This is a genomic window from Burkholderia sp. AU44665 (assembly GCF_030504405.1).
Classification (GTDB): domain Bacteria; phylum Pseudomonadota; class Gammaproteobacteria; order Burkholderiales; family Burkholderiaceae; genus Burkholderia; species Burkholderia semiarida.
Genome location: NZ_JAUJRI010000036.1, coordinates 1 through 42,180, shown reverse-complemented (window position 1 = coordinate 42,180; position 42,180 = coordinate 1). Strand labels below are relative to the sequence as shown.

Here is a 42,180-nt window from a genome sequence, read left to right as displayed (position 1 = left end):
AATATGAATCACTTCATAAACCTGACTTACTTTAGTGTGAGACTCTTGATACTTTCGCTATCTGATCCGAGGATCAGCTCGCTTTCATCAAGCGCCCACACTTATCGGCTGTTAATTTTTAAAGAGCGTTTCTGCGAGGAATCTGAGACCCCTCGGCAGCGCTGCGTTTTCAGCAGCAGAGAAGTGAGATTATGAACCGTTTTTCGCAGCTCGTCAACAACTTTCTGAACGACTTCGTTGCGACTGCGGGGCTCACCTTCCTGCGCCGCCGCGGCTCGTTACCACCGAACCCCAACAGCACCGCTTCCCTTTCTCCCGCGCCGCGTTTCCGGTAGCGCGAAAGAGGCGTGATTCTAAGCACCCGCCCCCCATCCACGCAAGCTCTTTGTGAAGAAACTTTGAAAAGGCCTCCGTGCGCTGTCGCGCACGGAGGCCTTGGGCTCGACGGGCCGGAAAGGACAACGCGCCGCCCTCCAAAGATATGACGAACACCTCTCTTTCTTCCGTATATAGAAAGAGGCGGAACGGGCGAGGAACCTGGCGCGGTCGAGTATCATGCCGCGACCGAACCACGCACTCATATCGATGATGGACAGCACGACTCAACCCGGCGACACCGACCTTCGCGACGAATATGCAGCCCTGCGCGAGCGTGCGATCCAGCTGGAACAACAAGTCCCGCCGCTTCTGCAACGCATCTCGGACATGTTGCCGCGCATCAGCGGCGAATCCGAACTCGCGGACACGTATCGCGAGCAGCTCGTCGGCGCGCGCAATGCGGCGCTAGTCTCGATCGAAAACTATCAGCAGGCGATTCCATTCCTGCAAACGGCCGACTCGATCATCGAGCAGCTGGACAAGGCGCCCGAGCGCGACGAAGACATCGAGTGGCGGGAATCGCTGCTGCAACGGCTGGACGAACTGATCGACGTCGCGGTCGTGATGATCGACGATGCGGACAGCTACTTCGAGCACGCCCAAGCCTGCGACCTGTCCAGCGTGCCGAAATCCATCCTCGAGGATTAAGCAGGCTCAGCCGGAATCACGCGGTGCACGAGCTTCACGTCGTGCCCGCCGACAGCCGTTCTCATCCTCCCGCACGAAACGGCTTCCCCGCGATCGCCGCCTGGCCCGGAACCGCGCGTCGCCGCTACGGCGCATCCAGCACGATCGTCTGGCTCATCATCGGCACGCGGATATAACCGCCCGCCGCATCGCCATACGCATGCGCGTTGCCGTCGATCACGTATTGCGCCGTCAACGCACACAGGGCGGCGTCTCGCGCATCGACGGAACGCAGCGTCGACACATCGATCCCCAGCCGCTCCAGCAATTGCCGACGCTGGTTGCGCTTCTGCTTCGCCGACGCCACGGCCTTGCCCAGCATCGCGCAGGTGATCGCATACGGATAGGTTTCGAAACTCGCGCGCCCGCCCGCGTAGCGCGCGTCGGTCAGTAACGGATAGGCGTGCGCGAGTGCACGGTAGACGCGCTCGCCCATGAACATCCAGTCGAAGAAGCCCGACGTGCTCGCGATGGCCTGCTCGCGCGACGGCGTCGGAAAGCACGAGATCCGTTCGCGCGCGAGCGCCTGTTCGGCCGCGCGGCGGCCGCTCCCCGTCCACCACAGGCTCGGCGCGTCGACGCCGACGGCGATGACATCATGGGCGAGGCACAGTGAAGGCAGCGACTCGGGCGCGACCCGCGCTTCCTGGCAGACGATCGTCGAGCCACGCAGGATCACGAGATCGCACAGCTTCCTGTCGCCGCCGACGTCGACACCCGCCACCGCGGCCGGTTGCCGTGCGGCGGATCGGACCGATCGCATGCGCGCGCCTCAGTCCGCCGGCCGTGCGGCGTACGCGGCATCGAAGATCGCCTCGAGACCGGGATGAACGCCGCGCATCGGATCGACGACCGACTTCGCCCAGTCGAAGTACGCCTGCTTGCGTTCGAGCGGCCAGTCCGCGGGCGGATGCCGGGCGATGTCGCGCAGGTTGCAGATCTTGTCGGCCAGCTTCACGAGCTTCGCGCGCCGGCTGATGGTGGCGGCGTGCTCGACCTGCAGACGCTTGCGCTCGTCCTTCGGCAGCGACTTGTCGTCGGTGACTTCCATCACGATGTCCGCCACGTCCTTGCCGAACAGCCGCAGCAACTCCTGCTCGGTCGTCTCCGTATCCTCGACCGTGTCGTGCAACACGGCCGCGACGATCACACGCTCGTCCTCGATGCCGGCCTCGTTGGCCAGCACGTCGGCGAGCGCGATCGGATGATTGATGTACGGCGACGCCTCTTCATCCTTGCGTCGCTGATTGCGATGCTTGTCCGCCGCGAACGCAATCGCGGCTACCAGCTTCTTCATATTCTCACCCCTCGTGTGGCCAGACCCGCGACCGTTGAACCGGCCGCGTGCGTTTCGGAACCGCTCATACTACCTGTACGCACCGCCCGTTCCCGTGCGCGGGCATCCCGACGCGCCCCGCATCACGCGCCGGCCGGCGCGCGCTGCAACTCGACCACGTTGACGCGCGCGCCGAATACGTCCCTCACGAGCGGCAACAGGTGGTCGTGGTGCGTCAGAAACAGCACCTGGGTGCGCGTCGACAGATCGCGCAGCGCCTCGAGCCCCGCCTTCGCACGCGCATCGTCGAAATTGATGAACAGATCGTCGGCGACGAACGGCAGCGCCGTGCGGCTGCCGAGCTGCAACTCCAGCGCCGCGATCCGCAGCGCGAGGAACAGCTGATCGCGCGTCCCTTCGCTCAGCCCCGCGACCTCGACCGACGTTCCCCGCGTGCGCCGTGCATACAGCGCGGGCGGCGTCCGCTCGGTATCGACGGTCAGCTTCGCGAATTCACCCAGCGTGAGCCCGGCGAAAATCTCGCCCGCGCGCCGGAGCATCGGCCCCTGCTTCTGGTCGCGGTAGCGATCCGTCGCCCACTTCAGCAAGCGGCTCGCCGTGGCCGCCTCCAGATACTGTTCGGCCGCGTCGCCCATCGCCGCCAGCGCCTCCTGCCGTTTCGACTCGGCGACGGCCGCGCTCGCCTGGCCGTCGATCGCGCCGAACGCCTGGTCGGCCACGACCTGCTGCTGCGCCAACTCGTTCAGCCGCTTGCCGATATCGGCCAGCGACTGCTTCACCGCTTCGAGATGCGCCGGCACGTCGGCAATGTCCTGTTCCGCCACCTCGGCCTCGACGGCGGACCGGGAAAGCCCGTCGCCGTCGCGCACCAGCGCGTCGTGCGCGGCATCGACCGCCTGCCGAAGCTGGCGCTGGCGATCCGAGCGCTCGGCCAGCGGCAGCGCCGCGTCGATCGACGCGACGCCGGCCAGTTGCAGCAGCGGCTGGATGCGCGCGTCGGCGCCGGCCACCGCGGCAGCCGCGTCCGCGACCTTGCCGTCGGCCTGCCGCACGGCCTCGTCGGCACGATCGATCGCACGGGCGATTTCCCTGGCGGCCGCGAGGCGCATCGTCAGCCGGCGCGCCACGTCCAGCCAGTCGCCGCTCGCCAGCCATTCCGGCGCGAGCGCTTCGGCAAGCCGCCGTGCGCCGGCCTCGAGCGCGTTCAGCTCCGCGCGGATCGTGGCGATCCGGTTGCGCGGCGCATCTGCATCGGCCAGTTCGGCCGTCACCGTGTTCGCAAGCCCGAGTGCACCTTCCGCCGCGGCCAGCGTCGTCGCGCTCGCGGACAGTTTCGCGTCGGCCAGCGCGTCGCGCCATTGCGCTTGCCACGCGTCGTAAGCCGTTTGCGCGTGGTCGACCCGCGAACGCGCGGTCGCGCACCCGCGTTCGGCCTCCCGCGCACGATCGTCGAGGCTGTCCTTCTGCGCGGCCGCTTTCTCGGCCGACTGGACGAACGTCTCGGCGACGGCGACGAGCGCGACCAGCCCGTCCGACTCGCCGCCTCGCGATACCTTCGACAGCGCCGCACGCAGCGCGGCTTCCGCGCCGGCGCGGGCAGCGCACATCGTGTCGAATTCACGGCGCTGACGATCGAGATCGGCCTGCGCGGCGAACACCGTGTCGCGCTTCGCGAGCCAGTCGCCCATCGCCGCCAGCGGCATGCCGGGCACCGCGGCCGCCGTCGCGAGCGCGGCCCACGCGTCACGATGCGCGGCGAGCTCGCGCTCGCGTTCGTCCAGCGCGGCCTGCCTGCGTGCAACGCCGGCACGCGCCGATTCGACCTGCTGGCGCAGCGACTGCAGCGTCGCCGCGGCCTGGGTCGCGCCGAGTTGCGCATCGACGAGCTCGTCGGCCAAGCGCATCGCGTCGTCGAGCGCCGGTGCGCCCGCGGCGAGCTCGACGGCGCCGCTGCGAATCTCGCCCCACGCGCCGTCGCGACGCGCACGCGCCGCCAGCACGTCGGCGGTCGTGACGACCTTGTGGTTCTCCGCGAAATGCTTCTCCTGCAGTTCGAGCCGTTCGAGCTCTTCGAGCGCGCCATCCCGCGCGTCGCGCGCGGCAGCGGCCGCGCTGGCACGTTCGCTGTCTTCCTTGAGCAGCGCGCCGAGCCGCGCCGCCGACGGCACGTCGAGCGCACGCAGCGCATCGACCGGCATGCGCCACTGGCCGAGCGCGTCGAGCGCGCCGGCCAGCGTGCGTTCGGCGGCCGCGATTTCATGCGCCAGCGCCTGCTCGCGCGCGCCGCTGTTGCGAAAGCCCTGCGCATCGGCCAGCGCCGCGCGCAACGCTTCCGGCACGTCGACGGTCGACAGGCGCGCTTGTTGTTCCCGTACCTGCGCCAGCTCGCGTGTGCGTTCGTCGAGCGATTCGCGCGCGCCGGCGAGCGCCTGGTGCAGCGCGCCGTGTTCGCGCAGCAGGTTCGCGACGGTCTTCAGCGACAGCGCCGTCGGCAACGCGGCGCGCAGCGACGCTTCGTCCGCCGGCCAGCCGAGCTGCGCGGCCGCCGACAACGCGGCGGACAGGTGCCGCTCGACGTCCGCGCCGAGCAACAGCAGATCCTGCGCGTGATTCGTGCACGCGGCGCGCAGCCGATCGAGCGCCTCGATATCGGCTTCGAGCGCCAACGCGTCGACGTCCGCGGCGATCGCATCGCGCGCCTGCCGCTTCGCGAGCAGGTCGGCCCGCCGCTCCTCGAGCACCTTCTGCTCGGCCGCGAGATCGCCCTGCGCCTTCAGCAGATCCGCATACGCGGTCGGCGGCAACTCGATCACCGCGCCGAGTTCGGCCAGCGCCGCATCCTTGACCGTCAGCTCCTTCAGGTACGGCGCGAGCCGCCGCACGCGTTCGAGCTTCGAGCGCAGCCCTTCGAGCCGGCGCTGTTCCGCCCGCGCCTGCTCGATCTGCTGCTCGACCGCTTCGCGCGCTTCCTTGCGATCGACCCAGTCGCGCGTGCGCACCTGGACCGCCTTCAGTTCGGCCACGGCTTCGTTGAATGCGGTTTCGGCCAGCGCAAACGCGCTGCCGCTGCGACGCGGCGCCCACAATTCGAGCGCGCGCGCGTCGAGCTCCTCGCGCACCGGCCCGAGGCTGCCGACGCCGGCAGCCGATTCGAACAGGACCTGGCCGAGCTTGTCCGATGCGTCGAGAATGCTGCGCCCGCCATCGACCAGCCGCCCGTGATCGAGCCCGAACATCTGCTCGAAGAATTCGCGCGTCGCGCCATCGAGAATCGACGCCAGATAGTCGTCGGGCAGCTTGTCGTCGGCAGGCGTGCGCAACGGACTGCGCCCGCGCGCACGGTGGAACACGAATTCGCCCGCACCGCTCTCCAGCACGCCGCCGATCCGCAGTTCGGGCGTGCTGTGCAGGAAATCGAGCGGCGTCTGCAGCTTCATCCCGAACAGCAACTCGGACACGGCCGTGCGGATCGTCGACTTGCCGGCCTCGTTCGGCCCGACGATCGCATGAAAATCCTCGCCGGCCGACGGGAAACGCAGCGTCTCGTCGGTGAACTTGCCGTACTTGATCAGATCGAGCTGGCGGATGCGCATCGCTTACTCCCCCCTCGCCAGCCGCGCGAGCAACGCGGGCCCGACCTGCTCGACCAGCGCCGTCAGTTCGCCCGCGCGCGCCAGCGTCAGCAACGGCACGTCCTCCTTCACGTCGCTGCGGACCTTGCCGACGAACGGCTTCAGGTCGCGTTCGAGCAGCGCGAGGAAATCCGGATCGTGCGCGGCGTCGGCCAGTATCTGCTTCAGGTCCTCCAGCGCTTCGAGCGGCTCGCTTTCGCCCGGCTGCCGATCGGCGGCGGACGTCGCGAGCCGAACCTTCTCCAGCCACAGCCGCTCGTTGCCGATGATGCCGATCTGGTTCAGCACCTCCGCACGCAACTGCGGCGCGCGGCCGAAAAAGAGGCCGTGCGCGGGCGTGCGCCCGGTGACGGTGACGCGCACCGCGCGCGGCACGTGGCCGTCGACCGTCAACAGCGCCTCCAGCGACTGGCCGATCTTTCTCGACAGATCGGCCACCGACAGGCAATCGGACGCATCGACCGACACGGCTTCCCAGCGCAGCACGTCGAGATACAGACGCTCGACCTGCGTCCTGCCTGGCTCGACCGTCACGAGCACCGCGCCGCGCCGGCCCGTCTCGCGGATATGGCGCCCCTGCAGGTTGCCGGGAAACACGACGGTGGACGGGCCCGTCCATTGCTGGAATTCGTGCACGTGGCCGAGCGCCCAGTAGTCGTAACCCTTCGCGTGCAGTTCGGCCAGCGTGCAGGGCGCGTAGTTCGCATGCGCCGCATACCCTTCGAGCGCCGTGTGCAGCACGCCGATGTTGTAGTACCCGGGCACCGGGTCCGGATAGCCGATCGCGAGATTGTCGACGACGGCCTTGTCCTTGAAGCTCTGCCCGTGCAGCGCGACGTCGAATTCCGGCAGCGTGAAGGTCTCCGGCTTGCGGTGGCCGAATACGGTGACGTTGTCGGGCAGCGTCAGCTTCTTCGTCATCTCGCTTTCGGCATCGTGGTTGCCGCCGAGGACGAACGCGCGGATGCCGGCCCTGCGCAGGCGCCCCATCTGCTGGCCGAAGAAGATGCCCGTGTTGTGATCCTTCCAGTCGCCGTCGTACAAGTCGCCCGCGATCACGAGGAACGCGACTTCCTCTTCGATCGCACGATCCACGAGTTGCCGCAGCGCCTCGCGCGACGCGTTGCGCAACTGCGCGGCCGGCGCGTCGGGATACGCGCTCAGGCCGTGCAACGGGCTGTCAAGGTGAATGTCTGCCGCGTGGATGAACTTCACGAAGGTTCCTCTGTTTCATGGCGAAGGGGCGACGCCGCTCGCACGGGCTCGCCCCGTCCATCGTCGTCCCGCCGGCCGCGGGGCCCGCCGCAACACATGCGACACATGCGGCGCGGCGGCCGGACCGGATCATGCCGCCCGTTGCAAGCGGGTCGGGATGGTACCTGAAAGCGGGTCGCGATATGCCGTTCCGCGTCGGTCCGGATGGTGGGCAAGCACGCGATACCGGCACGAACCGACATTGTGCCGCAGCACGGGCGGGCGACGGCAAAACCGCGCGCCGTGGAACGGGCCGCTCACGAAACGGTGGCCGCGCAATCGTGCGGTAGGGGCGATTGCGCTTCGGATCGTGTTTCGAGCGAAGCGAAACGGTAACGGCACGGCATGGAACGGGCGGCAGGAAAACCCACGGAATCGCCCGCGGGCAGCGCGATGCCCCGCGGGCGCCCGGCTACATGCCGTTACTCGCCGCGCGGAACGGGCGGCGGCGCATAGCCGTTGTCGTTGCCGGGAAACGGATTCGCATTGCGGCGCAGTGCGTCCTCGTCGTTTTCCTTCTGCGCGAACAGCGCGACGCCGATCACGCCGACGTTCGCGACATCGCCGTACTTCGCGTTCGCGACATAGCTGTCGGGCACGGCCGCAAAGCGGAACGCGGCGACTTCGTCGCGGCTCTTGCGAAAGCCTTCGATCGTCAGCGTACGGCCCGGATACAGCACGTAGCCGCCGTTCGTATAGCTGCCCGGCCGCCCCGACCGTACATCGAGCCCGTCGACCGTCGACACGACTTCGAACGCGCGGCGCCCCTGGTTGCGCAACACGATCATGTAGCGCGAGCCCTCGACGCCCGCCATGTGCCAGCGGCCGTTGCTGCGCGCGAGACGCAGCGGCGCGCCCTTCTCGTCGGCAAACGACAGTGCGATGTCGCCGTTCGCGAGCGCGACACGGGTCGGCAGCCGGCGCACCTGCGACGCGGAAAGATGGCCGGGCAGCACGTCGTTGTAGTAGACCGACGCGAGATCCGTCGGATTCGCCGGATCCGCGCGTTCGAATTCGACCTGCCGGGTTTCGGATCGCACCGATTCGCCCCACGCGGTACCGAGCCCGCGGCGTTCGCCGGCGTCCGGTGCGGCGGCCGGCGCGGCGGCGCTGGAGGATGGCGCAGACGGCGGCGGGGCCGCGCAGGCGGCCAGCCAGAGCGCGCAGGCGAGCGCGAGCAGACGGAACAGGAGGGTCATGACGTGATGCCTCGGAATGTTATCGGACCGCGCCGGGCGGGCCGGAACGGCGTTTTCGTATCGTCTGTCGTCACGGTGTCGATCGGACATGCCGGCCCGTGCCGGCCGGCGCCGCCATCGCGGCGGCCGGCTGTCGGGGAGCCCTGCTATTTAAGCATGGCGCGCGGGCAATGGGCAGGGGGTGCCCCGATCCGGGGATGGATCGAATGCAATACTTCCCGGCACGCACCATTCGACGAGGATCGCTCGTCGCGGCCCGACGGCGCCGGCTTCAACTTATCGTCTTGCGCCCGGCCGCGCCGGCGAGCCGGCCGTCATGCGGTGACCAGCCTTTCATGCGGGCGCTCGAGAAAACCGTCTTCGTAAAAGTAGTCGAAGAACGTACGCAACCAGTCGTTTGCCGGACGCAGGCTCGATGCGAGCACGTCACCCGCGAGCCGCTTCAGTTGGGTGACGTCGATCGGAAGAATGCGCCCGACCGTCGGATCCGCAACGGGGTTCAGTTTTCTGAGGACCGGGATCAGCATCGAAAGCGGATGCGCCGGGTCCAGCCGGACATGTTCCGCCAGCGCCGCGAGCCACGCGTCGTAGCTCATGCGTTCGATCGCGAACCCTTCGTCCTCGATGAAATCGACCAGTGCGTCGAGCGAGTTCCAGCGCGGGTTGATCACATGCACGCCCTGCCCTGCGGCGGTCGGGTCGAGCGACGCGCGTACGATGATCCGGCTGACGACGTCGACCGGAAGGATGTTGTCGAATCCGACGTCGCGCGGCGCCTTTCCAAACACGATGATGCCCTTGATCAATCGGCAGAACAGGTCGTCCAGGTTCATCCGCCCGCTCACGGCGTGCCCGACGATCCGCGCCGGACGATATACCGTGACGGGAACGCCGCGCGCGTGCGCCTGCGCGAGCAATTGCTCGGCGACCCATTTGCTCTGTTCGTAGCCGCTCGTCAGGTGTTCGTGGAACGGCACGGCGAGCGTTTCCGGCAACGCGTCCGAATAACGGTCGAGCGTGCCGACGGTGGACACGTAGTGAATCGGCGCCACTCGATGCAGGCTCGCCAGCCTGACGATGTCCTGGGTCGCCAGCACGTTGACCTGCTTCAGCGTCGCGTACGGATAAACGAAGTTGACCAACGCCCCGTTGTGGTAGATCGCGTCGATTTCAGCGGCGAGCGCGTCGAATGCCGCCGCCGACAAACCGAGGTTCGGCTCGGCAAGGTCACCCGGCACGGCGACGATCCGATCGCGGTGCCGCGCTTCCCACAAGCCATGCGACTGCATCGCGGCCTCGATGCGCCGTACGCCCGCCGCTGGCTCGTCGGCGCGAACCAGGCACATCACGCGTGCGTCGGTCGTCGCGAGCAGCGTATGAAGCAGGTGCACGCCCAGGAATCCCGTCGCGCCGGTGAGCAGCACCGTGCGATAAGGGCGCCACGAATACGGCTGCCGTGTCTCGATTGCCGGGTCGAGCCGGGCTTCACCCGGCAAATCGACGATCGCCGTATCGCGACGCACATTGCCGTTCGCGATACTGGCAGCCAGACCGGCGATCGTCGGCGCGGCGAGGAGCGTTTCCATGTCGATCGCATGCTGAAGCCGCTCGCCGATCTGATACAGCATCACGGTTGCCTGCAGCGAATCCCCGCCGAGATCGAAGTAATTGTCGTGAATGCCGATGCGTTGCTGCTTGAGCAAGCCGCACCAGATTTCGTGAATCGCCGTTTCCACCATGTCGCGAGGCGCCGCATGGCGATCGTGCTTGCGCACCTCGACGTCGCCGGACAGGAGCCGGACGCGGTCGATCCTTCCTGTCGCGGAACGCGGCAAAGCGGCGAGCGCGACGATCGCGCCGGCCGACAGTGCCGGCACGCCGCGCTGTCCGGCCAGCCGGCGCGCGATGTCCGCGGCGTCGGCCGTCGCGTCCTGATGAAAAAGCGCATAGTCCCATTCTCCGCTTTCGGCGATCCGCTCCACGAGCGCGACCTCGTCGACACCCGCGCGCCGTGCAATGTCGGCTTCGACATCCAGCCAGTCCGCCGTCCATTCCTCGGAACATGCGCTCCGGTCGGGCAGCCGCGTATGACAGCCGCGCTCCGTCCGCCACGCGCCAAGCGTCGTGCGCAGCCACGTACCGTCGCGCGTGACGGTCAGGCTGCCACGGTCCGGCTTGCCGTTGCGCAACATCGAATCAGGTACCGAATGCCCCGACACGACGAGCGTACCGAGCGCGTCCGTACCGGCCCGGTTCAGATGGGTGTCGGCGACGAACACCGATTCATCCGCGGACACCACGCCCGATTCGAAGCGATCGAATTCGTCGGCCGATGAAACCGCATGCGGAAGCGACCACGCGGGCCAGCACAATTGCCGGAAGCGTTGCGCGCGCGGCGCGAGCTCGGCGAGTCGCGCGGCGTCCGCACGCGTCAGCGAGCGTGCGTCGGCCATGATCCAGTCGGTGCGAAGCGCGCCGGCCGACAGGGCGGAGGATGCGCGGACGATGTGACGCGTCGCCTCCGGACTCAGGACGATACCGTGCCAGTGCGCATCCGGAGACGCCGCTCGCGGCAGAAACGCGGGATCGCCGGCGCTTGCGAGCTGATGCACCGACAATCCGGCGCTCAGCGCGCCCAGTACCGCCCACAACGCCGTATGGGACAGCGGCCCCTCGCCCAACGCGACATCGCGCGACGTGCCGCCCGGTAACGTCCGTTCGAACGCGCGCGCGGCTTCGATCAGTTGTGCGTGCGTATAACGGATGACGCGCCAGTCGCCATCGACATCGCGCCGCAGCAACGAACAGGCGCCCTGCCCCGGATCCGAATGATCGTCGCGCGTACCGTCGATTTGCCCGTACATCGGGTCCTGCTCGTCGAAGACGTAACACATCACACCGGTCAACGGCGTATGCTGCGCGGTCGTCACGCAGCTTCGCAGCGGTTCCGGCGACCAACCGCCATCGACGACCGCATCGAACGCGGACGACGGCAGGTTCGGGTCGGTCATCACGCAATCGACGCCATACGTCAGCCCGGACAGCAGCAACACCAGCCCGGAGACGGGGTCGTCGCATGCGATCAGCACGCGCTCGCCCGGCCGATAGCCGAAACGCCGCCATTGGCGAACGGCGCGCTGCACGCGATCGGCGATCATTCCATAGGTGACGCCGTGCGCGCCGACCGGCGAATGGCGGGCGTCCAGCCGGGAAAAGGCGATTTGATCCGGCGCGCGAGCGGCATGCGCGGCAATCCGCGCCGACAACGTCGCGCCGCCGATCGACGCATGTTCGGATGCGTCGGACGCCCTGCCGGCCCCCGTCGACGATCCTGCATCGAGCACGAGATCGCCCACTTTTCGCGGGGTCGCGCCGACCAGCATTTGAAGTAGCCCGCGGTATTGCGCAGCCATGCGCTCAATGAACGCCGCATCGAATCGGGCCGTATCGTAGGTCAACTGGAACGTCAGCGTATCCGTCGGCAATACGACGAGCGCCAATGCGTAACTCGTTTCCTCGACGGCACGCGGGTCGTCGATCCGCCACCCGCAACTCGCGGCGAGCCGATCGAACGCATCGCGGCCCGGGTAATTTTCGAATACGTAGAGCGTGTCGAAGAGCGATTGCTGGCGCGGCACTTCGCTGCATTTCAATACGTCGGTGAGTGCGCTGTGCGCATGCTGTTCCAGCCGTTGCGTATCGGCCTGCAAGCGTCGCAACCAGTCGGCCATATCGAGCTCGCCGTCGAGCGTCGCGCGCCACGGAAGCGTGTTGATGAACAAGCCGGCCATGCGTTCGATGCCGTCCACCTCCGCGGCACGCCCCGATACGACGATGCCGCCGACGACGTCGTTGCAGCCGCCGTAGCGCGCGAGCAGCATCGCCCACGCCCCCTGGCACAGCGTATTGAGCGTCACGCGGGCGACGCGGCATGCCCGGCCGGCCGTCTCCATCCATTCGGCCGGCATCGTCTCGACCCGCGTCGAGCGCGTGCGGCGCGCCTCGGCGCCGGCTGCGGCATCGCTTGCCGGCGCCGGAAATACCGACGGCGCGAATCCCGCCGGCGTGCGATAGCCGCGCAACAGATCGCGCCAATAGTCGAGCGAACCGTCGCCATCCCGTGTGCGCAGCCACGCAACGTAGTCGCGATAGTCGCGCGCGATCGCTGGAAGCGGTGTGTCGGGGCGTGAATAACGCTGAAAGACCTCGCCGAGCAGCAAGGGCATCGACCAGCCGTCGAGGATCGCGTGGTGATAGGTCCAGAGGAATCGATGCCGTTCGTGACCGAGCTGGATCAGCGTGACGCGCATCAGCGGCGCGACGCTGAAATCGAAGCCGCGCGCACGATCGCTCGCCAGCAACTGTTCGAATCGGTCGGCTTGCTCGTCGGCCGCCCGATCGCGCCAGTCGATCACCTCGAACGGCAATCCGACCGTATGCCGGACGACCTGCAACGGTTGCTCTTCATGCAGGCGAATGAACAAGGTCTTGAGTGTGTCGTGGCGATGCACGACCGTCTCCCACGCGCCGCGGAATCGCTCGAGGTCCAGCGAGCCGTGCAGCACGCAGGAAAATTGCTCGACGTAGACGCCGGAGGCCGGATCGAGTCGCGAATGGTGGAGCATGCCTCGCTGAAGAGGCGTGAGTGGGTAAATCGTGTCGACGTTTCGGGTCATCCTGAGTTCCTGTTGCGGTCATGCTCGACGAACGCGCGGTATCGCGCGCCGCCTCGTTCAGCGCTCGAGTGCGTCGATTTCATTCAACAGCGCGTCAAGCGCATCCTGGTCGACATCGAGTTGAGGAACGTCGTCGGGTGTCAGGCCGCCCGCTCCGTCGGCGCTGCAATGACGAATCAGCGTCGTCAGCGCCTCCTCGACGCGGCACATGAGGCAGCCGATGCTTTCGTCGACGCCCGGCACCCCGAAGAAGCCGGCCTCCACGGTCAGCCTGCCGCGCGACACGTACGCGACGATGTCCAGCAGGTGCGTGCGCCGCTGGCGCGGGCTGCGGATGCCGGGCGCCGGTTCGGGCGGCCCGCCGTACAACGGCGACGACGGCCCCGACAATTGCTCCAGTTGACCGAGGTAGGTAAACAGGATCGGCGCCCGCGGAAACGACGTCAGTGCCTCGTCGCCAGCCTGCGGCTTCGTGTCGAGATAGCGGAGCACGCCATAGCTCGCGCCCTTGCGCGGCACCTCGCGCAGTCGTGCCTTGACCGACTTGATGAGCGTCGACGGATCCGCGACCGTAGCCGGCGTGTCGATCAGTACCGGATAGATCGACGTGAACCAGCCGATCGTGCGGCTCAGGTCGACCGCGTCGCCGAGTGCGTCCCGGCCGTGCCCCTCGACGTCCACCAGCAGCGCGTCGCAGCCGCTCCATGCATGAAAGCCCGCGTGCAGCGCGGCAATGAGCAGATCGTTGGCGTCGGTTCCATAGGCACGCGGCGCCGTGGTTCGAAACGCGTGCGTCAGATCGGCATCGAGCGTGATCGCGCAACTGAGCGACGATTCCTGATAAGCATGCTGAACGATCGAGGTCAGCCCGTGACGCATCAGCGCGACTCGTTTCGGCCCGGCCAGTACGTCGCGCACCCGTGCGTTCACGCTTCGCCAGTAGCGACGATCGTCGTCGAGCGCATCGCCCTGCGCCAGGGCAAGCCACTGGTCGACCCATGCCTTCACGGAGGTCGTCTTCGGCGGCAACGCCGCCGCCGTGCGGGCACGCAGCCGCAGATAGCAATCGGCCAGATCCTGCAGCAGGATGCTCCAGGACACGCCGTCGATCGCCATGTGATGGACGACGATCAGTAGCCGGCTGCTCGACACGCCGGTGCTTTCGAGCCACCTGACCGCCATGAGCCGGCCGCCCTCGAGGTCGAGGCCGCTCTGCGCCGCGTCGATCGCCGCGCGCCACGTGCGTTCGCAATGCCGGCCGGCCGAGTCGATACACGGAACGATCGCAAAATCGACGGTATCGGCGCCGCCGTCGCCGGCAAACGCGTGCCGCATCCCGTCGCCGTGCGCGACGAAATGCGAGCGCAGCACGTCGTGATGGCGCACGACGACGCGGAGCGCCTCGGCCATGATGTTCGCGTCGGGCGTCTCCCCGAGCGGAACGAGCAGTGCCTGGTTGAAGTGCGACCGATCGACGTCGACGCGCTCGACGAACCATTGCGCCGCCGGACCGAGCACCGTCTCGCCGTGCACGGGCCCCTGATCGACGTCGAGACCCGGCGTCTCGCGCACCACCGTCGCCAGACCCGCCACGGTCGTATGCAGGAAGATGTCCTGCGGCTTCAAGTACATGCCGTCGAGCGCGGCCCGCGATACGATGACCGCGGCGAGAATCGAATCGCCGCCCAATTCGAAGAAGTCCTGATCGACGCCGACCGAAGGCTGGCCGAGAACGTCGGCCCAGATCGCGGCGAGTTTGCGTTCGATGTCGGTCGACGCGCTACGGTCGCCCCGCTCGCGCGCGCGAGGCGGCGGAAGCACGCTTGCATCGAGTGCGCCGCCCGCGTCGAGCGGCAGCCGGTCGAGCACCATGATCGCGTCAGGGTGCATCGAATCCGGCAACGCATGCTTCAATGCCGAACGAACCGCGTTTTCGAGTGCATGCGCATCCGCGTGGCCATCATCCGCGACGAGATAGGCGACCAGCATTTCCTGTGTGTCCTGAACGACGCACGCGCATGCGACGGCGGCCACGCCGGGGACCGCGGAGATGGCCTGCTCGACCGTGCCGATCTCGATAGGCACGGGCCGGTGATGCGCCACCCGTAGCGAAGGATCCACGCACAGCAGGGCGTCGCCGCGGCGGACGACCGGCACGCCGGTGGGTATCAGCATCCGGTCCGGTGGCGCGGTTTCGATTGAAGCTCCCCCAACCGACGCACGGACGGACGCGCCGTCGAAGAAATGCAGTGTGCCGGCCTGACGATCGTCGGCGAACGTACCGGACGCGCCGAGCGCGAACGCAATGCGCCCCGGATACGACGGCGCCAGCAATTGCCAGCCTGCCGGCCCCGCCGCGAACGCGCACAGCGCCGAACCGGCGTCCGCGCACCGCACCGGGACGAAGTACGCCGCTGTGGGTGCCCGGCTGGTTGCGGCGAACGACGTCAACGGGTGCGGATGCTCGCCGTAAGCCACGAGCGCGCGTGCTCGCCCGATGCCGGCAACATCGGCACGCTGCAACAGAAGCGACGGCAGGATGAGCGACGGGCCGTCCGCGAGCAAGCGGTCGAGTTCGGCGTACGCGATCTTCGCGACCGCCGGATCGCCGGAAGCAAGCGCTTCGATCGACGCCCGCCCGGACAGTCGCGCCGCGCCGCCGACCACCACGGCCCGGGCCAGCGCCGCTGCCGACAGCCCGCCATGCGCGCCATGCGGAACGAGCACCGTTGCGTGGGCGTCGAGATGGAGCAGTTGACCGACATAGTCGAGCAGCGGCTCGACCGCCGACGCTTCGCCCGCGGCAACGCCGTCGCCACGCGCGGCGACATCGCGCGCATGCACCACGTCGATCGCATCGATCTCCCAGCCGGACCAGCCGTCGCCACGCCCGCGGCACACGGCGTCGGCCGTGTCGCCCGACACGGTATGGCACGCGCCGACGGCGCGGATGGCGAGCAACGCGACCGCGCGCTCGGCGACACTGCGCATCCGGAGTTCGACACGTTTGCCGACACCGATCCCGGCGGCATCCAGTTGCGCACGAACGGCGCGCACGGCATCGTGAATCTCACCGTGGCGGATCGCGCGATCGTCGAATTGCCAGACCACGCGCGATGCATCCTGCGTCATATCGGACTCGGCACAGCCGGCGCGGCCGACGAACGCATCGGCCGCGGCAATGCGGTTTCGCGCATCGTCGACAGGCTCGGCCGCGAGCGCGTACTGGCGCAAAGGACGGCTCGCATCGGCCACCACCTGTCCCACGAGGTGTGCATACTGGCTCGCGAATCGCTCGATCGTTCCGATGTCGAACAGATCCGTATTGAACGTCCAGGCGGTCAGATAGTCGTCGCCGAGATCCTGCACGTTGAGCGTCAGGTCGTGTGTCGCGCCACGCGTACCGGTGCTCGATGCGGCGAGGCGTTCGCGATAGAACGGCGCGCCGCTGCCGCCTTCGGCCGCGAAATCGCCGCGAGCCTGGTTCCAGTTGTACATCACCTGGTAGATCGGCGATCGGCTCGGATCGCGCGCCGGACGCAGTGCATCGACCAGCAGCGGAAACGGATAATCCTGGTGATCGAGCACGCGCAGCATCATGTCGCGCGTGCGTCGCAGCAGCGCGTCGAACGAATCGTCGGGCCGGACTTCACACGCGAGCACGACCGTGTTCACGAAATGACCGACCACGCTTTCGCTGCCCGGCGCATTGCGCCCGGAAGTCGGTGCGCCGATCATCAATCGCGCCTGCCCGGTATGAAGGTGAAGATGCAGTTGGTAGACCGCGAGCAGCAGCATGTACGGTGTCACCCGCAGCAGCCTGGCCGTGTCGCGCACCTGATGCGAAAGCGCCGCCCCGAGCGGCCGGTCGTAGATGCGGCCATGCTCGGTTTTGCGCGGCGGGCGCAACCGGTCGGTCGCCAGGCTCAACACCGGAAATCCGTGTGCCAGCTCACGCCGCCAGAACGCCGCGAGATGCTCGCCGTCCGCCCCGTCGAGCCGCGCGCGCTCGTGTTCGACACAATCCTTGTACTGCACCGGCAGAGGCGGCAACTTCAGCGGCTCCCCCGCGCAGGCGAGCCGGTAAAGCGCGCGCAGCTCGTTGAGCAGGATCTCGAGCGACCAGAAATCGGCGGCGATGTGGTGAACGTTCAACAGCAGCACCACGCGAATCGCGTCGGCACCGTCGTGTTCGTTCAGCAGCAGCTTGAGGCGGATCGGCGACTGCGTCAGGTCGAACGGGCGATTCGACTCTTCGTCGATCCACCGGCGGATCGCGGCTTCGTCGGCCACGAACACGCGATCGACCGAGAACTGGGCGCGCGCCTGCGACCCTACCTGCTGACGCGGCTCGCCGTCGATCACGCGGTACGCGGTGCGCAGGATCGGGTGGCGTGCGATCAGATAGTCGACGCAGCGGCGCAGCGTGGATATGTCGACGTCGTCGTCGAGGCGCGTCGCGTATGTCACGTTGTATGCCGCGCTGTCGGGATTGAGCTGATGCAGCGACCAGAGCGACTTCTGCGCAAACGAAAGCGGGTAGGTGCCCGCCGTTCCCGCAAACTGCTCGAGCAGCGCGATGAGCGTCGCCTTGTGGGTCTTCAGCTCGTCGACGAGCGAAGGTGTCACGGCGCCCTTCGGCGCCTTGTATTGCAGCTTGCCGTCCTGGGTCCACAGCTCGATTCCGCGCCCGGCCAGTTCGTTGATGAATTCGATCGAGCTCACAGCTCTCCTCCTTCCATTTCCACGCCGAACGTCGCTTCTGCGGACACCACGTCGATCCGGTCCACGGCGCGCGGCGGCGATGTGCCATCGAGCGCCCGCGGCTCGCCGCGATCGAGCGTCGCCACGATGGTGCGCACGACGTCGTCGATGGTCGCGCCTTCGAGCAATCGTCCGAACGGGACGTCGACGCCCAGCTCGCCGCGCAATGCATTGCGGAATTCCGCGGCCATCAGCGAATCGAGCCCGAGCTCGATCAGCGGGATATCCGGCGCGATCCGCTCGGTCGACGTATGCAGGGTCGCGGCGATCGCATCGGTCAGGTATCCGCGCAGCACCTGCATGCGCGCGTCGTCCGGCAACCCCGCCATGCGCTCGCGCAAGTCGGGGCCGGCACCGGCCGGGCGATTCGCCGGCGGCGCCGGCGGCACGAGCGCGGACAACAGCGTCCCCATCGCCCGGCTCGGGCTGCGCTTGATCAACGTATCGACGTCCACGCTCCAGATCTGCGTCTGCCCGTCGGGCTCGGCCACCAGCGTGTCGAACAGGCGCAAGGCGACGTCCGGCTCGATCGGCTCGAGGCCGAACGATGCGATGCGGCGCAGTTGCCGCGCGTCGAGCTGATCGACCATCCCGTTGCCGCCCCACAGGCCCCAGTTCATCGTGTGTCCGGGCAGGCCGTCCTGGTTGCGCAACGCCGTCAGCGCGTCCACGTAGGCGTTCGCGGCGGCGTACGCACATTGTCCCGGCGAGCCGATGCAGGCCACGATCGACGAAAACGATACGAAGTGCCGAAGCGGCAGATGCGCGGTCGCGCGATGCAGATTCAACGTTCCCGCGACTTTCGGCGCGAGCACCTTCAATACGTCGGTCATCGGCTGGGTGGCAAGCAGGCCGTCATCCAGCATGCCCGCCGCATGCAGGACGCCCACGAGCGGATGCGCGGAATCCGCCTCGAGCGCATGGACGAGCGCGTGCACGTCGGCGGCCGCGGCGACGTCGGCCGCCACGAATTCGACGATCGTGCCGTGCGCATCGGCGATCGAGGCCAGCCGTGCGCGTTCGCTGTCGGCGGGCAACTGACGGCTGGCCGACACGATCTTCGGCACGCCGTTGCGGATCAACTGCTCGATCACCCGCGTGCCGATCGCACCGCGCCCGCCCGTCACCAGATAGGCGCCGCGCGCGAGCGATTGCGCCGCGCCGGCGTCGCGTGCGACGAGCCGCGGGACGTATACGGCGTCGCCATGCGACACGAACTGCGTCTCGCCGCTCTGCGCGGCGCCCGCCAGCGCAGCCAGCGCGCTCGCGCACGACGTCGCATCCGGCGCCGGCAGATCGACCGCCAACACCGGCATGTCGCCGCTCTCGTGCATCAGGCTGCGGGCGATGCCCCAGGCGGCCGCCTGAAACGGCGACACGCGCGCGTCGATGCCCGGCACGCGCTGCGCCGCCTGGGTCACGATGCATACGGTCGGCGGGCCCTCCGGCCAGCGGGCCGACTGCACTTCGCGCCAGACGTTCGCGAAGCGCCGGTAAGCTGCGCCGACAGCGGCGAGCTCGTCTTCCGATGTCGCATCGTCGATTGACGGCCACGTGTAGAGCAGCACGGTGGGTCGCGCATCCAGGCCTGCGAGCGCCTCGTCGAGCGCAGCGCGAATGCGCCGGGCGCCGTCCTCGCCGTCGAACGGGTCGTTGGCCGGCAGCGCCGCGATCGCACATGCGTCGCCGGCGCCTTCACATGCATGCGGCAGCATCGCATCCAGCGCGGAACCGTTGCCGATCAGCACGACGTTCGCGCGTGCGCCGGCCGCTTCATGCGTGAGCGCAAGCGGGCGCCAGACGAGCGTGTTCAGCGCGACAGGCCGCGCGGCCGGTTGAAATCGGCGCGGGTCGACGGCCATCAGCCGCAGTCCGGAGACGACGGCGACGCAGCAGCCCGCGTCGTCGTATAACCAGAGATCCGCGGTGGCCAGGCTTCGCTTCACCCGGGCTCGCACCGCGCACCACGCCGCCCGCACGCCGGGCATCGGCAAGCAGGCGATCCGTTCGATGCCGATCGGCACGAAGGCGGTGTTCAGCTCCGCATCCCACAGCGCGCCCGCGACGGCCTGAAACGCATTGTCGAGCAGCGCCGGATGAACGATGCGGACGAGGTCGTCCGTGCCATCCGGCTCCATGTCGATTCGAACCAGCGCCGCATCGCCGCCTCGCGACAGCGCGCGAATCGAGCGAAACGCGCCGTCATACGCGAGGCCGGTCGCATGCAAGCGCGCGTAGAAGCCGTCGACGGGCAACGCGTCGCGGCATTGCGCGCGCCATGCGTCGAGCGCCGGCACGTCGGGGACGACGTGCGCCGTCCCGATCCGCGCGGCGCATTGCAGCGTCCATTCGGGCTCGGCGGCGGCCGTGTCGTGACACGCGTGAATGTCGATCCGCGCGCCTTCGTCGCCCGGCTGTTCGGCACCGGCCGCGTGCACGACGGTGCCGAACGTCACCGCCTTGCCCGGCTCCAGCGTGAGCGCGTGATCGAACGACACCGCTTGCGCGACGAGCCAGCGGCCGGCCGCGGATGCCGCGTCGGCGCCATCGCGTCGCGATGCGGCATCGAGCAGCGCCTCGACGAACCCTGCCGCCGGGAAAACGAGTTGCCCATGCACCCGGTGCCCGCCCAGAAACGGCAGATGCCGATCGGACACCTGACTCTCGTAGCGACGCGGGTCCGATCCCGGGATCGCGAGGCGCCGGCCCAGCACGCCGCGATCGGCGGCCCGACGCGGGTCGGCCGCGCGCGTCAGCACGTGCGCCCGCTGCGCCGGCTCCCGCGCATTCACCCAGTAACGGGATGCTTCGAGCGGGTACGGCGGCAGCACGCCGCGGCGCGCGGCCTGCCGCATCGGCACACCGGTGCGGGAGCGCTCGTACGCATGCCAGTCGACACGACGGCCGCACATGTAGACATGGCCCAATGCGCGCAACAACTGCTCGGTCTCGCGCCCGTCGCTGTTCATCGATGGCAGCGCGATCACGTTGTCACGGTCTGCCCGCTCCGCCATGCATGCGGTGACGAGGCTCGAAAGCGTCTTGCCGGGCCCGATCTCGACGAGCGTCGTCACCTTGTCGTCGAGGAGCGCGCCGACACCCGCGCGGAAGGCCACCGTGGCCCGGACGTGCTCGACCCAGTACGCGGGGTCGCACAGGCGCTCGGCCTCGAATCGCCCCGTCACGTTGGACACGATCGGAATCGCCGGCGCGCGATACCGCACGGTCGCGGCGACCGCGCCGAATTCGGCCAGCATCGGCTCCATCAGCGGCGAATGGAATGCGCGCGATGCCGCCAGCGCCTTCGTCGCGATGCCGCGCGACGCGAACAGCCGCGCGATCGATTCGATGGCGTCCGGATCGCCCGACACCAGCACGTTCTCCGGTGCGTTGTCCGCGGCGATCGCGACCCGTCCGGGGTAGTCGCGCACGGCATCGGCGACGTGACGCACGCTGGCGAACACCGCGAGCGCGCGGCCCGGCGCGGTGAGCGTATCCATCAAGCGCCCGCGCGCCGCCACGAGGCGGCAGCCGTCCTCGATCGAGAACACGCCGGCGATGCACGCAGCCGCGTACTCGCCGATACTGTGGCCCATCACGACGTCGGGCACGACGCCCCAGTGCATCCACAAGCGCGCGAGCGCGACTTCGAGCGCGAACATCGCAGGCTGCGTGTGACGCGTGTCGTCTATCCGGTCCTGATGGTCGCCCCACAGCACATCCGCGAGCGACAGTTCTCCTTGCGCCTCGATATGACCATCGCACGCGTCGAATACGTCGCGAAACGGCGCGAAATCCCGATAGAGCTGCCGAGCCATCCCGGCGCGCTGCGCGCCCTGGCCGGTAAACAGGAACGCAAGGCGGTCGCGAACGCCCCCGGGCTGCCCGCCCCGGACGGTCGTGGCCCGCGCCGCGTCCGACAGCGCATCGAGCAGCGCGTCGCGAGAATCCGCGACGATCGCCACGCGATGCCGATGACTGTCGCGCGCGACGCGCAGCGCGCTGGCGACCGCGTCGGGCGCCAACGATGCGTGTGCCCGCACGTGCGCCGCGCAGTCTTCGATCGTCTGCTTCAGCATCGGCGCCGTGTGTGCGGACAACGGCCAGATGTCGTGACGCGCGTGCCCGGCTGGCGCGACGTCCGCAGCGGGTCCCGCAGCGCGCGCCTCCTCCCACGCCTCGACGATCAGATGCGCGTTCGTGCCGCTCATGCCGAACGAGCTGATCGCCGCCACGCGCCGGCCCGGTCGCGACGACGGCCATGCCGCATGCTCGGTCGCGACGCGAATACGGTTGGCATGCCAGTCGACGTGCGCGGTCGGCGTATCGAAATGCAGGTGCCGCGGCAGTTCGCCCTTTTGCAGCGCGCAAACGACCTTCATCAGCCCGGCGACCGCGGCGGCCGACTCGAGGTGCCCGATATTCGTCTTGATGCTGCCGACGTACAGGTCGCCGGTGCGATTCGCATCTCGGCAGTACACGTCCTCGAGCGCACGCAGCTCGATCGGATCGCCGAGCGGCGTGCCGGTGCCGTGCGCCTCGACGTAATCGACGTCGGCCGGCGATACGCCGGCGTGCTCGAGCGCCTCGCGGATCACGTCGCGTTGCGCACGGCCGTTCGGTGCCGTCATCCCGTTGCTGCGCCCGTCGTGATTGACGGCGGAGCCGCGGATCACCGCCCGGATCGGCCTGCCCTGCGCGCGCGCATCGGACAGCCGCATCAGCGTGACGACGCCGCAGCCTTCGCCGCGCACGTAGCCGTCGGCGGCCGCGTCGAAGGTCCGGCAGCGACCGCTCGGCGACAGCGCCTGAAGCTCGCTCAGCGCGATCGTCATCTCCGGCGACAGCATCAGGTTGACGCCGCCCGCGAATGCGACATCGGACTCGCGGGTGCGCAGGCTGTGGCACGCCAGATGAACGGCGACGAGCGACGACGAGCACGCGGTGTCGAGATGCAGCGCCGGGCCATGAAATCCGAACAGATAGGAAATACGTCCGGCCGCGAAGGGCCGCGCGGTCCCGAGCGACGTCTGCGCATAGCTGAGCGCGTCGCCCGACACGCTCTCGCTGACACGCGCGTAGTCGTCGACCGACGAGCCGACGAACACGCCGGTTCGGTACGACGCGATCGTTTCTCGCGAAAAGCCGGCGTCCTCGAGTGCACGCCACGTGCATTCGAGCAGCAGCCGCTGCTGCGGATCGATGTGCGGGGCCTCGCGCTCCGACACGCCGAAGAATCCCGCATCGAAACGATCGACGTCGTCGATGAACCCGCCATGCCTGCTGTAGCTCGTGTCGCGACGGCCCGGCCGCGGATCGTAGACCGCATCGGTCCATCGGTCGGCCGGCACGGGGCCGACGGCGTCGGTGCCGGCCGCGAGCATCGACCAGAGCGCGTCGGCGGAATCCGCGCCGCCGGGCAGGCGGCAGCCCATGCCGACGATGGCGATCGGCTCGTTCATCGCGCTGCGCGTCTGCGCGAGTTCGCGTTGCAGCGCGTCTATCTTCAGCAGCGCCTGCTTCACGGGGGTAAGGGGCGCGGCAGGCGCCCGATTGGACTCGATCATGTGTACAACTCCAGACGTTCGCGGAACGGGACTGCCGGGGGATGCGCTCAGCGCTGCAGCGCTTTGAGCAGCAGCGCTTCGGCCTGCTCGTCGGAGAGCGCCGCAAGCTGCTCCGCGGTGTGCGGCGTCTCGGCGCCGCCGTCGACCGGCGCGGAACGCGCGTGCGGGGCGGCCGACGCGGGCGCGTCGCTCGATCGCAACGCATCCGCCGCGCCCTGCATCCGCGCCAGGTGCGCCGCAAGCTGCTCGACGTTCGAACAGTCCCACAGCACGGCCGCGTCGAACGTCAGCCCGATCGCGTGCTGCACCTTCAACGAAAACTGGAGCGCGCTCATCGAATCGAAACCCATCTCGACCCATGCGGCCGTGCGCGACACCTGCGTCTCGGCGATCCTGAGCCGCTCGGCGACGATCCGTACGATACGGTCCGCGATCTCGCGCTCGAGCAGCATCGGTCCGGAAAGGGTCGAGGCCGAGGAAACGGTCGGCGCCACCGCGCCGTCCCGCGAAGCGCCGGCATCCTTCGCATAGGCGCCGTCGGTCCAGCTGGCGACGGCGCGCAACTCGCCTTGCAGATACGCACGACGACACAGCGCGCGCGCGATCTTGCCGCTGGAGGTTTTTTCGATGGTCGCCGGTTCGACCAGCACGATCGCGTGCGGCGTGACGCCGAAGTCCTCGCCGATCGCGACCACCATCGCGCGCAGCGTTGCGTCGAGATCCATCGTCCGGCGCGCGGTGCGACCGACTTCCTGGATGATCACGAGCTTCTCTTCCCCGTCCGCCTGCACCGATACGGCGGCGCCACACCCGCGGCGCAACGCCGGCACGGCGTCCTGCACGCACGCCTCGATATCCTGCGGATACAGATTGCGCCCGCGAACGATCAACATGTCCTTCACGCGGCCGGTCACGTACAGGCGGCCGTCGACGATCGCGCCCAGGTCGCCCGTGCGCAGGAACGGACGTGCGTCGGGTTCGGCGCCGGGTTCGTCGTCGAAGTGCGCGCCGAACGTCGAGCGCGTCGCTTCAGGGTTGCCGTAGTAGCCGACGCCGATCGCGCCGCCGCGCACCCAGATCTCGCCGACACCGTTCGGGTCGGCCACCGGCCGGCCATCGCGGCCCGCGATCCGGATTTCGGTGCCGGGCGGCGTGCCGCCGCACGACACGAGACTCTTCGCGTTCGCGTCGCCGGGCCGAACCGGTTCGACGATGCCCGCGGCGAGCTTCACGTTATCGACGTCCAGATAGTAGGCGCCTTCGCCACACGGCACGCCCGACACGATCAGCGTCGCCTCGGCCATCCCGTAGCACGGATAGAACGACCCGGGCGCGAAGCCGTGCGGGCGTGCGGCGTCGATGAAATCGGTGACGGTCTGGCGATGAATCGGCTCCGCGCCGCAGAAGGCGACACGCCAGCTGGACAGATCGAGCCGCGCCCCGTCGTCGGTTCCGTTGAGCGCGGCGGCGGCCAGCGCATACGCGAAATTCGGCCCGCCGGACGTCGTCGCACGGTGCGCGGAAATCGCGCGCAACCATCGGCCCGGCTGCTGGACGAACGCCACGGGCGACATCAGCACGACGGACAGCCCGATCGACGCGAGCTGCAACGGCATGGACAGTCCCATGTCGTGATAGAGCGGCAGCCACGACAGCATGCGCGTGTCGCGATCATGCTGCATCAGCGTGGCGATCGACCGTTGATTGTCGATGATGTTGCCGTGCGTGATCATCACGCCCTTCGGCGTGCCCGTCGATCCGGACGTGTATTGGAGGAAAGCGATATCGTCCGACGCCGGCAGCCGCGGCAACGCCGACGTATCCCGCGCGCCCGCCTCGACGAGCGCCTCGTACGTGACGAGCTGGCAGCCGGTGAAAAGCTGCTGCGTCGCGCGCAGGGTCTCGAGCGTAGCGATCGACGTCGCCGGCGCGACGATCAGCGTCGCGCCGCAATTGTCGGCAATCGCGTGCAGCTTGGCCCATTGCGCGACCTTGCGTACCTGTTGCGGATGATAGGCGGGCACGGCGACGCGCCCCGATGCCAGACATCCATAGAAGGTGCAGACGAACTCGGCGCTCGTCGGCAACAGCAGCAGCACGCGCGCGCCCGGCTCGGTCAGTTGCGCGAGTCCGCGCGCAACCCGCATCATGCCGGCATGCAGATCGCCGAACGTGCTTTCGCTTTCGATCGCTTCGCCGTCGCGCAGGATGGTCAGCGCGACACGATCGGGGTCCCGCTCGGTGTGATGGGCGAGGGTCTCGATGATGGAGGTCGGTTCGACTTCCATCTGAAACACGTTCGGATTCGGATGCGTCGTCATGGTGTGTCCAGAATGAGGTCCGTACGAGCCGCCGCGCGACCGCGGCAGCCCGCGCACGGGTGTGATCTCACGCGTCTCGCAGGAATGCGTCCGCGATCGCGCGGCGATTGAGCTTGAGGTTGCGCGTGCGCAATCCGCTTTCGACGTCGAATGCGCGGTCGGTGAAAATCACCTTCACCAGTTGCCGTTGTGCCGGCAGCGTGCCGTTGACCGCGCGGACGAGCTCGCGCAGCGCGTCGGTGACTTCGGGATCGTCCGGCCGGCGCGTCGCGATGACGACACTGAGCCCCGCCTGCGGGCCCGCCATCACGACGGCTACGTCGACACGCGGATCGCGATACAGCAGCGCCTCGATCGGCTCGGGATGGAATTTCTCGCCGTTGCTCGTGATGATCGCGTCCTTCTTGCGGCCGACGACGCGCAAAAAACCGTCGCCGTCGAACTCGGCGATGTCGCCGGTCGCGACCGCATTCGGTGCGATAAAGGTCGCGCGACTATCCTCTTCCGGCGCATCGAAGTAGCCGAGCGACAGCAGGGCGTTTCGCGTGACGACGACTTCGCCGTCTTCCAGCAACGAGACGCTGCCGGGCTCGGCCGGCTGGCCGACCGTACCGACGCGCACGTGTCCGGGCTTGTTCCAAGCGACCATGCCGGCTTCGGTGATCCCGAATGCCTCGTACAGCTCGATCCCGCAATCCCAGAAGAAATCGAGCGCCGCGCGCTTGATCGGCGCCATCCCGGTGACCATGTAGCGGATGTTGCCGCCGGTCAGCGCGCTCAGCCGCTCGGCGAGCGTCGATGCGTCGCTGCCGGGCCCGGCAGCCGCACGCGCCAGCGTATGCAGCGTCTCGTACAGCACCGGCGGCGCGATCACGAACGTCGGCCGGTGCCGCTTGAGCCCCGGGAAGAGCCCGTGGAACGGCACCGACACGAGATCGATCCCGTGATACAGGCAGAAGTAGTACGTCATCCGTTGCTGATAGTTCGCGAACGGCAGGAACGTCAGGAATCGCTCGCCGGGCGCGACGCCGAATGCGTCGCCATACAGACCGAGCAGGTGCGCGGTGCCGCCGCGGCTCATCACGAGCCCCTTGGTCCGGCCCGTCGTGCCTGAACTGAACACGAGCGAATGGGTATCGGGCACATGCTCGACCCGCACCGGCTCGATACGCGTGTGCGAATCGCCCCGGCAGGCCGGATCGATGTCCACGATCCGCCCGCCGATCGTCTCGGCGGCATCGAGCCATCGTGCATCGACGGCCAGCGCGCTCAGCCGGTAGCGCTCGATCAATGCGCCGCACGTGTCGGGCAGGCCGTCGTTCGGGAAAGCGACCGACACGCAGCCGAGCTCGATGCACGCGAGATCCCACACCATCCACGGATAGCCGTTCGGCGCCGCGATGCCGACGCGCGCGCCCGGTACGAGGCCGATCGCCTTGCCACGCTCGACCGTGGCGAGCACGTCCTCGAACAAGTCGTGAAAGGTCCGGACGGTTTCGGCGCCCTTGTCGTCGACGAAGGTCAGGGTATGACTGCTGCCGCGCAAACGCGCGACGAGATCATCGAAGGTCATCATCGGCGTTTTCCCGTCAAGCGTGCGCGACGCCCTCCGCGGACGCGTAGTACTTTTGCGCGGCGCTCTCGTACATGTTCCAGAACAGCTTGCACGTGTGGCGCACCGCGAACAGCGCTTCCTGTTGCATCTGCGCGGTCGTGCACAGGTCGGTCACGAGCGAGATGCCCTCGGCGACGTGCGCGACGTCCTCTTTCTGGTGAACCGAGAAAAACCGCGTGTCCTCCTCGGTGAGCCCGTAGCACTTCGCCAGAATGGAGTGGCGCGCGTCGCCCGCGCGGGTTTCCAGGCTCTGCCCTTCGCTCGCGATCATCACCGCGGCGGCGCCGATATGGTAGGTGCCCTCGCCCTTGCAGTTCTCGAGGCGATAGTCGATCAGTTCACGCGTGGCCGCGGACGGCGTCCATGCATCGCGCTCCTCGTCGCTGATGTTTTGCGCGCGAATGAAGTCTTCCATGAGCTCGACATGGTTCTTCGTTTTCGAGAAGCGTCCGGTTTCCTCTTCGAACAGGTTGTACAGCAGCCGGCGCTTGTGGTCGGGAAACGGGCAGCGGAAGTACAGATTCTCGATGTACTCGAGAAAGTACCGGGTGATCTGGTATCCCTCGAGCGTGATGATCTTCAGCAACCGCCAGTTTTTCTGAGGCGTAAACAACTCCGCGAAGATCGGATGATCGAGCGTGAGCTGCTCGTCCAGCGTGTCGCGCAACGCGCGGGAAAACGTCGCTTTGTCCATCAGCACGGCTTCGTTAGTGAGGGTCATGATCGTTCCCTGTCGGTGAGGTAACCGGCAATGTAATGGCGGCTTTCAAGGCTGAAACCTGTCCGTTCGGGCGAGTGTCTCGCCTGTACGCCAACCCTGTACGTCAGTGCAGGTAGGCAGTGCGATGGCATGACGCTATAAAGCGGAACCCCTACGGCACTTGGAGAATCCGATGGACGATCACGCGACCGTGTTCGCTACGCTTACCGAACTGATTCCGCAGATTGCCGCGCTCGATATCGCGCCGGACATGCTGACGCGGGAAACGTCGCTCACATCGGATCTGATGCTCGATTCGATTTCGCTGCTGTCGCTGATGGCGCTGACCGAGGATCGGCTCGGCGTCAGCTTTGCATCGCACACGGAACAGGTCGCGAACCTCGAAACCATCGGCGACGCGGTCGATCTGGTGGAAATGCTGTTGTCCGTGAAAGCGTAACGAGATGACGATGAACGGTCATCCGCTCGATGCACGCATGATGCCGTCGGCCGGCGGCTACGGCCGCGTCTGCCTGCTGGATGCCGGCGACCTCGACGCGCTGCGTGCGGCGGCCGACGGCAATGCGACGACGGGCACGTACGCGCGCCTCGCGAAACTGGGCGAGGCATTGAACGCATCCGGTTCCGGGCGGCTCGCCATCGTGATCGACGATCCCGACCTTCGTCGCACACGCGAATTCGCGTCGTTGCCCCGAACCCTTTCGGCCGCGCTCGACGTCGCGGCGGCATCCGTCGCGAACGCATGCATCGTCGTGCTCGGCGATGCGCTCGCCGATGGCACGACGGCCTTCGGCGACGCGGGTGCGTCATCGCTATCGTCCGTCGACACGCTCGCCGACGCGGTTGCCGACACCGTGTTCGAGGTACGCCGCCGTATCGATACGTACTTCGAGCAAGCGCCGCTGGCGTTGCCTGCCGACGCTGCCGGCGCGGCTTGCCTGCTGACGGCTGAAGCCGTACTTGCGTGGCTTGCGACGGAAGCGTCGCCCGGCCTTCACGTCGTGCATGGCGAGCGGCGCATTGCGTGGCGCGAACTCGCCGAAACCGTCGCGCGACGGGTGCCGATTCCGACCCGAACCGATGCTGCCGAGGCCGAAGCGGACGCCGTTCTCGCGCTGCTCGAAACGAATCTGAAGCATGCCGAACGGTTGCTCGGGTACGCGGACGGCGCGCACGTGCCCCCGCCCGGCATCCCGTCTCACCGACTGCGCTGCGACGGCTTCGACTGGCAGGGCCGGATCGCCGCGCGCGTCGCCGCTCACGCCGCCCGGCACGAACGGCGCGACGCGCCCCGATTTGTCGACCTGCCGTCCGCGCGCCGGATCACGACCGGCAGCGGGCACGCGTACCTGAGTGCCGGGCGCGGCCCCCGCGCCATGTTGCTGATCAACGCATTCGGCATCCCGCACGACGTATGGCACGACTTCGCGGCCGGATTGGCGCCGGATTTCTCGCTCTATCTGGCGGACGACGCCGACGATGCACCGGCCGACGCAGGACTGACACGCGCGTACTATTCGGGCCCCGATGCGCCTGAGCGCTATGCGCGAAGCGTGACTGAACTGCTCGACGTGGAGGGAATCGACGCGATTCATGTCGCGAGCTGGTGCGGAGGCGCCCGATATGCGCTGGCGCTCGCCCGCGCCCTGCCCGGCCGCATCGCGTCGATGAGCCTGATCGCCCCGTCGTTTGCCGGCGCTCAGGACTACGACGGCGCGGACAGCGCCTACGAAAACAATCTCAACACGATGTGCTCGCTCGTCGCGCGCATGCCGAAGGCCGCGGACAGCATGGCCAGATCGATGACGGGGCTTCTGGACAAGCGGGCGCGAAACGACGCGCTCGAAGGCGGCCATGCGTCGATGTTCGCGCTACCCGACTCCGCGACCCGTCACTGGCTGCACGCGCCGTTCGTGTCGGCGGCGAACATGATCGAGTACAGCGGGCAATTGCTGAATTTCCGCGCGCACCGCATCGAGGCCGAACGCGACACGTCGATCGCCGGCATCCCCGCGCTGCTCGTGACCGGGGAATACGACGAAATGACGTGCGCGATCCGCGCGCGAGCCATTACGTCGGCACAGCTTCGTCCGATCCAGGTCGAGCTTCAAGGCGGCAGTCATCACATGGTTCATCAGAATGCGGCGCTCCTGGCAAAGCTCGTCGGCATTTTCGTCGACGCTCCGGCCGTGACATCCGACGCACTGCCGCATCCGAGACTGCGAATCGTCCCGGCGGCCGACCGTGTCGAAATGGAGATGGAAATGGAGTCGGGCGAACTGTGACGTACGAGCCTTCCGATGCCCGTTCGGACAGTTACAGGCCCGACGCATCGATCACTAAAGTCGCACTGTGGCAGCAAGCCGGATCCCACGCGGCCGATCGCGTCGTATCGCTCGCGAACGACGTGCAAGCCAATGCCAACCCGCTGGTCGGAGATTTCGAATGTACGCAAACAGCCTTGTCGAACTGATCGGCGATACGCCGCTGCTGTATCTGAAAAGCCTGTCGAACGAGCACAGGAAAATCCGCGTGTACGGAAAGCTCGAGTGCTACAACCCCGGCAACAGCGTCAAGGACCGGAGCGCGCTTCAGTTGCTGCGCCAGGCCGAGCGTGACCACGGCCTCAAGCCGGGCTGGTCGATCGTCGAATCGACGTCCGGCAACATGGGACACGCGCTGGCGATGCTGTGCGCCACGCGCGGCTATCGCTTCATTTGCGTGCTCGACCCGAAGACACCGAAGACGAATGCCAATCTCGTGCGGGCATTCGGCGGCGAGGTCGAGATGGTCGAACACCCCGACGAAACGGGCAGCTATCAGCGCAAGCGCATTGCGGTCGCGAAAGCGATCGCCGCGAGCGTGCCGAACTGCGTGAACCTCGATCAATACAACAATCCGGCCGCGATCGACGCCCACTATTACTCGACCGGGCCCGAAATCGTCTCGCAACTCGCCGACCGGCTCGACGCCGTGATCGTGTCCGCCAGCACCGGCAGCCATCTGAGCGGAATCGCCCGCTACGTGAAGGAGCGCGATCCCGCAACCCGCGTGATCGGCGTCGAGCCCGACGGCTCGGTCGTGTTCGGCGGCACGTACCGGCCGCATCTGCAGAACGGCGCGGGGCTCAGTTTTCAGCCCGGAAACATCCTGATCCACCTCGTCGACGACACGATGCGCATCGTCGATCGCGATGCGTTCATTGGCTGCCGCCGCCTCGCGCTCGACGAAGGCCTGCTGCTCGGCGGCTCGTCCGGCGCGATCGCGCAGGCCGCACGCCGCTACGTCGCCACCCTGCAAGGCCCGGCCAACATCGTGCTCGTGTTCCCCGACAGCGGTACCAAGTATCTCGACACGATCTACGACGATCAGTGGCTGATCGATCACGGCCTCCAGGCCGTGCTCGACGACCTGTGCACCTCCGCGACACCGCCACGCGCCGAAAGCGCAGTGGCCCTCGAAACCACGTGACCCAGGGACACCCATGAACGACTCCATCCGCACCTTGCTTGCCGACGGCGCACGGTATCCGATCGCGTTGCCGAAGGCCAACATCACACACGTCACGTATCGCTGGACCAACGGCGTCGACGATGCGCTCGGCGCGCAGATCGTCGAACTGATGCGGCGCACGAGCGAAAGCGCACCGATCATCGGCTTCGCCGAGACCATCACGGACGCGGAAGCGGACCGCTATCTCGACGAACTGCGCTCGAATCTCGCCGCGGAGAAGGTTCGCCTGCTGACGATCTTCGCGAACACCGGGCAACTGATCGGCCTGTGCACGCTGCGCCGCAACGTGAATCCCAACAACCGCCATATCACCGATCTCGCGAAAGGCATGATCCACGACGCCTGTCGCGGCGGTGGCGTGCTGCCTGCCGCGTTCGTCGAGATCGCGTTGCAATGCGATCGGGACAATGTCGAACTGGTGACGCTCGACGTGCGAGACGGCACGCCCGCTCATCGCGTATGGGAACACTACGGCTTTCAGACGTGGGGCACCTTGCCGGACTACGCCCGTGCGAACGGGAAGGTCCATGCCGGCCACTTCATGATGCAGCGCGTGGCGGACCTCAAGGAACGCGCGCTCGGCATGCTCATGGGCCGCGACGCCAACCGAACCGCCGCCAGCGCATCGGCATGAGCGACGCCCTCTACACCGGGCCGATCATCGACTCGCACTGCCACATCGCATCGACGCGCTTCATTCCCACGGCGTTCCTCGAGGGATTCTGCGCCAACATCCATGTGCGGCTCGTCGCCAACGGCATACGGAAATCGCGATCGGAACTGCTCGATACCTACCTCGCGCAAAGTCAGGACCACTTCGGCGATGCACTCGTGGCCGACATGACGTCGGCCGGCATCGGGCAGGCCGTGCTGTTGCTGCCCGACTTCACGTACGTGATGAAAAGCGATCTCACGATCGCCGAGATGTATGCCGAGCATCATGCGATCCTGCAGCGTCACGGCGAGCGCTTTCACGTGTTCGGCGGCATGGATCCGCGCTGGGGAGCGGACGGTGTCGCGTTGTTCGAGAAAGGCGTGACCGAGTACGGCTTCTCCGGATTGAAACTGTACCCGCCCTGCGGCTACAGCCCGAGCGACAAGCGCCTTTACCCGCTGTACGAAATCTGTCGCGCCCATCGCTTGCCGGTTCTTCTGCACGTGGGTCCGACCAGCCCGGCGCTCGAGTTCGCGTACTCGCACCCCGATCTGCTCGACCGCGCGGCGTTCGATTTCCCCGACGTGAACTTCATCCTGGCGCACGGCGCCGTTCATCACGTCGACGCCTGCGCGCGACAGTGCGCGTATCGGCCCAACGTGTATCTCGACGTCAGCGCGTTTCTCGGCTCCCAGCATCCGCAGGGGTGGTCGGTCGCGCTCGCCGAGCTGTTCCGCATGAACATCAATCACAAGATTCTGTTCGGCACCGACTGGCCGGTCTTTCGCAACTCGGGCGGCCATCGCAAGGTCATGGAGCAGTTCCTCGCGCCCGACGGCCCGCTCGCGGCAGTCGCGCCGGTACAACGCAAGTGGCTGATGTCGGGCAATGCGCGCGCACTGCTGCCGGCATCGCGCACGATCGATGCGATGGCGTGATTCCGGCCGTCGCGTGCGACGGCCGTCCCGCACGCACTACGGGCTCGCGGCTGCCTCGATGATCGGCGCCCTGCTCGTCTGGACCGCGTGGCCCGGGCATCGGGCCGACGCGATGGCGGAAACCGCCGACACGCTGGACCACTGGCGCGCCGACGAACGGGCGCAGCTCGAATCGATGCGCCTGCCCGCGAACGCCGGCGTCAAGGTTGACCCGTCGAATCGCGTGGCCACGTCCGCACAAGCAGCGCAGCTGGGCAAGCGTCTGTTCTCCGACCCCCGGTTCAGCCGAAACCGCGCGATCGCCTGCGCGAGCTGCCACGCCCCCGATCGCCAGTTCGAAGACGGGCGCCCGCTGGCGATCGGCGTGGGCGTCGGCGTGCGCCGCACGATGCCTGTCGTCGGCGCGACCGATGCGCCGTGGCTGTTCTGGGACGGCCGCAAGGACAGCCTGTGGTCGCAGGCGATCGGGCCGATCGAGGATCACAACGAGCACGGCGGCACCCGGCTGCGCGCCGCCCATGTGCTGGCCGAGCACTACCGCGACGCCTACGAGCCTCTGTTCGGACCGCTGCCCGACCTGAGCGCGCTGCCCCGTGACGGCGGCCCTCTCGGCACGGACGCGGAGAAAGCTGTCTGGCAGGAGCTCGACGAACGCACCCGCACCGACGTGTCGCGCGTGTTCGCGAATCTCGGCAAGGCGATCGCGGCGTACGAAGCGACGCTACAGTACGGGCCTTCACGCTTCGATACCTATGTCGACGGCGTCCGGACCGGCGATCCGGTCAAGCTGGCCGCGCTGACCCCGACCGAAAAGGCAGGCCTGCGCCTGTTCATGAACAAGGGCCAATGCATGACCTGCCACACCGGGCCCATGCTGAGCGACCGTCAGTTTCACAACATCGGCGTACCGCCGCGTAGCGGGACGGCTGCCGACACCGGTCGCGCGGCGGCGGTCGACAAGGTGCTGCACGACGAATTCAACTGCATGGGGCCGTTCAGCGACGCGAAGCCCGAGCAGTGCGAGGAGCTGCAATTCATCTCGACCGACGACCCGCAGATGCTCGGCGCGTTCAAGACGCCCAGCCTGCGCAACGTCGCACTGCGGCCGCCGTACATGCACGCGGGTCAATTCGCGTCGCTGGACGCCGTGATGCGCCACTACGCGGACGCACCCGCGGCCGCGATCGGGCATAGCGAACTGAAGCGGATCGCGTTGTCAGACGACGAGCAACGGCAGCTCGTCGCGCTGCTCGGTGCGTATTCCGGCCCTGTCGTCGAGCGCTGATCGTCCGCGCCGCAGCGCGTCAGCGTGACGCGTCGCGCACGGCGACGCCCATCACCTTGACCTGGCCGCCGAACGGCAACGCAGCCGCCTGATAGACGGTCCGCGCAGGCCGGCGATCCGCGGGAAACAGATCGGCATACACGCCATTCACTTCCGCGAGCGCGCCGATGTCGGAGAATGCGATGTCGACGAACACGAGATCGCGTGGGCTGAACCCCGCCGCTTCGAGCGCGCGGAACAGGTTCGCGAACGCGCGTCTCGCTTCTTCGGCCGGCGTACCGGGCACGTAGCGGCCGTCGGCGTCCAGCGAAAGCTGGCCGCTGAGATAGCAGGTGTCGTTGGCGACAACGGCATGGCTGATCGGCGACGGCCACTGCGGCAGATCGTTGCCCGACGTCACATAGCGTTTCATGCGCTTCCTCTCCTCGAATCGGGCGGTGCTGCCCGTCACGCGATACGTACGGGCATCCGTTCCCGCGTTACAAATAGTGCTTGACGAGCAACTGAAAGAGATTCGACTGCGGCAGCGCGCCGTATTCGGTCGACGACGCACCCGCATTGATCTGCCATTGCAGCGCGACATCGGTTCTGGCGAAGCGATAACGCGCCTCGAGCCAGGTGAGCCGGCTGCGATCGGCGAGGTTCAACCTGACGAAACCGGACAGATCCAGACGCTGGATCCAGGCATCCTGCCACCTGACCATCGCGAAGAGCCCGTCGCGCGTCGTGGGGTCCTGCTGGGCGGCCGCCAGCGTTCGATAGGCGGCGTAGCCGGCCGGCGGGCCATTGCGCAGCGCCTGCCAGCCCGCGCGATCGAGCGCGGCGCCGTCCCGGTCGTACTCCAGCGTGACGGAAAGATTGCGCGACGTCGTGCAGGTCGCGCCGGTCGCGAGCTTCCAGCGGAACGCGACGTCGCTGTACGGCTGCCCGAGCGCGCGTGCAAGCGTCGACGGCCCTCGCCCGCCCGACCACTCCACGTACCCGACGCACGCGTTGTTGACGAGATGGACCAGATTGACGCCGAACTGCGGCGAACTGCCGGGCTTCCCGTCGTCGTAGATCACGATCTGCGGCGACAGATCCGAGATGACGCGCTGGCTGAACTGGAGCATCCAGCGCGTGCGCTGATTCGTCGCGCCGAAGTCCGGCGAGAACGATGCGTCGGTTGCGCGATCCGCGATCCGCGGTGCGACGAGCGCGCTGACGGAACCGTCGGCCCACAATTGCTGGCCGCGCAGCATCACCGTACCGAGCCGGTTCTCGCGCAGGCTCGCGGGATCCACCGACGTCACCGAACGGACCGCGTTGTCGCGGAAAAAGTCGGTGGGGTTGTAGCCGGTGGCGACACCGAGCCGCACATTGACGCGGCCTGCCTGCAGCAGCGTGCTGCCGCCGCCCACGCGACCGTCCACATACAGTTCCTTCAGCGTATTGATCGCGCCCGAGTCGCCGTCGAAGCGCCACGGACCGTTCAGGTCGAGTCGATCGGCGAAACTGACGCCCCAGCCGTTCGAGAATGCATGGCGCGCACTCAGGTCGAGCGACAGGCGCGTGGCCGTGCGCGTGCCGCCCGGCCGCAGGGTGGCGAAACGCAAGCCGGGTTCGAGACTGAACTGGTACTTGCCGTCGTCGACCTTCTGCACCGGCGTCGCGTCGGCAAGCGCGAGTCCGGCCTCTTCCGCATCGTTTGCATGGCATACGCCCGCCATGCCGGCCAACGCGATACAGGCGATGCCGATTCGCGTCATCATTCCGGCTGGAAACGCGCCATGAAATCGGACTGGAACCAGGCATCCGGAATCTCCCGCGCCACGTAGTCCGCGTATCGCATCACGGTCACGAGATTCGGATTGAGCCCGTCGATGATCACGATCTCGGTCGGCCGCAACGCGCCGAGCTGCTGTTGAAAGCGTCGATAGAAGGCCGTCTTGAGGAGCTTGCCGCTTTCGCTGAAGAAACGTGCCTTCACGGGGCGCGAATCCGTCGTATCGATCCACATCTCGATCGAGTGATAGGTCATGTCGGATACGCTCTGGACGAGCTTCAACCGGTACGCACGGCGCGTCTGGCGCTCGCCGTCCTGCACATCCTCCTCCGCCTCCACCTGCGCACGATATCCCTGCGCGAAATTGACGGTGACCACGTCGCCGTTCGACGCCTGCCCGAGCAACCGTTGCTGCGGCGAAATGCGGATCGTCGCCTTGCTCGCGGGATCGAAAAACCACAGATCGTTGCCGCTCTTGAGCATCAGCTTGTTCGCATCGCGCGCCGGCGCGGCGAATCGAATCAGGCTGCGAAACTGGCCGCTCGCCGGGTTGATCCGCGAATAGGCGGTCAGTGCGTTCGAATCGGTTTGCTTGCCATCGGTGTATTGGGTCAGCGTGACATTCAGCGTGAACGGTTCGCTCGGGTTGCGAACGGCATCGCTCGCGGCGAGGATGCGCTGCGGATCGGGCGCGGCGTGTGCGGTACAGCAGGCGAGTGCGAGGATCGCGGCGGCGCCCAGGCGCGCCATCGAATGCGTCTGCATCGGAATCTCCGGGGCAAATACGGAATGACGGGGACGAGTGCGGCCCCCGCCCGGAACGGGCGGAGAACCGACTGGCTAGAGGACGTACGGGGACGCTGCGATGCGCAGCTCAGTAGCCCGGATACTGCATCTGTAGCGCGACCCACGCGGCCGTGCGCTTGCCGAATTCGGACGCGATCGCATTCAGCGATGCATCGAGCGCATGCAACGGATAGCGCGTGACCGGGGCGGACAGCATCCGCGTCGGCGCGTCGACGCCGGCCACACGATCGGGAACGATCGTCAGCCCGCGCCGGGTGCGCACGGGTTCGCGGCTCGCGGCCACCGTGTAGGCGGTCGAGCGGAACGTCGTCGAATAGGCGTCGGCCTCGAGCACGAGCGCAATTTCGTCGACGCCCGGCGCGATCGGGATACCGAAATCCTCGTGCGACCAGAACGACACATAGTTGGTTGCGATCGTCGCCATCGCCGGCAATCCGAGGCTGAAGCGGTCGGTCGAGATCTCGGACGACCATGCAGGGCGTCCGAGCCGCTCGGCGACCTGCAGCGCGCGTTCGTGCCCGGCGAGCGCCTCGACGAGCGCCAGCGATACCGGAATCGTCGCGGTGACGCCGGTCGTCGTGACGACCTTGCCGTCGGCAACGTAACGCTTGCCGTCGACCCAGCGCGTATCGGCGAACTTCTTGCGCAGATCGTTCATCGAGTACCAATGCCCCGTTGCGCGGCGGCCTTCCAGCAGCCCCGCGCGTGCAACGACCCAGACGCCGTCGCACACGCCGATGATCGTCGCGCCCTTCTTCGCCTGCCCGGCCACCCATGCAAGCAGCGCCGGATCGCTGTCGCGATGCACGGCCGGCACGATCACGTAGTCGGCCCCTTGCGGCACGCGCTCGTCGAACTGCGCGGTGGTTTCGTCCGGAATGACGTTCATCGGCGCCGGGAACATCCGGATCGGGCCCGGCTTCGTCGCGAGCGCGACGAGATCCGCCGCGCCCGATTCGGCCACGATGCCATAGGGAACGACGTAGTCGGTCAGCTCGGTATAGTAGTTTTCGCCGACGACGGCGACGATCGGGCGCGTGCGCCCGAAGCGCGGCTGATAGGCGGGCAGCCGGTCGGCGCGTGCCGCCGCGGGCGCGGCCGCTGCCGGCGCCGACGCTTCGCTCGCGGGCCCCGCATGGGCAACGTTCGCGATGCCCGATGCAAGCGGCGCGAGCAGCAACATCATCCAGTACAGCATGACTTTTCGCATTGAAGCCTCTCCGTGTATGGAACTCATCCAGTAATCAGGCATGGCGCCCGTGCCGGCCGTCATGACGCCGCCGCCGGCGGCAACACGACGTTGAACGTCACGTCGTCGTCGCGCTGCGCGTCCCGGACCTTCAGCGTGATCGTCCACCAGCCGGGCATGCTGAACTTCATCCCCTGCAGCCGATACGCACCGTTTCCGTCGATCTCGACCACGCGGGGGCGCGTCGGCAGACCGTGCCCGTGCTGCGGCATCCCGCCGCTCACGTCGATGCGCGCACCGCGCACGGACTCGCCCGACGCACGGCTCACGCTAACCGTCCAGACATGGATCCGGTTCAGCGGCGGCGGTGTCGTGGGCGGCTCGAGCGTCACGACGTACGCGCCCGACGCCGTCGTTCGCGTCAACGACAGATTCAGACCCGCGGGAACCGACTGCTCGGCCGGTGCGCCGCATGCGCCGAGCATGGCGGTGCAGCTCCCGGCGAAGGCTAACATGACGATCCGCCGACGAATCGATTTCATTGACATTTCAACGACGCCCGATGCGGCCGCTCGATCACGCGTAGCGGAGCGCATCGACGATCTCCATGCGCGACGCGCGGCGCGCGGGCAGCAACGCGGACAGCATCGACACCACCAGCAGGCCGATCGCGGTGCCGACGATCAGGTCGTTCTCGCCCCACACGCGAATGATCAGCGGCACCGGCGAGCGGCCCGGCGGCGTCCACGTCAGACCGCTGACGTTGATGACGCCGGCGAGCAGCGCCGCGCTGGCGACGCCGAGCACCGCGCCGATCACGCCGAGCAGCAGCCCCTCGCACAGGAACAGGCGCCGCACGCCGGCGCGGCGCAACCCCATCGCGCGCAGCGTTCCGATTTCGACCGTGCGCTCGAACACCGCCGTGCTCATCGTGTTGCCCACGGTAAACAGCACGATCGCGGCGATCAGCAGTGCGACAAAACCGAACAGCGTCGCGAACATCGCAAGCGCTTGACCATAGAACGGGTTCAGCACCGTGTAATCCACGACTTCCGTGTCCGTACCGGCGAATTTCGTTTTGAGCAGCGTCTCGAGCCGCGCCTTCGCGGCAGGCAAATCCGACGTGTGGCGCAACTGGACGACGATCGCCGTGGCCTTCGGCTGCTCGGTGCCGTACACGAGTCGTTGCGCTTGCGCGAGATGCAGGCCGACGTACATGTCGTCGTATTCCTTGATGCCCTGTCGTTCCGCTTTCACGACCTGCAGTTCCGCCACGTTCGGCGCACCGCGCGCGGTCGCCGCAAGCAGTTCGATCCGCCGGCCGCTCGTCCCGGCGGCCGGCGCCGCGCGCGTTCCCTCGGCAAGGGCCGCGATATCGCCCGGAAGCGGCGAGGCAGGCGTGGCGTCCGCGGACTTCCTGGGCGGTTTGCAGTCGGGCACCTTGAGCGGCCCGCACAGTTCGAGTACACGCGCGAGGCCCGTACCGATCACGGCTGCGTCGCCCGTCGTTCCGGTCAGCGCCATCGGCGGGATCGTCACGGGGAAGCGATAGTCGTTCCAGGCGCGCATCCGGTTCTGGTCGTCCACGCGCACGCCGAGCGCGAGCGCGGTACGCGACAACCCCGCGTCGAAGTTCCCCGCGATGCCCTGCAACTGCAGCGTGGGCGTCGCGACGAGCACCATCGTCGCCAGTACCGGGTCGGCCTTCACCGCGTCGATGATCGCTTCGTAGTTGTCGATCCCGTACTCGGAAGGATTGCCGCTGCCGAACTCGTAGAACCCCTTGCGTTCGATCTGCAGGTGGCCGCCGTACTTCACGTAATCGGTTTGCAGACCATACGTGATGTTGCGCGTATAGCCGCCGAACAGCAGCACCGCGTGCGCGCCGACGATCATCGCAAGCAAGGTCGTGATCGAGCGACGGCGGTTGCGCAGCAGATTGCGGAGCGCGAGCGAAAATGTCTTCATGCGAACGCCTCCTGCTCGTCCGTGCGGGTCACGTCGGACACGATCCCGTCGGCAATATGGACGACGTCGTCGCCCGCCGCGATGACCTGCGGATCATGCGACGAAATCACGAACGAGACGCGCCGTTCCCGCTGCAAGCGCCGCATCAGCGCGATGATCTGCTGGCCGGTCTTGCTGTCCAGATTGGCGGTCGGCTCGTCCGCCAGCACGAGGTTCGGCGACGCGACGAGTGCGCGTGCGATCGCGACCCGTTGCCGCTGGCCGCCCGACATCTGTCCCGGACGATGGTGCGCCTTGTCGGCCAGGCCGACCGCATCGAGCATGTCCCGCACCTTCAGCGCCCGCTCGGACTCCGTCAATCGCGTGCCCGCGAGAAGCAGCGGATATTCGACGTTTTCGTGCGCCGTGAGCACCGGCAGCAGATTGAAGTTCTGGAAGACGAAACCGAGCCGGCGGGCACGAAAATCCGACAGCGCGTCGTCCGACAAGCGGCCGACCTCTTCGCCCGCCACGACGATGCGGCCGCGATCGGGCCGGTCCACGCACCCGACAAGATTCAGCAACGTCGACTTCCCGCTGCCGGACGCGCCGGCAATGACGGTCAGTCTTCCGTCACGGATGTCGAGCGTGACGTCGCGCAGCGCGGTCACGTTGACGGAGCCCATCAGATACGACTTTTCAACGGCTTCGAGTATTACGGCGTTCATGGTCTCGATGTACGAAGTTGGCAGGCCGCGACAGCACGGTGCAGGAACGATCGCGCAGCGCAGAATACCAACTTGCGTGTACGGAAAAACCTGTTCGTTGGGGCAGCGTCCGGGCGCGAACCCGATGCCGGGATGGCACGTCGCTTCCCGCATTCGCGAGCAATCACGGCCGGGAGGGATCGTCAACCTGTACCGTCGGACGGCACACGTCGCCGGCCCTTGCGATTACGCTGCACCGTCATCGGCGCGCCGCCCCGGATCGAATCGCGGCCGCGTCTCGTCACGACTTCCGTTCCCAATCGGCATGCCAGTCAAGATCACGCCCTGGTTCATCCTGCATCGCCCGCAACCCGCGGCCACGCACCGGCTGTTCTGCTTCCCGTACGCCGGTGCCGGCTCGCTGCTCTATCGGCGCTGGGCGCTCGATCTGCCCGACTGGATCGAAGTCGTCGCAGTCGAACTGCCGGGACGCCAGACGCGTTTCTCCGAAGCGCCGCCCACGTCGCTCGATGCGATGACGGATGCGTTGGCCACGGCCGCGAGCGGGCTCCTCGACAAGCCATTCGGCACCTTTGGGTACAGTTTCGGCAGTGTCGTCGGTATCGAATGGTTGAAGGAACTCGATCGACGACGGCTTCGCGGGCCCGTTCATGCGTTCTGTGCAGCGCACCGCGCGCCGCATGTCGCACCGCGTCCGCTCTCGATTCATCGGTTGCCGGAACCGGACCTCATCGGTTGGCTGAAAACGATGGGCGGCACACCGGATGCGTTGCTGTCGGAGCCGGACTGGCTTCGGCATTTCCTGCGCGCGCTGCGCGCCGATCTGGCGCTCGCCGAAGGATATTGCACCGATGCGCCATTCGCGTTGCGGTGCGGGCTGACCGTATTCGGCGGCCTGCACGATCCGCATGTCGATATCGACGCGCTGCGCGAATGGCGCCGCTACAGCGACGGACCGTTCTCCCTTCATCGGTTCGACGGCGATCATTTCTTCATCCATGCCCGGGAACGCGAGCTTCAGGATCGCGTGGTCGCGACGCTGGCCGCACAGGCATAGCTTCGATACGGAGAACCGGTCGCGCCGCATCGGCTGCGAGGTCGTCCCGTCACAGCATCACGCGCTCGATCCCGCCATGGTTGGCCCGTGCGACATAATCGGCCATCCAGTTCTCGCCGAGCACCTGGCGCGCGATCTCGACCACGATGTAGTCCGCTTCGAGATTCGCGTCCTCGCCGTAGCGC

Annotated in this window: 27 protein-coding genes; 8 read left to right on the top strand and 19 right to left on the bottom strand. The window is 67.5% G+C overall.

Annotation, left to right across the window (positions count from 1 at the left end):
- The first annotated feature begins 555 nt into the window (after positions 1 to 555).
- Positions 556 to 1,026 (top strand): hypothetical protein, encoded by a 471-nt coding sequence (locus QZM15_RS32920; RefSeq protein WP_059583818.1) that lies wholly within the window; start codon positions 556 to 558, stop codon positions 1,024 to 1,026.
- 124 nt (positions 1,027 to 1,150) lie between these two features.
- On the opposite strand, the gene QZM15_RS32915 is transcribed toward QZM15_RS32920, so the two are convergent.
- The 11 genes from QZM15_RS32915 to QZM15_RS32865 all read right to left on the bottom strand — a co-directional run bounded on the left by QZM15_RS32915 (position 1,151) and on the right by QZM15_RS32865 (position 28,111).
- Positions 1,151 to 1,828, bottom strand: coding sequence for a DUF429 domain-containing protein (locus QZM15_RS32915; RefSeq protein ID WP_302107954.1), 678 nt, complete (start codon positions 1,826 to 1,828; stop codon positions 1,151 to 1,153).
- Between the two features lie 9 nt (positions 1,829 to 1,837).
- Positions 1,838 to 2,362 (bottom strand): HD domain-containing protein, encoded by a 525-nt coding sequence (locus QZM15_RS32910; RefSeq protein WP_059583821.1) that lies wholly within the window; start codon positions 2,360 to 2,362, stop codon positions 1,838 to 1,840.
- A 122-nt stretch (positions 2,363 to 2,484) separates the two neighbouring features.
- Entirely contained in the window at positions 2,485 to 5,955 is a 3,471-nt protein-coding gene (locus QZM15_RS32905) for a YhaN family protein (protein WP_104013482.1), read from the bottom strand.
- Between the two features lie 3 nt (positions 5,956 to 5,958).
- On the bottom strand, positions 5,959 to 7,209 hold the full coding sequence (locus QZM15_RS32900) for a DNA repair exonuclease (protein WP_059583824.1): 1,251 nt from the start codon (positions 7,207 to 7,209) through the stop codon (positions 5,959 to 5,961).
- A 461-nt stretch (positions 7,210 to 7,670) separates the two neighbouring features.
- Positions 7,671 to 8,447: a hypothetical protein gene (locus tag QZM15_RS32895; protein WP_089466019.1), complete on the bottom strand. Its 777-nt coding sequence runs from the start codon at positions 8,445 to 8,447 to the stop codon at positions 7,671 to 7,673.
- 314 nt (positions 8,448 to 8,761) lie between these two features.
- Positions 8,762 to 13,123, bottom strand: a complete 4,362-nt coding sequence (locus tag QZM15_RS32890) for a thioester reductase domain-containing protein (protein ID WP_302107953.1) — start codon at positions 13,121 to 13,123, stop codon at positions 8,762 to 8,764.
- Between the two features lie 57 nt (positions 13,124 to 13,180).
- A complete protein-coding gene (locus QZM15_RS32885; RefSeq protein WP_302107952.1) occupies positions 13,181 to 17,848 on the bottom strand; it encodes a condensation domain-containing protein in 4,668 nt (1,555 codons plus the stop codon).
- A complete protein-coding gene (locus QZM15_RS32880) occupies positions 17,845 to 23,454 on the bottom strand; it encodes a type I polyketide synthase (protein ID WP_302107951.1) in 5,610 nt (1,869 codons plus the stop codon). Before QZM15_RS32880 ends, QZM15_RS32885 begins: the two co-directional genes overlap by 4 nt.
- Before the next feature lie 47 nt (positions 23,455 to 23,501).
- Positions 23,502 to 25,775 (bottom strand): AMP-binding protein, encoded by a 2,274-nt coding sequence (locus tag QZM15_RS32875; protein ID WP_302107950.1) that lies wholly within the window; start codon positions 25,773 to 25,775, stop codon positions 23,502 to 23,504.
- 67 nt (positions 25,776 to 25,842) lie between these two features.
- The gene (locus QZM15_RS32870) at positions 25,843 to 27,351 is read right to left on the bottom strand and encodes an AMP-binding protein (protein WP_302107949.1); all 1,509 of its coding nucleotides are present in this window, start codon (positions 27,349 to 27,351) and stop codon (positions 25,843 to 25,845) included.
- Positions 27,352 to 27,364: 13 nt separating this feature from the next.
- Complete coding sequence (locus QZM15_RS32865; protein WP_059583837.1) at positions 27,365 to 28,111, bottom strand: TenA family transcriptional regulator; 747 nt, start codon at positions 28,109 to 28,111, stop codon at positions 27,365 to 27,367.
- A gap of 172 nt (positions 28,112 to 28,283) precedes the next feature.
- On the opposite strand from QZM15_RS32865, the gene QZM15_RS32860 reads away from it, so the two are divergent.
- The 6 genes from QZM15_RS32860 to QZM15_RS32835 all read left to right on the top strand — a co-directional run bounded on the left by QZM15_RS32860 (position 28,284) and on the right by QZM15_RS32835 (position 34,502).
- Positions 28,284 to 28,550, top strand: coding sequence for an acyl carrier protein (locus QZM15_RS32860; protein WP_060010806.1), 267 nt, complete (start codon positions 28,284 to 28,286; stop codon positions 28,548 to 28,550).
- A gap of 10 nt (positions 28,551 to 28,560) precedes the next feature.
- Positions 28,561 to 30,396, top strand: coding sequence for an alpha/beta hydrolase (locus QZM15_RS32855; protein WP_302107948.1), 1,836 nt, complete (start codon positions 28,561 to 28,563; stop codon positions 30,394 to 30,396).
- Between the two features lie 160 nt (positions 30,397 to 30,556).
- Positions 30,557 to 31,582, top strand: a complete 1,026-nt coding sequence (locus QZM15_RS32850) for a PLP-dependent cysteine synthase family protein (protein ID WP_059583841.1) — start codon at positions 30,557 to 30,559, stop codon at positions 31,580 to 31,582.
- A 13-nt stretch (positions 31,583 to 31,595) separates the two neighbouring features.
- Entirely contained in the window at positions 31,596 to 32,258 is a 663-nt protein-coding gene (locus QZM15_RS32845; RefSeq protein WP_059583843.1) for a GNAT family N-acetyltransferase, read from the top strand.
- Positions 32,255 to 33,217, top strand: coding sequence for an amidohydrolase family protein (locus QZM15_RS32840; protein WP_060010814.1), 963 nt, complete (start codon positions 32,255 to 32,257; stop codon positions 33,215 to 33,217). The genes QZM15_RS32845 and QZM15_RS32840 overlap by 4 nt, the downstream gene beginning before the upstream one ends.
- A gap of 58 nt (positions 33,218 to 33,275) precedes the next feature.
- Positions 33,276 to 34,502, top strand: a complete 1,227-nt coding sequence (locus tag QZM15_RS32835) for a cytochrome-c peroxidase (protein WP_302107947.1) — start codon at positions 33,276 to 33,278, stop codon at positions 34,500 to 34,502.
- Between the two features lie 19 nt (positions 34,503 to 34,521).
- On the opposite strand, the gene QZM15_RS32830 is transcribed toward QZM15_RS32835, so the two are convergent.
- The 7 genes from QZM15_RS32830 to QZM15_RS32800 form a co-directional block, all read right to left on the bottom strand.
- On the bottom strand, positions 34,522 to 34,914 hold the full coding sequence (locus QZM15_RS32830; protein ID WP_059583847.1) for a RidA family protein: 393 nt from the start codon (positions 34,912 to 34,914) through the stop codon (positions 34,522 to 34,524).
- Between the two features lie 67 nt (positions 34,915 to 34,981).
- Positions 34,982 to 36,253: a hypothetical protein gene (locus QZM15_RS32825; protein ID WP_244166592.1), complete on the bottom strand. Its 1,272-nt coding sequence runs from the start codon at positions 36,251 to 36,253 to the stop codon at positions 34,982 to 34,984.
- Positions 36,250 to 37,017, bottom strand: coding sequence for an outer membrane lipoprotein-sorting protein (locus tag QZM15_RS32820; RefSeq protein WP_230951189.1), 768 nt, complete (start codon positions 37,015 to 37,017; stop codon positions 36,250 to 36,252). Before QZM15_RS32820 ends, QZM15_RS32825 begins: the two co-directional genes overlap by 4 nt.
- 124 nt (positions 37,018 to 37,141) lie before the next feature.
- Positions 37,142 to 38,284 (bottom strand): DJ-1/PfpI family protein, encoded by a 1,143-nt coding sequence (locus QZM15_RS32815; RefSeq protein ID WP_059583850.1) that lies wholly within the window; start codon positions 38,282 to 38,284, stop codon positions 37,142 to 37,144.
- 59 nt (positions 38,285 to 38,343) lie between these two features.
- Positions 38,344 to 38,688 carry a FixH family protein gene (locus tag QZM15_RS32810; RefSeq protein ID WP_302107946.1) on the bottom strand — a complete coding sequence of 115 codons (345 nt, stop codon included), beginning with the start codon at positions 38,686 to 38,688 and terminating at the stop codon, positions 38,344 to 38,346.
- Between the two features lie 151 nt (positions 38,689 to 38,839).
- On the bottom strand, positions 38,840 to 40,231 hold the full coding sequence (locus QZM15_RS32805) for an ABC transporter permease (protein WP_059642209.1): 1,392 nt from the start codon (positions 40,229 to 40,231) through the stop codon (positions 38,840 to 38,842).
- Complete coding sequence (locus QZM15_RS32800; protein ID WP_059583855.1) at positions 40,228 to 40,938, bottom strand: ABC transporter ATP-binding protein; 711 nt, start codon at positions 40,936 to 40,938, stop codon at positions 40,228 to 40,230. The genes QZM15_RS32805 and QZM15_RS32800 overlap by 4 nt, the downstream gene beginning before the upstream one ends.
- A 124-nt stretch (positions 40,939 to 41,062) precedes the next feature.
- Between QZM15_RS32800 and QZM15_RS32795 the strand changes: the two genes are divergently transcribed.
- Positions 41,063 to 41,995, top strand: a complete 933-nt coding sequence (locus QZM15_RS32795; RefSeq protein ID WP_302107945.1) for a thioesterase II family protein — start codon at positions 41,063 to 41,065, stop codon at positions 41,993 to 41,995.
- A gap of 49 nt (positions 41,996 to 42,044) precedes the next feature.
- On the opposite strand, the gene QZM15_RS32790 is transcribed toward QZM15_RS32795, so the two are convergent.
- Positions 42,045 to 42,180 (bottom strand): DUF3400 domain-containing protein (locus tag QZM15_RS32790; RefSeq protein WP_155753829.1); only part of this gene is annotated, 136 nt, incomplete at its 5' end.

Coding starts and splice junctions, on each gene's coding strand:
- QZM15_RS32920 (WP_059583818.1), top strand. CDS start 556: ATGCCGCGACCGAACCACGCACTCATATCGATGATGGACAGCACGACT.
- QZM15_RS32915 (WP_302107954.1), bottom strand. CDS start 1,828: ATGCGATCGGTCCGATCCGCCGCACGGCAACCGGCCGCGGTGGCGGGT.
- QZM15_RS32910 (WP_059583821.1), bottom strand. CDS start 2,362: ATGAAGAAGCTGGTAGCCGCGATTGCGTTCGCGGCGGACAAGCATCGC.
- QZM15_RS32905 (WP_104013482.1), bottom strand. CDS start 5,955: ATGCGCATCCGCCAGCTCGATCTGATCAAGTACGGCAAGTTCACCGAC.
- QZM15_RS32895 (WP_089466019.1), bottom strand. CDS start 8,447: ATGACCCTCCTGTTCCGTCTGCTCGCGCTCGCCTGCGCGCTCTGGCTG.
- QZM15_RS32890 (WP_302107953.1), bottom strand. CDS start 13,123: ATGACCCGAAACGTCGACACGATTTACCCACTCACGCCTCTTCAGCGA.
- QZM15_RS32880 (WP_302107951.1), bottom strand. CDS start 23,454: ATGATCGAGTCCAATCGGGCGCCTGCCGCGCCCCTTACCCCCGTGAAG.
- QZM15_RS32875 (WP_302107950.1), bottom strand. CDS start 25,775: ATGACGACGCATCCGAATCCGAACGTGTTTCAGATGGAAGTCGAACCG.
- QZM15_RS32870 (WP_302107949.1), bottom strand. CDS start 27,351: ATGATGACCTTCGATGATCTCGTCGCGCGTTTGCGCGGCAGCAGTCAT.
- QZM15_RS32865 (WP_059583837.1), bottom strand. CDS start 28,111: ATGACCCTCACTAACGAAGCCGTGCTGATGGACAAAGCGACGTTTTCC.
- QZM15_RS32860 (WP_060010806.1), top strand. CDS start 28,284: ATGGACGATCACGCGACCGTGTTCGCTACGCTTACCGAACTGATTCCG.
- QZM15_RS32855 (WP_302107948.1), top strand. CDS start 28,561: ATGAACGGTCATCCGCTCGATGCACGCATGATGCCGTCGGCCGGCGGC.
- QZM15_RS32850 (WP_059583841.1), top strand. CDS start 30,557: ATGTACGCAAACAGCCTTGTCGAACTGATCGGCGATACGCCGCTGCTG.
- QZM15_RS32845 (WP_059583843.1), top strand. CDS start 31,596: ATGAACGACTCCATCCGCACCTTGCTTGCCGACGGCGCACGGTATCCG.
- QZM15_RS32840 (WP_060010814.1), top strand. CDS start 32,255: ATGAGCGACGCCCTCTACACCGGGCCGATCATCGACTCGCACTGCCAC.
- QZM15_RS32835 (WP_302107947.1), top strand. CDS start 33,276: ATGATCGGCGCCCTGCTCGTCTGGACCGCGTGGCCCGGGCATCGGGCC.
- QZM15_RS32830 (WP_059583847.1), bottom strand. CDS start 34,914: ATGAAACGCTATGTGACGTCGGGCAACGATCTGCCGCAGTGGCCGTCG.
- QZM15_RS32825 (WP_244166592.1), bottom strand. CDS start 36,253: ATGATGACGCGAATCGGCATCGCCTGTATCGCGTTGGCCGGCATGGCG.
- QZM15_RS32820 (WP_230951189.1), bottom strand. CDS start 37,017: ATGGCGCGCCTGGGCGCCGCCGCGATCCTCGCACTCGCCTGCTGTACC.
- QZM15_RS32815 (WP_059583850.1), bottom strand. CDS start 38,284: ATGCGAAAAGTCATGCTGTACTGGATGATGTTGCTGCTCGCGCCGCTT.
- QZM15_RS32805 (WP_059642209.1), bottom strand. CDS start 40,231: ATGAAGACATTTTCGCTCGCGCTCCGCAATCTGCTGCGCAACCGCCGT.
- QZM15_RS32800 (WP_059583855.1), bottom strand. CDS start 40,938: ATGAACGCCGTAATACTCGAAGCCGTTGAAAAGTCGTATCTGATGGGC.
- QZM15_RS32795 (WP_302107945.1), top strand. CDS start 41,063: ATGCCGGGATGGCACGTCGCTTCCCGCATTCGCGAGCAATCACGGCCG.